Genomic DNA, 55,279 nt, shown 5'->3' on the forward strand with positions numbered 1-55,279 from the left:
TGGCCTCGACGCAGGAGGGCCTGTCCTGTCCGGGATCGTCGATCGCATGGAACGCCATGGCTGCCTCGCGGGTGGAGCGTGTCAGAAGCGGTCGAGCGGGATCTTGAGGTAGCGGTGTCCGTCGTCCTCGGGCTCGGGCAGGCGCCCGCCCCGCAGGTTCACCTGCAGCGCATGCAGCATCCGGTCCGGCAGCGGCAAGGTGGCATCCCGCGCTTCGCGCAGGCGCACGAACTCCTCCTCGGAGACGTCGCCCCCGATATGCTTGTTGCGTTCGCGCTGCTCCTTCACGGTGCTCTCCCAGGCGGGCTCGTCGCGGGAATCGGTGCCGTAATCATGGCCCACGAACAAGCGGGTGTCGTCCGGCAACTCCAGAAGCGCCTGCAACGAGCGGAAGAGCGTACGGGCGTCCCCGCCGGGGAAGTCCGCCCGCGTCGTGCCCGCATCGGGCTGCATGAAGGTGTCGTGCACGAAGGCCGCATCGCCCACGACATAGGTGATCGAGCCCAGCGTGTGCCCCGGCGAGAACATCACGCGGATCTCCAGATCGCCGAGCGGCAGCGTGTCGCCCTCCGACAGCAGCCGGTCGAAGTCGCGATCCACGTCGAAGGCATCGGGCAGGTTGTAGAACCGGCTCCACAGTTCGGCGATCTCCCGCACCTTGGCGCCGATGGCGGTCGGTGCGCCCGTCTGCTCCTTCAGCCAGGCTTGGGCCATCAGGTGGTCGGCATGGGGATGGGTGTCCAGGATCCAGACCAGCTCGGCTCCTTCCTCCTTCAGCCGCGCCAGCGCCCATTCCGCGCTGCGGGTGGAGGTTCGGGCATTGCGGTGATCGAAGTCCAGGACGGTGTCGATCAGCGCGGCCTTCTTGGTGGCCTCGTCGATGACGATGTACTGGATCGACCCCGTATCGGGCTCGTAGGCTCCGATCACCTTGGGGCTGCCGGGGCCGCGCGACGGGCTGGTCCGGTTCTTCATGACGGTTCTCCTCTGGTCATGGGAATGGGGGAATCGGCCTCCTGATCGGCACGCGCGCCGCTCAGGCTGCGGATGGCGTCGTAGTGGGACAGGAACACGCGCCCCGACAGGTGATCGAGCAGGCTGGACCGCCGCAGCCGGTCCATGACGGGCCCCTTCACCTCCGACAGGTGCAGCGTGATGCCGGCCAGTCCCAGACGGCGGTTGATCTCCTCCAGCGTCTCCAGGCCGCTGAAGTCGATCTCGTTGACGGCCGAGCACAGCAGCACGACATGCCGGATCGAAGAGCCCGCCACCCGCTCGAGCAGCCAGTCCTCCAGGAAGCGGGCATTGGCGAAGTAGAGGCTCTCGTCCACCCGGACCGACAGCACCTCGGGGTCGGTCTCGACCTCGTGCCGGCGGATGTTGCGGAAGTGCTGCGTCCCCGGCACCAGCCCGACCTCGGCGATGTGCGGCCGCGAGGTCTTGTAGAGATACAGGATCAGCGACAGGACGACTCCCGCCGTCACCCCGGTTTCCACACCCAGGCCGAGCGTGAGCACGATGGTGGAGGCGACGGCCGCGAAATCCGCGCGCGAGTAGCGCCAGGCCCGGCGCAGGATGCCGAAATCCACGAGGCTGAGGACGGCCACGATGATCGTGGCGGCCAGCGTCGCCTGCGGCAGATAGTGGATGAGCGGCGTCAGGGTCAGCGCGACCGCGAGCAGGCCCAGCGCCGTGAAGGCGCCGGCCGCCGGTGTCGCCGCCCCGGCATCGTGATTGACGACCGAGCGGGCGAACCCGCCCGTCACCGGCATGCCTCCGGTCATGGCCGCGCCGATATTGGCCGCGCCGAGGCCGACGAGTTCCTGATCGGGATCGATCCGCTCGCGCCGCCGGGCAGCCAGGGTCTGCGCGACCGAGACCGATTCGACAAAGCCGATCACGGCGATCAGGAAGGCCGGCAGCAGCAGCGCCCGCAGCAGGTCCGGCGTGAGCGGCGGCCAGGTCAGCGGCGGCAGCCCCCGCGGCACCTCGCCCACCACAGCGACGCCCTTCGCTTCGAGCCCGAGCCCCCAGGCCAGCAGCGTCGTCGCCACGACCGCCAGGACCGGCGCCGTCCGGGCGGCGATCTGCGCGGCGCGGGCAGGCACGCCCAGACGCTGGAGCAGCGGACTGACGCCCGAGCGGGTCCAGACGAGAAAGGCCAGCGCGCCGACCCCGACGGCGAGCGTCCAGAGGTTGGTCTCGCCCAGATGCCGCAGCAGCGAGCCCAGCAGCTCCGGGAGGGTCTCGCCGCCGCCCGGCACGCCGAGGATGTGGCGCACCTGACCGAGCGCGATCAGGAGGCCCGACGCGGTGATGAAGCCCGCAATGACCGGATGGGACAGGAAGTTGGCCAGAAAGCCCAGCCGCAGGATGCCCATGATCACGAGCATGAGCCCCGAAAGCAGCGCCAGGGTCAGCGCGACGGCGGTCGGGGGAAGTCCCGTCTGCGCGGCGACCGGCCCGACCGCGGCGGCCGTCATCAGCGCGATGACGGCGACCGGACCGACGGCCAGACTCCGGCTGGTGCCGAAGATGGCATAGAGGACGATCGGCAGCACCGAGGCATAGAGCCCCGTCTCCGGCGGCAGCCCCGCGAGCATGGCATAGGCCAGCGATTGCGGCACGAGCATGATCGTGACGATCACCGCCGCGAGCAGGTCGCTGCCCAGCGCCTGCCGGTCGTATTGCGCGCCCCACTGCAGGATCGGCAGGAAACGCGACAGGCGCCCGATGCGCGTCATGATGGCGTGCGCTCCGTTCCGTCGGGGCGTTGCGCCGCCATCGCGGCGAGCTTGCGCGCCCGCCCGCCGCTCCGGCAGAAGGCGAAGACGGGCCCCGGCATCTCCCGCAGCGCGGCGGCAAAGGCGCGGGCATCGTCCTCCGTCTCCGCGCCCGGCCGGACGGGGATGTGGCATGTGGCGATTCTGTGCCGGGCGGCCTCGGCCGCGATGGCCGCAAAGGGCGGCTGGCCCGGCTCCTCGCCGTCGGGCCGGTTGCAGATGATCGCGCGCACGCCCCGCGCGGCGAGGGCCGCCACCTCCTCCGGGGCGATCTGGCCGCCGAAGGTCAGGGTCTCAGGTCCGGTCCGTCCGGTCATGGACATGGTCTCCGCTCCGCATCTCCGAGGGGTCAGGGTCGGCCGTCAGGCCGTGCCCAGCCGCAGGCTGCTCAGCGCCAGCCGCCGCGCGACGATCATGCCGGCCAGCATCGCGCCCACAAAGGCGACCGCCGCCGTGCTGCCCGTGCCGAGGGCGACAAAGGCCGGACCCGGGCACAAGCCGACGAGGCCCCAGCCCAGTCCGAAGATCGCAGGGCCCACGATCACCGGCCATTCCACCCGGGTCTTGTGCGGCAGATGGAACTCCGTCGCCAGGACGGGCCGCGGGCGCCGCAGGACCAGGCGGTAGCCGATCGCCGTCACGATCACGGCCGCGCCGAGCACGAAGGCGAGGCTGGCATCCCACATGCCGGTGGCGATCCCGGCAAGATCGAGGAAGTTGAGCACCTTGGCCGGGTCCGACATGCCGGCCACGATCAGGCCGAGGCCGAACAGAAGGCCGATTCCGAACTGCAGGACGATCCGCATCCCTTTCTCCTCAGATCAGGTGGCGCGACACGAAGACGGTCAGCACCGCCACGGCCATGAAGGTGCCCACGGCGACAAAGGACCGGACGGAGAGGCGCGACAGACCGCAGACCCCGTGGCCCGAGGTGCAGCCCGCGCCCCAGACGGAGCCGAACCCGACAAGAAGCCCGCCGATGACCACCGTCAGCGGCGCGGCCTCCACCCGCACGGGCGGCCAGGACCCCGTCGTCGCCAGCACCAGCGCCGGCGAGACGATCAGGCCCAGGACGAAGGCCACCCGCCCCAGGCTCTCGTCGTCCAGATAGGGCGGGAACATCCGCACCGCGATTCCGCTGATGCCGGCGATCCGGCCGAACAGTGCCATCAGCAGCACCGAGGCCAGGCCGATCATGGCTCCGCCGATCAGGGCATTCAAAGGGGTGAACTCGGTCGGTATCAACGGCATGCTCCTTCTTTCCGGGCGTTCCCAGCGCGACGTGATGTATCTATATAGGAATGTTTGAATGTGTCAAGGGCGGATCTGCCCCGCCGCCGCAGCGCTCATCCGTCGTGCCGTGCCAGCCATTCCGCGATGATCGCCCGGTGACGCGCGCCGTCATAGCTGGGGAAATGGCCCCCATGGACGACCCGGACCGGCAGCGTGAGCAGCCGCTCCATCGACCGCCGGTAATCCCGCGCATCCGCGTGATAGGTGTCCTCGATCAGGGGGCCGTCATAGACGATGTCGCCCGAGAACAGGATGCCGGTCTCCGCCTCCCACAGCGCGATGCCTCCCGGCGAATGGCCCGGCGTATGGATCACCTCCAGCCGCCGGTCGCCCAGATCGAGCACATCCCCGTCCGCCAGAAGGCGCGTGGCCGGCGCGCCGCGGACGGCATAGGTCTCCGACCGGTAGGGCTCGGGCGGAAGCCGCTCGAAGATCTCGTCCGTCACATAGGGATCGGCGAGCGTCGCCGCCCGCGTGGGCGCGGCCAGGATGGCAGCTTCGGCGGGGTGCACGGCCCGGTCCTCGAACTCGTGATGCGCGCCGATATGGTCGAAATGAGTGTGCGAGGCCACCGCCGTCAGCGGCCTCTCGGTCACGAGCGACACCCACCGCCGCAGCGGCACCACCCCCATGCCGCTGTCGATCAGCAGGTCGCGGTCGCGCCCGCGCACATGCCACATGTTGCAGCGGAAGAAGGGCCTGATCCACGGCTCCTCGATCAGGGTCACCCCGTCGCCCCGGCTCTCCAGCCGGTACCATTCCTCGGGCCGCGCCCGCATCAGGCCGCCTCCGCCGCGGCGGGGAACACGGTGACCTCCGCCGGATCGACCGACAGGCGCAACCGCTCGCCCGGCGCCGCATGGGGCGGAAGCTGCGCCACCAGCCGCAGGTCCGGTGCGCGCTCGGGCACCAGATGGACCCGCCAGTGCGTGCCCAGGAAGGCGGCGCCGTCGAGCCGCGCCTCGCCCAGATCGCAGGGGCCGCCGCGCCCCAGCGCCTCGGGCCGCAGGCACAGGACCGCCTCGCCCTCGCCCGGGGGCGCCACCGGAAGGGTGCCCAGCGGCGTCTGCACGGCCCCGCCCGCAGCCCGCGCGGGAACGCGGTTCATCTCGCCCATGAAGCCTGCCGCGAACAGGGTCCGGGGGCGGCGATAGATGCGATCCGGCGTGCCCTCGTCCTCGATCCGGCCGGCCCGCATCACCACGATGCGGTCGGCGATCGCCATGGCCTCCTCCTGATCGTGGGTCACATGGACGAAGGTGGTCCCCACCCGCCGCTGGATCGCCTTCAGCTCGTCCTGCATGGCCCGCCGGAGCTTGAGGTCCAGCGCGCCCAGGGGCTCGTCGAGCAGCAGCACGTCCGGCTCCACCGCCAGCGCGCGGGCCAGCGCCACCCGCTGGCGCTGGCCGCCCGAGACTTCGTGCGGCCGCTTGGCGCCCGCATGTTCCAGCCCCACCAGGGCGAGCTGCCGGTCCGCCCGTGCGTGCCGCTCCGCCCGGCCCATGCCGGCCATGCGCAGGCCGAAGGCGACGTTGTCGCGCAGGGTCATGTGCGGAAAGAGGGCATAATCCTGAAAGACGGTCGTGGTCGGCCGCCGCGCCGGGGGCAGACGCGTCACGTCGCGCCCGCCGATCAGCACCCGGCCTTCCGCGGGACTCGCAAACCCGCCCAGGATCGACAGGAGCGTGGTCTTGCCGCAGCCCGACGGGCCCAGAAGGACCACATACTCCCCTGCCCCGATCTCGAGCGAGACGCCGTGCAGGACGGTCTGCGGGCCGTAGCGATGGACCACCCTCTCGATCGTCACCGATGCCGTCACCGTCGCCTCCGCGCAAGGACTAGGATCTCCAGAAGCACCACCACCGCCACCGAGACCAGGAAGACGAGGCTCCCGGCCGCGTTCAGCCGTGGCGAGAGGCCCGAACGCAGCAGGCTCCAGATCTCCACCGGCAGCGTGACCTCGAACCGGGTGAGCAGAAAGGCGATGATGAACTCGTCCCAGGAGAGGGTGGCCGACAGGAAGAAGGCCGCCGCCAAGGGCGCAGCCAGCATGGGCAGCGTGACGAGGCCGATCACCTGCGCCTCCGAGGCACCCAGATCGCGCGCCGCACGCTCGGCGCTGCGCTGCTGGTCGCCCATCGCCGCGTAGAGGATGGCAAAGCAGAGCGGCAGGTTGATGACCACATGCCCGATCCCGGCCGTCCAGAGCGACAGCGGCAGGCCCAGGCGGTTGACCAGCAGCAGAAGCCCCAGCCCCACGATCAGGGTGGAGACCGCGATCGGCGCGATGAGCACCGCACGGATCAGCGCGGACCCCGGAAGGGCATGGCGGGCGAGGCCGTAGGCGGCGAGAAAGCCCAGCGCGCAGGCCACCAGGGACGAGCCCGCCGCAACGGCCACCGAATGGCCCAGCGCCGCCATCAGCCGCCGGTCTCCCAGGACATCGGCATACCAGCGCAGCGAGAAGCCCTGAAAGGGCGGCACCGGCAGCCGGCCGTCCTGGAACGAGAACAGCACGAGCGCGCCAACGGGCAGCAGGATGAAGGCGTAGAGCAGCGCCAGATAGAGCCAGGACAGCGCGCGCATCACACCCGGTCGATCCTCAGCCAGCGCGACGAGAGAAGATAGGCCAGCGCGACGAGCCCCATCAGCACCAGCGCGAGCGCCGAGGCGAGCGGGAAGTCCGCCCGCCGGCCAAGCTGGACCATGATGACCTGCGGCAGGGTCAGTTCGTTGTTGCCGCCCAGGATCTGCGGCGTGACGTAATCCCCGATGCAGAGGACAAAGGTGAGAAACGCCCCCGTCACGATGCCGGGCAGCGTCAGCGGCAGGATGACATGGACAAAGGTCCGCAGCCGCGACGCCCCCAGATCGGCCGCCGCCCGCGCATAGTTCGGAGGCAGTTGCCGCAGGCTGGCATAGATCGTCAGCGTCAGCAGCATCGTGAAGAAGTGGACGAACCCCGTCACCGTCGCCAGGCGTGTGTTGGCGAGCGTCACGGGCTCCTGCACGATCCCGAGCCCCAGCAGCGCCTGATTGACGATGCCCTGCCGCGACAGGACCAGAAGCCACGAATAGGATCGCACCACATAGGAGGTCCAGAACGGCAGCAGCGCCAGAAGGAGCGCGAGGCGTTGCCAGCGTTCGGGCACGCGGAACGCGATGATCGCGGCCAGCGGATAGGCCAGCAGGACCGAGATCACCGTGACCGTCAGCGTGATCTCGAGCGAGACGACCACCGCGCGCGCGATGTGCGGCTGGGCGAGCTGCGCGTAGTTGTCCCAGTGAACGCCCCAGATCAGTTCTCGCCCGTCCAGCCGCGCCAGACTCATCGCCGCCATGACGGCGAAGGGCACGACGAAGAAGGCCGTCGTCCAGAGCAGGGCCGGGGCGACCAAGCCCCAGCCCCTCGCGCGGTCGCTCATCGCTGGAGCATCTCGAGCCAGAGGTCCTGCATGGCCGCATCCAGCGCGGCATCCGGCGCCGGGTAGAGCTGCGCGCGCGCCAGATAGCCGTCCTGCTCGTCCCAGCGCAGCGCCGCGCGCTGCTCCTCGGTCAGATGCTCGCCCGCCATGCGGTTGGCGGGCATCCCCCAGTAGCAGGACGACGTGGCCAGCCGCGCCTGCCCCTCGGGACTGACCACGTACCGGACGAATTCCAGCGCCGCCTCGGGATTGCGGCTGTCGGCCAGCACGCCAATGCTCTGGGTCCAGAGCACGGCCCCCTCGTCGGGAATCGTCCAGGTCAGTTCCGGCTGCTCGGCCGACAGCGCGGCCGTCAGCCATTCGCCCCCGCCCACCACCACGTCCACCTCGCCCGTGGCCAGCGCCGTCTGCGAGGCGACCACCTCGCCCACGCTGGCCGACTGTTCGCGCAGCGCGAACAGCACCTCGCGGATCGCGGGCAGGTCGTCCGCGGTCAGCGTCTGGGTGTCGAGCCCCAGATGCACCGCCGCCAGCCCGATCACGGGCAGGTAATAGTCGTAGATCGCGATGCGCCCCCGGTATTCCTCGTCCAGCAGCGCGCCCAGACCCGCCTGCATGTCGGCCGGATCGACGCGGGCCGCGTTGAACGACAGGGTGTTGTAGCCCCATTTCTCCGTCACGGCATAGGTGACGCCGTCGCGCGTCGTGCTGGCCTCCATCACCACTTCGGGGAAGAAGTCGCCGACGGGCAGATCCCCTTCCGGCAGGGGCGCCATGAGCCCGGCCTCCACCACGCGCGGCACGTCGATCCCGTCGATCACCAGCACGTCCCAGTCGCCCGGCCGCGACTGCTCGAGCAGCGCCAGAGCCGCCCCCGTGCCCTCGTATTCGCGCAGGTTGACGCGGATGCCCGTCGCCTCCTCGAACGGGGCGAGGAACTCGGGATCGGTATGGTCGCACCAGACCAGCGCATTGATCGTCTGGGCCGAGGCCGGAGCCGCCGCCAGGGCGAGGATGGCGGCCGAGGCGCGAAGCATCGTCATTGCGGAAAACCCCCTGTCGTCTGTGGCAAGGCGCCGTTTGACTCCAGAAGCTGAATAGGTTCAGATTTGAAGTCAACGCCAAAAAACCCGGAGGACATGCCCTGACCGGCCTGCGCGAGCGCCAGAAGGCGGACCGCCACCGCCGCATCCTGTCGGCCGCGGTCGCCCGCTTCCGGCGCGACGGGTTCCACGCCGCCCGGATGGAGGATCTCGCCGGCGACGCCGAGGTGTCGGTCGGCACGCTCTACAACTACTACGGCACCAAGGGCGATCTGCTCATGGCCACCGTCGCCATGGAGGTGGAGGAGGTCCTTGCCCGCGGCGAGGCGGTGATCGCCGATCCGCCCGATTCGGCCGAGGAGGCGCTGCTGCGCCTGACATGGACCTATTACGACCATTCGCTCGAATGGCTGTCCAAGGAGATGTGGCGCGCCGCCATCGCGCTGTCGGTGCAGGAACCGCATACCCCGAACGGCCGCCGCTACGCGGAACTGGACGCGCGGCTGGCCGGACAGGTGGGCCGCCTGCTCGCCCGCTTGCAGGAGCGCGGCCGCCTTCACCCTGCCCTGCCCCCCGCGGTCGTGGGGCAGGTGCTGTTCAACAACCTCAACGCCATGTTCATCGACTTCGTGCGCGACGACGCGATGGACCTCGACACGCTGAAGGCCCGCGTGGCCCGGCAGACCCGGCCCCTCGCCCGGATGATGGAGACCGTCCGATGACCTGCTTCAACCAGCCGCTCGGCGGCAACGACATGCCCCGCTTCGGCGGCCCCGCCACCTTCATGCGCCTGCCCGCCCAGGCGACGGCGGAGGGTCTCGATGCCTGCTTCGTGGGCATTCCCATGGACATCGGCACCTCCAACCGCCCCGGCACCCGTCTGGGGCCCCGCGCCATCCGGGACGAATCGCGCATGATCCGGCCCTTCAACATGGCCACCGGCGCCGCGCCCTTCGAACATCTCCAGGTGGCCGACATCGGCGACGTCGCCATCAACACCTTCGACCTCAAGAAAAGCTGCGAGATCATCACCGCCGCCTTCGCGGAGATCCTGTCGCACCGGGCGATCCCGCTGACCATGGGGGGCGACCACACGCTCACCTGGCCGGTGCTCCGCGCCATCCGCGACCGGCACGGCCCCGTCGCCCTTGTCCATGTGGACGCCCATGCCGACATCAACGACACGATGTTCGGCGAGCGCGAGGCCCACGGCACCCCCTTCCGCCGCGCCTGGGAGGACGGCTGCCTGCTGAACGACCGCGTGGTGCAGATCGGCCTGCGCGGGTCTGGCTACGCGCCCGGCGACTTCGCCTGGGGGCGCGAGCGGGGCTGGAGCGTCGTGACGGCCGAGGAGATCGCGGGCCGCGACCTCCGCCGCCTCATGGAACAGGTGCGCGCGCTGATCGGCGACGCGCCCTGCTACCTCTCCTTCGACATCGACAGCCTTTCCCCCGGCCTCGCCCCCGGCACCGGCACGCAGGAGATCGGCGGACTCGCGGACTGGCAGGCGCTCCAGATCGTGCGCGGGCTCGCGGGCGTGAACCTCGTGGGATGCGACCTCGTGGAGGTGTCGCCCCCCTTCGACACGACGGGGACGACCGCGCTGACGGCTGCCAACCTCCTCTACGAGATGCTCTGCATCCTGCCCGGCGTGCCGCAGAACCCCCCTGCCCCGCTTCACGACTTCGATCTGGGCTGAGGGGTCGTTTACCGCATCTTAAGGATTGTGTGGCATGAAGGGACCAGCGGCGCCGAATCGGGCCGCCCGGCGGGATGGGCTCCGCCGGCTCAATAGCAGATGGATGTGGTCGCCACGGGGACCAGGGACCACACGGCCGCCACCAGGGCCACCACGGCCAGCGTGACGCTGACGAAGCGCATCGTCGGCTCGGGCGACGCCCAGCGCTCGGCCCTCAGCATGGCCAGCATCGCGACCTGCACCGCGATGACCAGCAGCCAGGCCCCGACCAGCGCCATGCGCGCCACGGTCAGGCCCTCCACCTCCGCCTCGAACCAGTGGCGCGAGCAGATGAAGCCCTGAAGCCCGTAGACCGCGCTGAACGCCGCGAGCCAGAACGTCATGGGGACGGAGATGCGCAGGATCTCGGTCATGCGAACGCTCCCGGCAACCAGGCCGCACCCAGCCCGATGGCGGCCACGACCAGCAGATAATCGGCCCAGATCTGGCCGACCCGGACGGGCCCCCGCCGGCGCGGCCCCAGAAAGCCCAGCCAGCCGCGGGCTGCCAGAAACAGCGCCATCAGGACCGCCAGCGCGGCATGGAGCAGGACATAGCCCGCGATGACCCACAGGGTGGCATCATAGGCATGCGCCGTGAAGTCGGGCCGCGCCACCATGACCGAGATGGCCGCCGCACCCACCGCGCCCGCCCCCAGCGCCGCCAGGATCAGCCAGCCGATGGCCGACCCTCCCTGTTCCAGGGCCCGGGCCGCCAGCCGGAACGCGGCCACGGCCACGAGCCCCCCGACCGCGGCCAGCACGGCGGCGACGGGATCGGGCGCCAGATAGGAGGGCGGCGGCCAGTTGGGCGCGACGGTCCACAGGAAGGCATAGCCGAACAGGAGCGAGCCGAACAGCGTCGCATCGGCCAGGAGCAGGAACACCGATCCCCACCAGCCCGGCGGGTCCTCCGCTTCCTCCGCCGGAATGAGCGAGACCCCCCGCCCCACATCCATCGGCCCGCGATCCCGGTCCGCGCCCGTGGTCCAGACCCACCGCACCCCGAGCGCCACGATACCCAGGATCGAGAGCGGGATCAGCCAGTAGGCTTTGAGCAGCATCCCGAGGAAGATGCCCCCGGTCACCGCCGACAGCGCAAAGGGCAGCGCCGAGTTGTCCGGAAAGGTCACCAGATAGGCGGGCCGCCCCGACGCCGTCTCGACGCACAGCGTCTCCCGTCTTCCTCGCGACGGATCGCCCAGGAAGCCCTCGCCCTTGGCGAGTCCGACGCCGAGCCTCGGCTCCTTCAGAAGCGGGTCACGCTCCGAGACGGAGGGCAGGCTGGCAAAGGTATAGGCCGGCGGCGGCGTGGGCATCGCCCATTCGAGCGTCCCGGCTCCCCAGGGATTGCGGACCCCGCGCGTGGCCACCACCGCGTTCACGATGATGTCCACCAGGACCAGGCCGAAGCCGATCGTCGCCACGAACCCGCCGATGGAGGAGATGAGGTTGACGAGCTCCCAGCCCTGCCCCGAGTCGAAGGTATAGATCCGCCGCCGCATTCCCAGCAGGCCGACCCAGTGCAGGGCGAGGAACGTGACGTGGAAGCCCAGGAAGATCAGCCAGAACGCCGCCTCGCCCAGCTTGAAGAAGCGCTTGCGACCCGTCACGTGCGGCAGCCAGTAGTAGAGCGCGGCCATCATCGGGAACACGAAGCCCCCGACCAGCACGTAGTGCAGATGCGCCACGATGAAGTAGGTGTCATGGACCTGCGCATCGAACGGCACGATCGCGACCATCACCCCGGTCAGCCCGCCGATGACGAAGGTGACGAAGAAGCCCAGGATCCACAGCATCGGCAGCCGCAACTGGGGCTGGCCCTTCCACAGGGTTCCGATCCAGGCGAAGACCTGCACCGCCGTGGGCACCGCCACCAGCGTGGAGGCCGCCGAGAAGAAGGCCACGCCCATGTGCGGGATGCCGGTGACGTACATGTGGTGCACCCAGAGCCCGAAGCTCAGCACCCCCAGCGCGATCGCCGCCGCGACAACCCAGCCGTAGCCGAGCAGCGTCGTGCGTGCCATGACCGGCAGGATGGTGGAGATGACGCCCGCAGCCGGAAGGAAGATGATGTAGACCTCGGGATGCCCGAACAGCCAGAACAGGTGCTGCCAGAGCAGCGAATCGCCACCGTGCTCCACTTGGAAGAACGGCATCCCGAACGCCCGCTCGAGTTCCAAGAGGATCGAGCCGAGGATGAGCGGCGGAAACCCGGTCAGGATCATCACCACGGTGACGAGCAGATACCAGGCCAGGACCGGCATCCGGGTCAGCGACATGCCGGGCGCCCGGTAGCGCAGCACGGTGACGGTGATCTCCACGGCGGCCGCGATCGCCGAGATCTCGACGAAGGTGATCCCGAGCAGCCAGAAGTCCGAGTTGATGCCGGGCTGGCCCAGCGTGGAGGAGAGCGGCGGATAGAGGAACCATCCGCTGTCCGGCGCGATCCCCACCAGCAGCGAGAAGAGCAGCATCGAGCCGCCGAAGACATAGCACCAGTAGCCGAAGGCGGTGAGCCGGGGATAGGCCAGGTCGCGCGTCCCCAGGAGCTTGGGCAGCAGGTAGATCGCCACGCCCTCGATCAGCGGGATGGCGAACAGGAACATCATGATCGTGCCATGCATGGTGAAGATCTGGTTGTAGATCTCCGGCCCCACGAAGGCCGAGCGCGGCGTGGCGAGCTGCGCCCGGATCAGCATGGCGAGGATGCCGCCCACCAGGAAGAAGAACACCGACGTCACGATGAACATCCGGCCGACATCGTTGTGGTTCACGGTCGTGAACCAGCCCCGGAAGCCGGGGTCGGACGCCCAGATGCGGGACAGCGCCCGGTGGCGGCGCAGCGCGTTCATTCGTCCATCCCCTCGCCGTTCAGGAATGCCGTCCAGTCAGCGGCCGGATGGGCGACGACCAGGAAGCGGCGATTGCGATAGCCGGGCCCGCTGAACTCCGAACTCACGCCGTGATACTCGCCCGGCTCGTCGGCCTCGATCCGCAGCACGTTGACGTGCCCCGGAATGGCGTCCAGCTTGCCGGCAAGCCTCGGCACCCAGAAGGCGTGAATCACGTCCGTGGTGGTGATCTCGACATCCACGGGGCGGCCTGCCGGGATATGGAGGACGTTCCACGTCTCGCGGCCGGGGGCGTCGGCATAGGTGAACCGCCAGGTCCACTGGCTCGCCTCGGCGCCGACGGTCACCAGATCGGGATGGGGCTTGGGCGCAAGCCTCTCGCCCACGACAAGACCATAGGCCAGAAGGGCCGCAAGGACCGTCAGCGGAAAGGCAAGACCAAGCCCCATGATCCAGAGGCGCTCCCGTCCCGAATCATGGGCAGGGCCTATCGGAGCACTCCGCTGCCGGAAGGCGGCCGCCAGAAGGATCATGACGAACAGGAAGATCAGCGTGGAGCCGACCAGGAGGACCCACCACATGACGGCCACCACCGCCGCGGCCGGACCGGCGGGATGCACGGTGCTCAGCGTGTCCACGCAACCGGCCAGGACGACCGGCGTTATCCCCAGCAGGACAAGGAGGCGAACCCGATGCCGCAGCAGATGGTGCAGGAGCAGGACGAGACCCTGATCGACCCGATCAGCGAAGACCCCGCCCGCGAGGACACGGAGTCCAAGGTGGCGATCTGGGGGCACCCGATCCATGCCATGAGCGTGGCCTTTCCCGTGGCACTGACCTTCTGCGTCTTCGGTGCCGATGCGCTCTACTGGTGGACCGGCGATCCGTTCTGGGCGCGCGCTGGCGTATGGGCGGCGGGCACGGCCTTCCTGTTCGGTCTGGCCGCAGGCGTGTCCGGCACGGTCGAGCTGCTCTGGGTGCCCGGCATCCGTGCCCATGCCGCCTCCTGGACGCACTTCGCCATTGCGGTCGTTCTGCTGGCCGTGCTCGGTCTCAACTGGGGCTGGCGGCTGGGCGGCTACGAGACCGCGGTCCTGCCCTGGGGCATCCTGATCTCGGCCTTCAGCGTGATCATGGTCATCGCGACGGGATGGCATGGCGGCAAGCTCGTCTTCGACTATCGCCTGGGGACATCGAAGGGCAGTGCCTGACCCCTCGGCTCCGACAGCCAGGCCGGCATCGGCACGTCCTCGATCACCGGCTTGGCCAGGACAAAGAACAGGATGCCGATGATCGGCACCATGAGGATGAAGGACGGCAGCACCGGAGATGGCGGCTCGTGCCGCCCCTTCACCTCGGCCACGTGAACGAGGATGTAGCCCACCCAGGTGTGGAACGCGACCAGCCCCGCCACGAAGATCAGCTTGCCGAACATCCAGAGCGTGTAGAGTTCCCGCAGGAAGATCAGGGCGATGCCGGAGACCACCGCCACCGCCGCCGCCGGCGTGATGGCGAGCGTGTAGCCGTAATGGGTGGCGCGCCGGATCCGCGAATAGTCGGCCTGTCCGATGGCCGGGTCGTGCCGCGCCAGCATGAAGGGCAGCGCGAACAGTCCGCCGACCCAGACCGCCAGGGAGGCGATGTGGATGGCCTTGAAATGCGGAATGAGGGCGACGAGCCATTCCCCCAGCGTTGTCAGCATGCCGAACGCGCCTCCAGCTCCTGCCAGCGGTGACGGACGGCCAAGCCCCCGAAGACGGCGAGGGGAATGCCGGCGGGCATCCACATGAGCAGGCCGCCGAGCTGCTGATCGGCGAGCGGCGAGAGGCCCCACATCAGGGGTGCGCTGACGTGGACCTCGTACAGGGCCTGCGGAGCGAAGGTCAGCACGGCGCCGAGCATCCCCATCTGAACAAAGGTTCCCGGGATCAGCAGCAGCGAGGAGCCTGAACCGGAGGCCAGCAGCGCCCGCCACATCAGCACCGAGGGGACGAGCAGCGTGAGCTGCATCGCCCAGTAGGCCGCCACGTTGGACAGGGCGAGGTCGTAGGCGGCGGGCCAGTGCCACAGCCAGAGCGCGGTTGCCGACACCACGAACCATGGCGAGGCGGACGCAGGACCCCTTGCCGGTCTGGCTAGCGCGATCAACGGCGCCGCGACCGCGATCAGGAGCACGTGATGAACCACACGGGCCGAGAACAGGGCCGAGGACAGCGCGCAGAGCGGCGAGACAAAGGCCACGAGGAGCACGGCGATGGCCGCCACACCCGACCGGGACCGGCCGATCCACCAGGCCAAGAGAGCCAGCCCGACGAGAAGCACGGGATCAAGGTTCCATCGCAGCCAGATCCCCGCCGGATCAGGTGCGGGGCCGCAATAGATGCGATCGAGGAAATCGCCCACCGGTCCACCTCCGTCCCGCCGCTCTCCCGCGGCTTCTCGGGTCGAAGTCTAGTGCTTCTTCTCCAGACCGCCACCTCCTGCGCGGCTCCTCCGTCCTTTCTGCTGCCAGGCGTGGCACGAAACCGCGATCGCGCCGCGCGTTGCGGGGGCTCAGCGGCCGTCCTGCCGCGGGATGATGGCGCCGGGATGCATGACGATCCGGCGTGCCAGATCGTGGCCGGCCGTTGCGGCCTCGGGCACCGTGCGGCCGAGAAGGCGGGCAGCGAGATAGCCCGCGTTGAAGCCGTCCCCCGCGGCAGTCGTGTCCACCACCCGCTCGGCGGCCGGCCACTCCCCCGGCGGCAGCGCGCACCCGTCCCAGAGGATCGGGCCCCGCCCGCCGTCCTTGAGCGCCACCTCGCTTACGCCGCACCGCGACAGGCGCGCGAAGAGGTCCGGCGGTTCCTCCCCCGGATGCAGCCGGGCCTCGTCGTCGCGCGACGGCAGGGCGATGCCGGCGACGGCCCAAGCGGCGGCGAAGGCGGCACGGGCGGCCTCGCGGCTGTCCCACAGATGGGGGCGGTAGTTGCTGTCGAAGGCGACCCGCCCGCCGGCCGCCCGGATCTCCGCGCACCAGCGCAGGAGCCGCGTCCGGGCCGGGGCGGGCAGGATCGCCAGCGTGATCCCGGAGAAATAGACGAGATCGAACCGCCCCGCCCGATCCAGATCGAGGCCACCCGGCTCCAGCATGGCCCGCGCCGCCGATTCGCTGCGCCAGTAGTGGAAGCTGCGTTCCCCGCGCTCGTCGAGGCTGATCGCGTAGATGCCCGGCAGCCGCCTGTCCAGCCGGGCGAGCAGGGATGCGTCCAGCCCCTCCTCCTCCATGACATGCTCCATGTGGCGGGAGAAAGGATCCCGACCCACGGCCGAGAGAAACGCCACCTCCGCCCGGTCGCCCAGAAGGCGCTTGAGATACACGGCCGTGTTGAACACGTCCCCCGCCACGCCGAGCCTGATCGTTCCGGCGAGGGGGTCATGCCCCGAGAGTTCGATCATCGCTTCGCCGATGCAGGCCACGCGCAACGCGGTCGGTGTCATGGCGGCTCCCTCCGTGTGCAGCCTTCCGCCACCTGCAGCCAGACAGACGGGCGGCGCAACCCCTCGGCCGCGGTCGGACCTGCCGGCGCATACCGCGGGCCGCGCGGGAACCGCCTCGGGCCGGAGCCGTTTGGCCGGGCCTTCATGGAGAGGTCACGGTGAACGAGGATGTCCCCGCCGCCTTCGAGGCGGTCCGGCTCTGGCGGTCGATCCGCAACGCGGCCGCCGTCCTGCACCTTGCGGCCAGCGAGAGCCGGGCGCATGCGATCGCGCGCATCCTGCGGACCTTCGAGCCTGGATGGGAGGTGCTCGAACTGCCGCCGTGGGACTGCCTTCCGTTTGACTGGGTGTCGCCGTCGGTCGCCACGATGGGTCGCCGCATGGCCGTCCTGGCACGGCTCGCCGAGCCTGCCGAGGGCCCGAGACTTGTGGTCACCAGTCCGCTCGGCCTTCTCCAGCGTCTGCCGCCCGTCGGCGCAGCCCGCCACCTGACTCTGTGCACGGGCGAGCCGCTCGACCCGGAGCGGCTGCGCGAAACCGCCGCCTCCCTGGGATACCGGATCGATGACCGGGTGGACGAGCCGGGCGAGATCGCCCTGCGCGGCGGCGCCATCGACGTCTTTCCGTCGGCCAGCGACGAGCCGATGCGGATCGAGATCGAGCATGGCGCCATTGCCGCCATCCGGCGCTACGACGCGGCCACCCAGCTGTCGATCGGCGAGGACGAGGGAATTCTTGTGCTCTCTCCGGCCACGGAACTGCCCGAGCCGCCGGATGCCGGCCAGCGCGGCGCGGAGCATCGGATGGCCGAAGCATGGCCCGCCCTCGCGACCCTCGTGGATCACCTGGGGCCCTGCCGGGTGACGGTGGGAATCGGCGGGGAGGACGCGGTTCAGGCTGCTCTGGACGCCATCGACGACGCGTTGGCCGAGCGGCGGCGCGAACGCGAGGGACAGCCGCCCGCCCCTTCTGCCCCGCTCTATCTCGACCGCGCCTGGTGGGATGCCCTGCAGCGGGAGCCTCTCGAGGCCGAGGGGTATTCCCCCCTTCCGCCCCTGGCCGAGGCGCGCCGTCCCCGCGCCGCGCTCTCCGCCTTTCTGCGGGAGCAGAGCGGCATGGGACGCCGGATCGTCCTGACCGCGCCAACCGCGCGACTGGCCGAGCAGATGGCCAGACGGGCAATCGACGCTCCAGCGGACGGCGTCGCCGCGCCCCTGGCCTGGAGCGAGGCCGCCACAGCCCCGGGGGGACGCCCGGTTCTCACCCTGGCGTCGCTCGACCGCGGCTTCGTGGATGAACGCGACGGGCTGACGGTTCTGACGGCGCAGGACCTCCTTGGCAGCCGCGCCGCCACGGACGACGCACGGCGCAGCGACCTGCCCTGGGCATGGGAAGCGGCCGAACTTCACCTGGGCGATATCGTGGTGCACGAGGAGCACGGCGTGGCCTGCCTGGAGGGGCTAGAGCGGGTTCCCGATCTCGCGGGTGGCGAGGCCATCCGGCTGCGCTTTGCGGGGGGTGCGGCGCTGCTGGTGCCCGCGGGCGAGGCAGGCGCCATCTGGCGCTATGGGGGCCCCGATTCCGGCGTCCCGCTCGACAGCCTGGGGAGCCGCAACTGGAGCCGGCGTCGCAAGAAGATGGATGCCGCGCTGGCCGCGGCAGCCCGGACCATCCTTGCTGCCGCAGCCGAGCGGGCCGCACGCTCGGCGCGCAAGTTCCACCCGGACCGTGCGCGTTACGAGCGGCTGTGTCGTCGCTTTCCCTTCAGCCTCACGCCCGATCAGTCGGCCGCGATCCGGGACGTCCTGCGCGATCTGTCCTCCGGTCGGCCCATGGATCGCGTGGTCATCGGCGATGTGGGCTATGGCAAGACCGAGGTGGCCATCCGCGCCGCCGGAGCCGTGGCGCTCGCCAGCGGACAGGTGGCTCTGATCGCGCCCACGACCGTCCTGGCGCGGCAGCATTTCGAGACCGTGCGGCGCCGGTTCGCCGGGCTGGGCGTCGAGGTGGCGCACCTGTCCCGTCTTGTCCCGCTCCGGGAGGCGAAGAAGGTCCGTCAGGGGCTTGCCGACGGTTCCATCCGGATCGTGGTCGGCACCCATGCGGTGCTGGGCCGCGCCGTGCGGTTCGACGACCTCGCTCTCGTCATCGTGGACGAGGAGCAGCGTCTCGGCGCCGCCCAGAAGCGCCGGCTTCGCGACACCGTCCGGGGGGTGCATGTCCTCGCCATGTCGGCCACGCCGATCCCCAAGACGCTCCAGAGCGCCCTGACCGGGCTGCAGGACCTGTCCGTGATCGCAACCGCACCTGCACGGCGGCGACCCATCCGCACGGTGCTAGGGGTGGATCGCGACGACACCGTGCGCTCGGCCCTGCGACGGGAGGCGCGTCGGGGCGGGCAGAGTTTCGTCGTCATCCCCCGGGTGGAGGACGCCGCCGCGACCGCGGAGAGGTTGCAGCGCCTGGTCCCCGAACTGACCGTGGTGGTCGCACACGGCGGCATGGCGCCGCGGGACATCGACACGGCCATGGTAGCCTTTGCCGAGGGCCGCGGCGACGTGCTGCTTGCCACCTCCATCATCGAAAGCGGGCTGGACGTGCCGCGGGCGAACACGATGGTGGTGCTGCGGCCGGAGCTGTTCGGCCTGGCGCAGTTGCACCAGTTGCGCGGCCGGGTCGGCCGGGGGGCTGCGCAGGCGTTCTGCTACCTCCTGCCCGCAGAGACCGACTCCCTCGACGAGGGCGCGCTCAGGCGGCTGGAGACGCTCCAGACCCTCGACCGTCTGGGGGCTGGGATGGCGATCAGCGCGCGCGACCTGGACCTGCGGGGTGCGGGCGAGATCGGAGGTCTGCGGCAGTCGGGCCACGCCGCCCTCCTGGGCCTGCCGCTGATGCAGGAATTGCTGGCCGCGGCGTTGCGCGCGGCGCGAGGCGAGCCGTCCGGCCTGCAGGAGGTGGACTATCTCGGCGCCGAGGGGGGCACGCTGCCCGACGAGTACATCCCCGAGGCGGCCCAGCGCCTCAACGTCTATGTCCGTCTCGCCCGCGCGCGGGACCCTGCGGATGCCAGACGGCTGGCCGAGGAGGTGATCGACCGGTTCGGGACGCCCTCGCCCGAGGCGGAGAGACTTCTGCGCATCGCGCTGGCCAAGGCGACGGCCCGGCAGCTCGGGATCACGCGGATCTCGGCAGGTCCCGAGGCCATCGCCTTCGACTTTGCCGATGCCGAGGCCCAGAAGGAGCGGATCGAGGATGCGCTCTCCGCCCTGCCCGACCTCGCCTGGACCGGCCAGCGCCTTGTCTGGCATCGGGCCGAGGCGGACGGCGCAGCGCGCGAGCGTCTCGTCCTCGATCTGCTCGACGAACTGGCCTGAGCCCCGGCGGTCAGCTGGCCTGCACGGCGGCGGCCGCCGGCCGGAACAGCTCCGACCGGAAATGGGCAATCGTCTGCGACAGACCGGCCGCCAAGGGAACTTTCGGCTCCCAGCCAAGGGCTTGCATCGCACGGCTGATGTCAGGCCGCCGCTGGCGTGGATCGTCCTGCGGGAGGGCCCGATGGACCACGCGCGAGGTGGAGCCGGTCATGTCGAGAACCAGCCGGGCCAGATCGCGGACCGTGAACTCGACCGGGTTGCCGAGGTTGACGGGGTCTCGCACCTCCGAGCGCATCAGGCGGAGAAGCCCGTCCACAAGGTCGTCGACATAGCAGAAGGACCGCGTCTGCGAGCCGTCGCCGTAGATCGTGATGTCCTCTCCCGTCAGCGCCTGCACGACGAAATTCGAGACCACCCGGCCGTCCTCGGGGCTCATCCGCGGGCCGTAGGTGTTGAAGATGCGGGCCACCCGCACGTCGGCCCCGAGCCGCCCGTATTCGTAGCACAGCGTCTCGGCGGCACGCTTGCCTTCATCGTAGCAGGCCCGCGGACCCCAGACGTTGACAGCACCCCGATAGCTCTCGGCCTGCGGGGATTGCTCGGGATCGCCATAGACTTCGGACGTGGAGGCGAACAGGAAGCGAGCCTCCCGGGACCGGGCAAGATCGAGAAGATGACGCGTTCCGTCGATACAGGTCCGGAAGGTGTGGATCGGGTCGCGCTGGTATTGCGGGGGCGAGGCGGCGCAGGCGAGGTTCCACACTTCATCCAGCGGCCCGTCGAGCACGACCGGCTCGATGATGTCGTGCCGCAGGACGCTGAAGTGCGGATCGCGCATCAGATGCGCCACATTGCCCAGCCGGCCTGTCTGGAGATTGTCGAGGCAGACGACGAGATGCCCGGCTGCAAGCAGGCGTTCGCACAGATGCGAACCTACGAACCCCGCCCCACCGGCCACGAGAATGCGTCGAGCCGTCCCGGAGGGTGCGGACGGAACGAGGTCGGCAAAGGGTCGTGCGGTCCGGGACATTCGATCACCTTGACTGGTCAGAGTGGCGGGTGCGTCCCGCTCGCCAAGCGGAGGGACTTGTTCGAGAACCGGGCAGCACACCAGGGAACATGAAGGGACACCTAGATCACCTCACCTCGTGTCAACCTTCTGGTTGAAGAACCAGACGGCCTCGGGCGGCTTCGGCAGAGGCCTGACGCGGAAACGTCCTCTTGCCGGTCAACGGTGCTGCCTGCCTGCTCATCGGCACGACCGGCACCGGTACACCCGCCGGTTCTCAGGCGCATCGGACCCAAGCCTTGACAAACCCCTCGGGCCGGTCGCGCGCGGTGTCGAGCGCGCGGTTCAGCTCCTCGAGCGGGAACGCGTGCGTGAGCAGCGGCCGGGGGTCGAGCGTGCCGGCTTCGACCGCTTCCACCGCTGCACGGAGCCCTGCGAGGTGGCGCGCCGGGTCGCGTTCGTGCGCGTTGATGACGTCGATTCCCCGCCAGTTCCAGTTCTGCATGTTGACCTGCCGGGGGCCGTCCTGGTGGTAGCCAGCGATCACCAGCCGGCCGCCCTCGGCCACGATCTCGCCCGCGAGATCGAGGGGCCATTGCTGACCGACCGCCTCGATCACGACGTCGCAGAAGCGGCCCTCGGTGAGGCGGCGCACCTGTTCGATGATGGCCCAGTGATCGATCATCGGGATCGTCTCGGTTGCGCCGAAGCTGCGGGCCAGATCCAGCGAACTCTGCCGACGCGAGATGGCGACGACCCGGGCCCCCGCATCGGCCGCCAGACGGACAAGCGCGGCACCGATGAACCCCGCGCCGATCACCGCCACCGTCAGCCCCGGCCCGATGCCGGACCGCCGGAAGACGTTCATCGCGCAGCCGAACGCCTCTCCCGGAAAGGGCCTGCCCTCGAGCGCCCGGGGGAGCGGCACCACGCGCGCTGCGGGCACGATCTCATGGGTCGCATAGGATCTCTGACCCAGCGTGGCCACACGGGTGCCGACGGACAGACCGACCACACCCGTCCCGATCGCCTCGATCGTCCCCCAGCCCTCGTGACCCAGCCCGCCGGGCTCGGTCGGGTAGCGCATCCATTCGGGACCGGCCCAGGGTTCGAGATTGGACGCGCACACTCCGCATCCGTCCAGCTTCACGAGCACCTCGCCGGCGCCCGGTTCGGGGCGCGGCAGCGTCACGATCTGCATGGATCCGGGCCCGGTGATCTGTGCCGCCCGCATCTCCTCTCGCGAGGATGCTCGCGGGCTGGACACGGGACCGGGCGCCTGATGCATCATGAACTCCGCCAAGGGGTGCCGCCAAACGCCTCACGGGGCTGCCGGTTCCCGGCAGTGCGAACGCTGCGGATGATCTTCTTCGACCACAGGGAACAGGATGCCGGCGGCGGCGTTGGAGGCGCAGTCGGCGCGCGACCGCCGAGACGGGGGACGGATGACGAAAATCCTTGTGACCGGCGGGTGCGGCTTCATCGGCCGTCATGTCGCCGACGAACTTCTGGCCAGCGGCTACGAGGTTGTTCTCTACGATTCGCTCATCGATCAGGTTCACACGGACGGCCCGAAGAACCTGCCCGAGGGCGCAGAGGTCCGGCGCGGCGACGTGCGCGACGCCGAGGCGCTGCGCAGCGCTTTGGCGGGTTGCGAAGGGGTCATCCACCTTGCCGCCGAGGTGGGCGTCGGACAATCCATGTACGAGATCGCGCGCTATGTGGGGGCCAATGACCTCGGCACCGCCGTGCTGCTCGAGGCCGTACTGCAACAGCCTGTCCGCCGTCTGGTCGTGGCCTCCTCGATGAGCATCTACGGCGAGGGCTATTACCGCCGGGCGGACGGTTCGCTGGACGAGACGGTGCGCCGGCGGGCTGACGATCTGCGCGCCGGCCGCTGGAATCCCGTCGATGCCGAGGGGCAGCCACTGGCGCCCTGCCCGACCGACGAGCGCAAGCGCCCGGACCTCGCGTCGATCTATGCCCTGACCAAGTACGCGCAGGAGCGCGAGGTCATGATCTTCGGCGAAGCCTACGAGACGGAGACGGTCGCGCTGCGGCTGTTCAACGTGTTCGGCGCGGGACAGGCGCTATCGAACCCCTATACCGGGGTGCTGGCCAACTTCGCCTCGCGTCTCGCCTCCGGGTCCCCGCCCACCATCTTCGAGGATGGCGAGCAGAAGCGCGACTTCGTCCATGTGCGCGATGTCGCACGCGCGTTCCGTCTCGCCTACGAACAGGCGGACGCCGCGGGTGGCGTGTTCAACATCGGCTCGGGGCGGTCGTACAGCATCGCGGAAGTGGCGCGGCTGCTGGCCCAGGCCATGGGCCTCGAGCATCTCGAGCCCGAGATCCTCGGGAAGTACCGGGCCGGAGACATCCGCAACTGCTTTGCCGACATCGGCCTGGCCCGTGAGATCCTGGGCTTCGAGCCGCAGCACCGGCTGGAGGACTCGCTGGGCGAGTTCGTCGCCTGGGTCCGCGGTCAGACGGTCGTCGATCGGGGCGCGCAGATGCGGCAGGAACTGGAGGCCCGGAGGCTCGTGTCGTGACGATGCCGCACGAGCCCGTTCTCGTGACCGGGGGCGCCGGGTTCGTCGGCAGCAACCTGGCGGATGCGCTGCTGTCGGATGGCCGTGCCGTCATCGTGTTCGACAACCTGTCGCGGCCAGGGGTCTCGACCAACCTCGACTGGCTGCGCAGCCGCCACCCCGAGCGGCTGACGGCGGTGATCGGCGACCTGCGTGACGCCGACGCGGTGGCACAGGCCGTCGGCATGGCGGGCGCCGTGATCCACCTGGCGGCCCAGACGGCGGTGACGACCAGCCTCATCGATCCCGTGGCCGATTTCGAGGTCAACGCACGCGGCACGCTCAACCTCCTCGAGGCGGTACGGCAATCGGGCCGGCCGATGCCGTTCCTCTTCGCCTCCACCAACAAGGTCTATGGCGCACTGTCGGATCTGGACATGGACGCCGCGAACGGCCGCCACCTTCCGCGGGACCCGGAAGTGAGGCTGCGCGGCATCGACGAGACCCGTCCTCTCGACTTCTGCACGCCCTACGGCTGCTCCAAGGGGGTCGCTGACCAGTATGTTCTGGACTACGCCAGATCCTTCGGCGTCCCGGCCGCCGTTCTGCGCATGAGCTGCATCTACGGGCCGCGCCAGTTCGGCACCGAGGATCAGGGCTGGGTCGCGCACTTCCTGATCCGCATCCTGTCGGGCGAGGACATCACCATCTTCGGTGACGGGCGGCAGGTGCGGGACATCCTCCACGTGGCCGACGCCGTCGCCGCCTACCGCATGGTGCTCGACCGGATCGAGGACCTTTCCGGCCGCGCGTTCAACCTCGGCGGGGGGGTCGGCAATGCGGTCAGTCTCATGGACGTGATCGACACGATCCGCGAGATCTCCAACCAGCAGCCTGCCATCCGCTTCGCCGACTGGCGGCCGGGAGACCAGCCGTGGTTTGTCGCCGATACCTCGGCCATCGAGAAGGCGACCGATTGGAAGCCGCGCATCGGCTGGCAGGACGGCTTGCGCGACCTGGCGGCCTGGCTGCGGGAGAACCGGGTGTTCCCCGCGGGCCGGGCCGAGCCGCAGCGTCGTCCCGCATGATCCGCATCCTGATGACGCTCGACGCCGTGGGCGGCGTGTGGCGCTACGCGATCGATCTGGCGGCGGCGCTTCGGCACGAGGGGGTGGAGACGGCATTTCTCGGCTTCGGTCCGCCGCCCAGCCCTTCCCAGAGGCGCGAAGCCGATGCGGTCGGACCCCTGACCTGGGCCCGATCGGGGGACCTCGACTGGCTGGCCCCGGATCCCGCCGCCCTGCGACCCGTAGCAGACGTCGTGGCGCAGGAGGCGCAACGCTGCGGCGCCGATCTTCTGCACCTCAACCTGCCGTCGCAGGCCGCCGATCTGGACGGCGGGTGGCCGGTGGTGGTCGTCTCGCATTCCTGCGTGGCGACGTGGTTCCGGGCGGTGCGAGGAACAGGACTGCCAGCCGCGTGGCAATGGCAGATGGATCTGACGCGGCGCGGCCTGATGCGGGCCGATCTGATCGTGGCACCCTCCCGCGCCCATGCAGGAGCCCTGGAGCGGTGTTACGACGGCCTGCGCAGACTGGTCGCCATCCACAATGCCGTGGGAGCCCTCGATCTTGGAGCACGGCAGGAGCCCATCGTCGTCGCAGCCGGCCGCTGGTGGGATGACGGCAAGGGCGGGGCCTGGCTGGATGCCGCAGCGGCCCGCACCGAGTGGCCGATCCATCTTGTCGGTCCCCTCGACGGACCCAACGGCGCTGCGTTCAGACCACGGCATGCGGTGGCGGCAGGTCCGTGCTCTCACGCCGACACACTCCGCCGGATGGGGTCGTCCCGCCTGTTTGTCTCGCCGTCCCTGTACGAACCCTTCGGGCTCGCTGTCGCCGAGGCCGCCATGTTGGGGCTGCCGCTGATCCTGTCGGACCTGCCGGTGTTCCGCGAACTCTGGGACGATGCAGCGTGGTTCGTCCCGGTGAACGACCCGGAGGCTCTTGCGCAGGCGATCAACCGGCTTGCTGCCGACCCGTCAATGCAGGAGCGGCTCGGCCGATCCGCCCGCAAGCGCGCTCTCGGGCTGAGTGTCCGACGAACCGCCCAAGCCATGGCGGCCGAGTACCGGGCGGTACTCGGAAGCCGGCGACACCCGGTTGCAAGGGAGGCATGACGTGCGGTTCCTGTTCTACACGCATTCCCTGGTTTCCGACTGGAACCACGGCAATGCGCATTTCCTGCGCGGAGTCCTCCGCGATCTCCTCGCCCGGGGGCACCAGGTCCGCGTTCTCGAGCCCGCCGGATCCTGGAGCCGCGCCAACCTCATCGCCGAAGGAGGCCCCGCAGCGGAGGCGGCGTTTGCGCAAGCGTTTCCGATGCTGCGCTCCGAACGCTACGACGAGACATTCGACCACGAGGGGGCCGCTGCAGAGGCGGACATCGTCCTTGTGCACGAATGGACCGACCCGCAGATCATCGGGAGGCTTGGACGCGCCCGCGCACAGGGAGGCCGGTTCGTCCTGCTCTTTCACGACACCCACCACCGCGCGGTCTCGGCAGAGCGCGAGATCGGGGGAATGGATCTGTCGGGGTACGATGCCGTCCTTGCTTTCGGGGAGTCGCTGCGCGAGCGCTATCTGCGGGCAGGCTGGGGTCGTCGCTGCTACACTTGGCACGAGGCCGCCGACGACGCCCTGTTCAGGCCTCTGACCGGAGAGCCGCAGAAGGCCGATCTGATCTGGATCGGCAACTGGGGCGACGGGGAACGCTCGCGCGAGCTGGTCGAGTTCCTTGTCGAACCCGTCCGGCAGCTCGGACTGAAGGCCGCCGTTCACGGCGTGCGCTACCCCGACGAGGCGCAGGCTCTGCTGGCGGAGGCGGGGATCGCCTATCGCGGCTGGCTGCCCAACGCGGAGGCGCCGCGCGCCTTCGCGGCCCACCGGGTGACCGTCCATGTGCCACGCCGTCCCTATGTGGAAGCCCTCCCCGGCATTCCCACGATCCGCCCGTTCGAGGCGCTGGCCTGCGGCATTCCCTTGGTCTCCGCACCATGGACGGATGCAGAGGGTCTGTTCCGGCCGGGCGATTTTCTCTGGGCCCGGACCGGCGAGGAGATGGCTCGCCATCTGCGCAACCTCGTTCACGATGCCGATCTGCGGGCGGACCTCTCGCGCCGCGGCCTGGAGACGATCCGCGCCCGCCACACCTGCCGCCACCGTGTTGACGAGCTGTTCGCCATCCTGCGCGACATGGATGTGGCCGCTGTCATGGAGAATGCATGAAGATCGCCTTCTACGGCTCGAGCCTCCTCAGCGCCTACTGGAACGGTGCGGCAACCTATTACCGGGGGATGATCCGTGCCCTGGCCGCGCGGGGCTACGCCACCACGTTCTACGAACCCGACGTGTACGATCGGCAAAGCCATCGGGACATGGACCCGCCGCATTGGGCGGAGGTCGTGGTCTATTCCGGAACGGTGGAGGATCTGCGGCGCGTTGCCGCCCTTGCGGCCGATGCCGACATCGTGGTCAAGGCCTCCGGTGTCGGGTACGAGGATGACTGCCTGCTCGAGGCGACCATGGCCAGCGCCAGGGCCGATGCCCTCAAGGTCTTCTGGGATGTCGATGCGCCGGCCACGCTCGCGGAACTGCGCTCCACCCCGGATCATCCCCTTCGGCAGATCCTGCCGACGCTCGATCTGGTGCTGACCTATGGCGGCGGCGATCCGGTCGTCCGGGCCTACCGGGACCTGGGAGCACGGGACTGCGTGCCGATCTACAACGCGCTCGATCCCCAGACACATCATCCGGTGCCGCCAGATCCGCGTTTTGCAGCCGACCTCGCATTCCTCGGCAATCGGCTGCCCGACCGCGACGCGCGCGTGGCCGAGTTCTTTCTGGGCCCGGCCGCCTCCCTGCCCCATCGGCGCTTCCTTCTCGGAGGGTCGGGCTGGGGCGATGTGACCATGAGCCCGAACGTCCGGTGCCTGGGCCATGTGCCCACGGCAGACCACAACGCCCTGAACTGCACGCCGCGCCTCGTTCTGAACGTGGCCCGCGACAGCATGGCCCGGACCGGCTACTCGCCGGCGACGCGGGTCTTCGAGGCGACCGGCGCCGGCGCCTGCCTGATTACCGACCACTGGGAGGGGATCGAACTGTTCTTCGAGCCCGGAGAGGAGATCCTCGTCGCCCGCGACGGCACGGACGTGGCCGCCCTGACCGAGGAGATCACGCCCGCCGCCGCACGCCGGATCGGCCAGGCCGCCCTGCGGCGCGCCCTCTCCGAGCACACCTACGAGCAGCGGGCCGCTCAGGCCGACGCGATCTTCCGCGAACGTCTCGGCGCGAAGGCGGAGAAGGGATGATGGCGCCGCTGGACATCGCCGTGTTCGGATTGTCGGTCACCTCGTCGTGGGGCAACGGCCACGCAACCACGTTCCGCGCTCTTCTGGGAGGCCTCAGGGCGAACGGTCATCGCGTCCTCTTCCTGGAACGCGACATGCCCTGGTATGCCGGCAACCGCGACCTTCCCGATCCCGGCTTCTGCGAACTCGTCCTCTATGACGACCCGGTCTTAGCAATCGAGCGCCATGCGGAGCGGCTCCGCCGCGCCGATGCGGTCATCGTGGGGTCGTTTGTCCCGGACGGCGTGGGTGTGATCGACCGGCTGGCTTCTCTCGGCCTGCGGGCGCTTCTGTTCTACGACATCGACACGCCAGTCACGCTCGCCGGTCTCGAGCAAGGTCGCGAGGACTACCTCGCCCGCCGGCAGATCCCGCTGTTCGACGCCTACCTGTCCTTTGCCGGAGGACCGGTCCTCCAGCGGCTGGAGACGAACTACGGGGCTCGCCGGGCCTTGCCGTTGTACTGTTCTGTCGATCCGCAGAGCTATTCCTTCGATCCTGGCATCACCAAGCGCTGGGATCTCGGCTATCTCGGGACCTACAGCGACGACCGGCAGCCAACCCTCGAGCGCCTTCTGCTGGAGCCCGCACGGAGGCTGCCACAGATGCGGTTCGTCGTGGCGGGACCCCAGTATCCGTCCGGCATCGACTGGCCGGAGAATGTCGAGCGGATGGAGCATCTTCCGCCCGATCGGCATGGCGGCTTCTACAACGCGCAACGCTTCACGCTGAACGTGACCCGCAGCGCTATGCGTGCCATGGGCTGGTCGCCTTCCGTGCGGCTGTTCGAGGCAGCGGCCTGCGGCACTCCGGTCATCTCCGATCGGTGGGACGGCCTGTCGGATCTTCTTCCGGATGGCGAGGCCATCGTCATCGCGGACGATACCGAGGCCGTGGTGGCAACACTCACCGCCATGGCGGAGGAGCAGCGCGCCGCCATGGGCGCGGCAGCGCGCCGCCTCGTTCTCGACGGGCATACCGGCGAAGCTAGGGCGCGGGAATTTGTGGCCGCCATCTCCGAACTCCAGCGAGGGCGGAATTGATGGCGGGTCCGGTTCACCAGCGCTGGTGAACGTGGGGAGCGATCCGGCGGCGATAGATCTCTGCGACCGCCGACATCGTCTCCGGCGACAGCGGCGGCAGGGCTCCGGCCCGCGTGTTGGCGCGCGCTTGGTCGGCATTCCGGGCACCGGGGATGACCACCGTCACGGCATCGTTCATCAGACACCAGCGGAGCGCGACCTGCGCCATCGGCCAATCCGCGGGCAGGACCGAGCGCACCTCCTCCACGGCGGCGAGGGCGACCTCGAAGGGCACGCCTGCAAAGGTCTCGCCCACATCGAAGGCCTCGCCATGGCGGTTGAACCGGCGGTGATCGTCGTCGGCAAAGCGCGTCTGCGCCGTGATGCGTCCGGCCAGCAATCCGCTGGCCAGGGGAACACGCGCGATCATGGCAACGCCCTTCTCCCTCGCGCGCGGCAGGAAGAGGTCCGCCGGGCGCTGGCGGAACATGTTCCAGATGATCTGGACCGACGCGACCGACGGGAACTCGATGGCCTTCAGCCCCTCCTCGACCTTCTCGACCGAGACCCCGTAGTGGCGGATCACTCCCCGTTCCGCCATGGATTCGAGTGCTTCAAAGACCTCGGGCATGTAATAGACCGCCGTGGGCGGGCAATGGAGCTGGACGAGATCCAGACGATCCATTCCGAGGTTGGCCCGGCTCCGATCGACGAAGGACGCCATGGCTTCGGCCGTGTAGCCTTCGGCGCGGTGGGGATCGAGCCTGCGGCCAAGCTTCGTTGCCACCACGGGTCTGCCTTCGCCCGGCTCCGCGTCCAGGACACCTCGCTCCGCCAAGACCCGGCGGATCAGCCGTTCGGAGCGGCCGTCGCCATAGACATCGGCGGTATCGATAAAATCCGCACCCTCGTCGAGGGCGGCATGCAGCGCGGCCCGGGCATCCGCTTCGGAAACCTCGCCCCAGGAGCCGCCGATGGCCCACGCTCCGAAACCGATCCCGCCGACCGTCCAGCCCGTCCGTCCGAACCGTCGCTGCATCATCCGGCCCCCTCCCGCCCCCTCGGCACTGTGGCGGGACGTGCCGAAAAGGCAAGCCCGATCAATCCTCTTGCGATCCGGGATCGGCCCGTCCAACGATGCGGGACAGAGCCGCGGAACCGACCATGTCCTATGTGACCATCGGCCTGACGATCTATGTCGTTGCGGTCGCTGCCTACATCGTGTCCGAGAATCGCCGTCCCCAGTCGGCTTTCGCCTGGCTGTTTCTGTTCATCACCCTGCCGCTTGGCGGTCTCATCATCTACATCCTGTTCGGCAGGATGCGGGGCGGGGTCGGTCGCACGCGCCGGCTGATCCGCCAGAACCTACCCGGCCATCTGAACGCGACGCTGGCCCGCGCCTGGGACGAACACGCTGCCGCCATCGCCGCCATGGACGAGGCCCCGACCCTCTGGAGACGGCTGACGAACCTGGTCCACGCGGCATCGCAGGCCACAGTGACGACGTCCAACGGGGTCGAAGTCCTGATCGACGCCGAGGCGATGTATCCGCGGCTTCTCGACGACATCAAGTCCGCCCGACGGTCGATCCATCTGCAATACTACATCTGGCGACCTGACGCCCTGGGGGAGCGGCTGCGGGCCCTGCTCACCGCCAAGGCGGCACAGGGCGTGGAGGTGCGGGTTCTCTACGACCCGGTCGGCTCGTTCGGACTGCGCATGGCCCTCTATGTCCGTCGCATGCGCCGCGGAGGAGTGGACATGCGGCCGTCCTCGCCGCTCTGGCGCGTCCACACCATCTCCTACCGCAACCACCGGAAGATCGCGGTGATCGATGGCCGGGTCGGCTATACGGGCGGGCTCAACATCGGACAGGAGCACCTCCGACCCGGTCGCGGGCTGGCCCGCTGGCGGGATACCCATCTCCGGTTGACCGGCCTGGGGGTGCGAGTGCTGCAATCGGTGTTCGCCGTGGATTGGTCCAACGCGACGCACGGTCCCCTTCTGCCGGCCGAGCACTTTCCCCCGCTGTCGCCGGAGGAGGATGAGGCGTTCACCCCGCTTCAGCTCGTCGTGTCCGGGCCCGACTCCGAATGGCGCGCCATCCGCCAGCAGTATTTCGGCATGATCATCGGCGCACGCAAACGGGTGCGCATCCAGACGCCCTATTTCATTCTCGAGGAATCGCTGGCCGAAGCCCTCAAGGCCGCGGCCTTGGCCGGCTTGGACGTGTCCGTGATGGTGACGGCCGACGGGCCCGACCAGAGGATCGTGTACTGGGCCGCGCAGACCTACCTCGCCGAAGTCGCCGCGGCGGGCGTGGAGGTGCTGCTCTACGAAGGAGGCTTTCTTCATGCCAAGACGGTGGTCACGGACGGGGAGGTGGCGTCCATCGGCTCGGGCAACTGGGACATCCGGTCGTTTTCCATCAACTACGAACTCAACGCGCTGATCTACGATCCCGTTGTGGCCGGTCAGCTCGAATCGGCCTACGATGCTGACCGCGCGTGGTGCCGCCGCTTCGATCCGGACGCCTATCGGTCGGGGCCGCGCCTGCTGCAGTTCCGGGATTCGATGGCCCGGCTCGTCTCGCCGCTCCTCTGAGGCGTGCCATGGCAAGGGGGCGGGTCCGGATCGCGAGTTACAACATCCGCAAGGCGGTCGGCCTCGACTGGAAGAGGCGACCGGACCGGATCCTGGCAGTGCTCGACGAGATCGGCGCCTCCGTGGTCGCCCTTCAGGAGGCCGACAAGCGTCTGGGCAACCGTCCTGCCGCCTTGCCGCACGTCCTGCTGGAGACGCATGGCCGCTGGCGACCGCTCGATCCGGGTCCGGGTCCGTCTCTGGGCTGGCACGGCAACGCGATCCTGCTCTCCGACGGCGTGGAGGGCGAGGTCGCCCAGTGTCTGTCCCTGCCCGGCCTCGAGCCGCGGGGGGCGTTCCTGGCACGCGTGACCCTGCCATCGGGCTGGCGCTTTCTGCTGGTCGCGACCCATCTGGGACTCGATCAGGCGTCCCGCCGGCGGCAGATGGCGGCGATCCTCGATGCAGCACGGGCCGAGCGGCTGCCTTTCGTCCTCGCCGGAGACCTGAACACGCCCCGGCCCGAGCGTCTCTTCGGCACGCCCGATCCGAAGCTGCGAGTCGTCACTCCGGGGCCGAGCTTCCATGCCTCCCGGCCCGTGGTGGCGCTCGATCACCTGATCGTCGGTCGATATGTCCGCGTCGAGACGAGCGGCGTTCACCTCTCCCCGCTGTCGCGGGTCGCCTCCGACCATCTGCCGGTCTGGGCCGAACTGATCGTGCCGCGCCGGTGAACCGATTGGCCAGGAGACCCGTTATCAGGCCATGACAGCGCCGATCAGAGATCCCGGCCTCCGTCTGGCCAACCGGTTCCGGGAGGCCATGTCTTTTGTGGACCGGGACGATCCGGTGGCCCTGCTCGGCCATTTCGATGCGGACGGGCTGTCCGCCATGGCGATCCTCCACCGCATGCTGGCGCGGGCCGGGTGGGGGGTCTGGCCGCGGATCGTCGGACGCGGCGAACGGGTCTGGTCCGATCCGCTGCGCACCGAGGTCATGGGTCGTGCGCCCGGCGGAGTGATCGTCCTCGATCTGGGCGTCGAGGCGGGCGTCGTCTTTCCCGGCATCCCCACCATCATCATCGACCATCACGTGCCGCGCGGTTCGCCCGAAGGTGCGCTGATCCTGTCGGGCTACGGGCTGGAGCCGCAACCGACCACATCCCTTCTGACCTGGTGGGCCGCGACCGCCCTCGGCCCGGCCGAGGATCTGCTCTGGCTTGCCGCGATCGGGCTGATCGGCGACATGGCCGACCGGGCGGGCTTTCCCGAAATGGATCGGGCGAATGCCCGGTGGGGCAAGACTGCACTGCGCGACGCCGCGGCCCTTCTCAACGCTCCCAGGCGCTCGGCCAGCGGGGACGCGACCCCTGCCCTCCGGCTCCTCATGCGCTGCGACGGTCCCAGGGACATCCTGTCGGGCGACCACCCGGAAACGGCCCGGTTGCTGGCCGCCCGGGACGAAGTCCGCGCCGCCACGGAAGCGGCCCGCAGGGTGCCCCCAGTGATCCGGGGGGACATCGCCCTCATCGAGCTGGACACCCCCTGTCAGATCCATCCCCTGGTTGCGCAATCCTGGAAGGGGCGTCTGCGCGACCGGATCGTGATCGTCGCCAATCGCGGCTACCGGGATGGCTGGGTCCACTTCGCCGCGCGAACGGCGCGGCCGGTGGACCTCACCCGGTTCCTGGCCGCCCACCGGCCGAGTGGCGCGGGAGACGAATACGGGGGCGGCCATGCGGCGGCGTCAGGGGGCGCGCTGCGGCCCGAGGCCTGGACCGAGTTCCTCGAGCGCATCGGGTTCGGCGAGGCTGTCGCCCCATGAGCGGCACCAGACCGCTCCGGCTCGGATTTCCGGTGAAGATCATGGGCCGCCCGGGACTCAAGAGCAACGACACCCGGCGTTGGCAGCAGAACCCGCACCTGCGGGTCTCGCTGGAGCATCTCCATCGCGTCCTGGACTACCTGGGCGAGGTCGGAATTTCGATGTATCGGATGAGCTCCGATCTGGCGCCCTATGCCACGCATCCGGACATGCCGCAGTTCCACCGCATGGTGGAGGAGGCCGATGCCGATCTCGCCGCCTTTGGACTCCGCGCCCGGAGCATGGATCTGCGACTGTCCTTTCACCCCTCCCAGTTCGTCCTGTTGAACAGTCCCGACCATGCCCTCACCGACAAGAGCATCTGGGATCTCGCATCGCAGGCGGAGATGCTGGACCGGATGGGACTGGGCCCCGAAGCGGTCGTCGTCACGCATGTGGGCGGAACCTACGGCGACCATGCAGCCAGCCGCGCCCGGTGGATCAGGGGCTACGAACGCTGCCCCTCCCATGTGCGAGAAAGGCTCGTGCTCGAGAACGACGACCTGCGTTTCTCGGCGAGCGACGTCCTCTGGATCCATGAGCGGTGCGGGGTGCGCCTCGTGTTCGACTACCAGCACTTCTGGTGCCTCAACCCGGAGCGTGCAGACCTGAGGGCGACGGTCGAAGCCTTCGTCGGGTCGTGGCCCGACGGGGTGCGGCCGAAGATCCACTTCTCGTCTCCGCGCACCGAACTGCGCGAGATCAAGCGCAAGGTCACCGATCGGGAGCGCGAAGCCGCCAAGGCAGGAGCGGCACCGTCCGGTGCTCCCACGCTGGAGCCGGTGACAGCGACCTCGCGGGTCAAGACCGTGCTGCTCCCGCCGGTGTGGACGGGGCACGCCGACTACACCAACCCGTTCGAGTTCGCGACCTTCATGCGGGCCATGAAAGGGGTCGAGTTCGACGTGATGCTCGAGGCCAAGGCCAAGGACCTGAGCCTGCTGCGCCTCCGCTCCGATCTGGTGCGCTATGCCCCAGACGTGGCCGAACGGTTCGGCCTGTCCGCGACCGACCTGATCGAGGACAGCGACCCGTCTGCCGAGGAGCCGCTCGCCTCTGCCGGATAGACCATCGGCGCGAGCAGGGAGCCTAGCGCCCGGAGCGTCCGCAGCCTGCCCGGAGGGATGCGGCGCCGTTCGAGCACGACCAGGACATGCAACGTGTCGAGCGTCGGGTCGGGGACCGCATGATCGCTGACCCAGCAGCCCAGGGCGCAGTAGGTGCGGAGCAGGGGCGGCAGGGCCTGCAGCGCGTCCGGCGGAGGCGGCGGCCCCGGGACCGCGAGCGGCACGGCGTCTCGCACCCTGGGGCGGGGTGCCCAGAGCGCAGGCGGCCGATGACGCTCCGCCAGATAGGCGAGAGCGTGGCGATGGCGTGCCGGCTCCGACCCTTCGAACGACGCGCAGCCGAACAGGGCCTCCGCCGCTGCATGGTCTGCGGCGAGGGCGATCCCGGCCAGAACTGCCCTCAGGACCTCGGGTCCGGCCCCGACCCGGACACAGAGCCGTCCCACCTCGAGAAGGCGGCCCGGGTGCCGCGCGAGCCGGTCGAGATCGTAGAATCCGGCGGCGTAGCTGTCGCCGATCTGACGCCCGGACGGAAAGGCGCGCAGCCGCGCGGTGCCGACGAGGTCGCCCTGCTCCGTCAGGACCAGGAGATGGCAGCAATGCTCGTCGTGCCCGTCGGCATCGAGCCCGGCGGGACGGTGAGGCAACCCGCGCTGCTCGATAAAGCGACCATGCCGCAGCCGTTGCGCCGCGGCGACCCACTCGCCCGACGTGACAAAGCCGAGGCGCAGCCGCCCTCCAGCGGCGTCAGCCACCGATGCGGCCTTGGCGCTCGGGCCGACGCCTCCTACATGTCGGCGGGCTGGTGACAACGGGATGGATCATGGACAAGATCGTCAAGAGCGACGAGGAATGGCGGCGCGAACTGTCGCCCGAGGCGTATCGCATCACCCGGCAGCACGGGACTGAGCGGCCATTCTCCAACGATCGCTTTCCGAAGGCGCCGGGAACCTTCCGATGCGTCGCGTGCGGTCTGCCGCTGTTTGACGCGGCGACCAAGTACGACAGCGGCTCCGGCTGGCCCTCGTTCTGGAAGCCCCTGAGCGAGCAGGTCGTGGAGGAGACGGAGGACCGGTCGCTCGGGATGGTCCGGACGGAGGTGCATTGCGCCCGCTGCGAATCCCATCTGGGGCACGTGTTCCCTGATGGACCGGAGCCGACGGGCCTGCGCTACTGCATCAACGGCGCCGCTCTTCGGTTCGAACCCGCGTCGGAGAGCCGGACCTGACGGATCTGGCGTCATTCCCCATCGCCGAACAGGGTACCGGCATCGAGTCGGCCGACATTGCCCAGAAGCTGCCGCAGGAAGGTCTGGTCCGCGAACACGCCGGGCGTCACCCGTCGCGACAGCGGAATGACCCGGCCGCGCTCGAGGCCGAAGCGCTCCACCGCCCCGAGAGTGCCGTTGGGTGCGAAGCTGAGCGCCAGCACCTCCCGGCGGACTTCCTCCGGCGGCAGCGGGCCGAAATATCGCACCCGGCGACCGACATAATAGAAGGTCCGTTGATCCAGAAGCGGCTCGATCGTCGGACGGCCCAGCTTGGCAACGACCGTCTCGCGCGTATCCTGCCCGATGGCGAGCGTGGCAAGGTCGGTTTCGGACGGGGCAAAGCCGTGGTTGCGGTACAGGGGCTGACAACCCGACAAGGCGAGTGCCGCTCCAAGGGCGACCGCCAGCCATACGACCTTCATGCCCTGTTCCCTCGTCCTGCGCGGTGCCGCTGTCTCCGGGGCTTACGCCATGCCGCCCCCCCCTTCAAGAAAGGAAGCGCGATGAGCGATTCTCCTCCCGCGAGCGAACCCGTCGTACGCCTGCGCGATCGACGCCGGAGGGAGCCATTGCCGTTCCGGCTCGAGCCTGACGCGGATCAGAGATCCGTCCTGGCCGAACGGCTGGGCCTGCGCGGGCTGCGCAAGCTGCGCTTTGCGGGCACGCTGACACCGGAAGGGGCAGCCGACTGGCGCCTCGATGCGGAGCTGGGCGCCACGGTGGTTCAGGATTGCGGGGTCACTCTCGACCCGGTTGTCACACGGATCGAAGAGGATGTGGTCCGCCGCTACCTCAGCGACCTTCCTCCCCCTCCCCCGGGCGAGACCGAGATGCCGGAGGACGAGACGGCCGAGCCCCTGCCCTCGGCGCTCGATCTGCGGGAGGTGATGGCAGAAGCGCTGAGCCTTGCGCTCCCCCCCTTTCCGCGATCGGCTGGCCTGGCGGAGGAGGTGGTCGTCGTGGACGCCATCGACCCCGAGCCGGCTGCGACCCACCCCTTTGCCGCGCTCCGGAACAGGATCGGGCGGTCGGATTGACGGAATGTCCTTGCGTTCGGCCGCAAAGTCGCTAGGGTCCGCGGCTTCCGCAACGGCTCGACAAAGCAGGATTGAGGGCTTAAGGCCCCGACGCTCGCGAGTCGTCGCACGCTTGAATCGCCCGGGCCATGTGCCCCGGCCCATGAAGTCGAGGTTGTCACATGGCCGTTCCGCAGAACAAGGTCTCCAAGTCGCGCCGCGACATGCGCCGCGCCCATGATTTCCTGGTCGCAGCCAATCCCAACGAGTGCTCGAACTGTGGTGAGCTGAAGCGCCCCCACCATGTCTGCCCGTCCTGCGGCCATTACGACGGCCGCGAGGTTGTCGCGCAGCAATCCGACGCGCTGATCGACGACGACGCAGCCTGAACACGGCGAACGAAGCGGCATGACACGCGCCCGGCCGGATCATGAGGCCGCGCGGCAGGCGACGGGAGATGTCGTGCTGTCTCTCGACGCCATGGGCAGCGACAACGGTCCGGCCGCCGTCGTGGCCGGTCTGTACCAGTTCCTGAAGGAGCAGCCGGACGCCAAGGTGCTGCTCCATGGACCGCAGGAAACCCTGCATCCGCTGGCGCAGCCGCTGGGAGAGCGGGTGCGGCTGGTCCATGCCGACGGTGTCGTCGCCATGACCGACAAGCCCAGTCAGGTCATGCGTCGGGGACGGGACACCTCCATGTGGTCGGCGATCGACGCCCTACGCGAAGGTGAGGCGCAGGCGGCTGTCTCGTGCGGCAATACCGGTGCCCTGATGGCCGTCGCCATGCTCCGGCTGCGGCGCGCCGAAGGGGTCAACCGCCCCGCCATCGCCTGCCTGTGGCCGTCCCGCAACCCTTCGGGCTTCAACGTGATGCTGGATGTCGGAGCCGACATCCGGGCCGATGCCGAGGACCTGCTGGCCTATGCGTTCATGGGGGCCGCCTATGCGCGGCAGGGGCTGGGAACACCGCGTCCACGGGTCGGCCTGCTCAATGTGGGAACAGAGGAGCACAAGGGCCGTCCGGAACTCCGCGAGGCTCACGAACTGCTGAGCGAGGCGGCAGGCAAGGGCGATTTCACCTATGTCGGCTTTGTGGAAGGTGGCGATATCCCCTCCGAGATGGTCGATGTGGTGGTGACCGACGGGTTCACCGGCAACGTGGCGCTCAAGACTGGTGAGGGAACGGCGCGCCTGATCTCCGGGCTGCTGCGCGAGGCGCTGACTGCAGGTCCCCTGGGCATGGCGGCGGCCCTGCTGGCTCGCGCGCAGCTTGGGCGCCTCCAGCGGCGCATCGATCCGCGGCGGGTCAATGGCGGCGTCTTTCTCGGTCTGAACGGCACCGTCATCAAGAGCCACGGCTCCGCAGACGCCACAGGGGTGGCGGCCGCCCTCCGGCTCGCCTATCGGCTGGCAGCCGCAGGCTTTGCCCAAGGAATCGCGGCGCAGGTTGCATCGGCCGCTGCCCTCGCCCAAGATGCCGCAAAGCTGCGGGACGGCATCGCGCCGGATGCCCCCGCGGACGTGGCAGAGGCAGGCAGGGCATGACGACACGGGCGGTCGTCCGGGGGGTAGGACATTACCTGCCGGCCAAGGTGGTCCCGAACGCGGCCTTCGAGGACACTCTCGACACGAGCGACGAGTGGATCCGGACGCGGACGGGGATCGAGCGGCGGCGCTTCGCAGCCGAAGGCGAGACCACGTCCACCATGGCAGCCGAAGCCGCGAGGCGCGCCCTGGATGCCGCAGGGCTGACGGCCGACGAGGTGGATGCCGTCATCGTTGCGACATCGACCCCGGACCTGACGTTTCCGTCCGCCGCCACAATGGTGCAGAGCGCGCTCGGCATGCGGCGCGGCTTCGCCTTCGACCTTCAGGCCGTCTGCGCGGGCTTCGTCTATGCGCTGGCCACTGCCAATGCGCTGCTCGTCGCCGGACAGGCGCGGCGCATCCTCGTGATCGGCGCCGAGACGTTCTCGAAGATCCTGGACTGGACGGATCGCAGCACCTGCGTGCTCTTCGGCGACGGCGCAGGTGCGCTCGTGCTCGAGGCGCAGACCGGCGCGGGCACTGCAGGGGATCGGGGCATCCTCGCCTGCGATCTGCACTCCGACGGCGCCTTCCGGGATCTTCTGTATGTGGATGGCGGAGTGTCCACGGGACGGACCGGAGTCCTCCGCATGGAGGGCCGGGAAGTCTTCCGCCATGCGGTGGAGAAGCTCGCCGACACGGCCGAGGCCGCGCTGGGACAGATCGGGCTCTCGGGTGCGGACGTGGACTGGATCGTGCCGCATCAGGCCAATCTGCGGATCATCAAGGCCACGGCGCAGCGCATGGGCGTCCCGCTCGAACGCGTGGTCGTCACCGTCCAGGATCACGGAAACACCTCTGCCGCCTCCATCCCGCTGGCGCTCTCCACGGGGGTCGAGCGTGGTCAGATCCGGCAGGGCGACCTGCTGGTGACCGAAGCGATCGGCGGCGGATTGGCTTGGGGCGCTGTGATTCTTCGCTGGTAGAGCAGCGTTCCCTCACGGCAGCGCGATTGACCGTGAGGGTCCGCTCGCCTAATGTCGACGCATGGCAGGGGGATCCGAATGTCCGACAAGACATTGACTCGTATGGAACTTGCCGATGCCGTCCACCGCGAGGTGGGATTGTCCCGCAACGACAGCGCCGCGCTGGTCGAGTCGATCTTGGCTCACATCTCGGATGCCCTCGTCCGCGGCGAAACGGTCAAGATCAGTTCGTTCGGCACCTTCATGGTGCGCGACAAGGCCGCGCGCGTCGGCCGAAATCCCAAGACCGGCGAAGAGGTGCCGATCCACCCGCGGCGGGTTCTGACGTTCCGATCGTCCCAGCAGATGCGTGAGCGGGTGGCCCAAGGCAACCGGAGCTGATCCATGAGCAAGTCGCCGGATGCCTTTCGCACGATCAGCGAGGTGGCGGCCACGCTCGAGACGCCGCCGCATGTCCTCCGCTTCTGGGAATCCCGCTTCAAGGAGGTCCGCCCCGTCAAGCGGGCAGGCGGGCGACGCTACTATCGCCCCGAGGACGTTGCCCTCTTGGCCGGGATCAAGGCGCTGCTCCACGAGCATCACATGAGCATCGCCGGCGTTCAGAAACTCCTGAAGGAGAAGGGTGCCCGCCACGTGGCGCTTCTGTCTTCGCTGCCGTGGGACGCAGCCGCCATCCCGGAAGACTCGCCCGGGGACGATCAGGCGGCAGCCGTGATCGTCGGACCCTGGCCCCGGGCAAGGCCCGGCGACGCTCCCTCGCCGGACGATCCGGGCCAGCCGGAGCCCTGCGCCGACCGGGCAGACACGGAGGGGAAGGATCGCGCCGGCACCTATGACGTGGCGCGGCTGCACCGCGCCCTCAAGGCCGCCGATGCGGATCGCCTGCGCTGCCACGCGCCGCGGATCGCCGTCCTGGCTGCCCGCCTGCGCGAGGCCATCAGCCGCAGCACCGGCGCCGTCCACTGACGTTCCTTCCCCCCTTGCACCTCCCGGCTGAATCGCTATGACGGCGCGGTGTCGGGCTATAGCGCAGTCTGGTAGCGCGTCCGTCTGGGGGGCGGGAGGTCGCAGGTTCAAGTCCTGCTAGCCCGACCATAGAACCCTCCCCCATCCTCACCCCGGCACCAGGCGTCCCTGCAACGCTGGCGGTCGCGCGGCCGACATCTGCATGTCTCCCCATCTTGACTCCGGTCCGCACTGTCCGGTCTCTCGCGTGAGAAGCACAGGAGGATGCGCGTGCCCGTTCTGCCGAGCCAGCAGCTCCGCATCTTGATCGCGCAGGGCGTGATCGACGCAGACCCGGCCATCGCGGAGGATCAGGTCCAGCCTGCATCGCTCGACCTCCGGCTCGGGTCCTTCGCTGTCCGTGTTCGCGCATCCTTTCTGCCGGGCCAGGGCCGGGAGGTTCAGGACCGCATCAGGGACCTGGAGATGCATCGTTTCGACCTGACGGCGGGAGCGGTCCTCGAGCGCGGTTGCGTGTATCTGATTCCGCTGGCCGAACGGCTTGCTTTGCCCGGCCACGTCGATGCGGTCGCAAACGCCAAGTCGTCCACCGGGCGGCTCGATCTTCTCACGAGGACCGTCTGCGACGGAGGCACGGAGTTCGACCGGATACCCAGGGGCTATACGGGGCGGCTCTGGGCAGAGGTCTGTCCCCGGTCATTTGCCGTGCTCGTCCGGGCCGGCATGCGTCTGAACCAGTTGCGTCTCCGGTCCGGCGAGGTCCGGCTCGACGACGACGCTCTGGAACGGCTGCACGTCGCCAGCCCCATCGTGCGCGGCGCGGAAGCGCGGATTGCGGATGGCCTGGCCTTCTCGGTCGATCTCTCGGGTGGCGGTCGCGTCGGCTGGCGCGCCCGGCCCCATGCCGGTGTCATCGATCTCGACCGGATCGGCCACTACGACCCGGCAGCCTTCTGGGAAGATGTGCGTGCCGAGGACGGACGGATCATCCTCGACCCCGGCGCCTTCTACATCCTGATGAGCCGCGAGGCTGTGAGCATTCCTCCCCGGTTCGCCGCCGAGATGGCGCCGTTCCTCGCCATGGTCGGAGAGTTCCGGGTCCACTATGCCGGGTTCTTCGATCCCGGCTTTGGCTGGACCACACCATCGCGCGCCGTTCTGGAAGTGCGCTGCCACGAGGCTCCCTTTGCGCTGGAACATGGTCAGATCGTTGGCAAGCTCCTGTTCGAGAGAATGGAGGAGGAGCCGGATCGCCTTTATGGCAGCAGCATCGCCAGTCATTATCAGGGGCAGGCGCTGAAGCTGTCCAAGCACTTCCTGGCGCCCGACCCCTGAGGTCAGGTCCCGGCCTGCGCACCCTTGCGATCGCCGAGTGCTTCGCGCAGCATCCGTGCGAGATCGCTGACGCCGAACGGCTTGCGCAGGATGAGGGCATCCGCTCCGGCCGCCCCCTCGATGGCTTCGGAATCGGCATAGCCGGTCGCAAAGACCACCGGCAGGTCCGCCCACCGCGCGCGGGCTGCCGCAACGAGTTCGGCACCTGTCAGACCGGGCATGGCAAAATCGACAAGAAGCAAGTCCGGTCGTTCGAGGGCGATGTCGGCCAGCGCTGCTTCCCCGTCGGACGCCTCGCGGACTGTGCACCCCAGCAGGCCCAGCGACTCGGCCAGCAACGCGCGCACCTCGGGATCGTCATCCACAACCATGACCGTCGCCTTCGGGACGGCGGTCTCCTGCCCGTCCTCGACGCCGGTCTCGTCGGTGCTCGCGGGCAGTGTCGAGCGCTGGAGCAGGACGCGCACGGTCGTCCCAAGGCCCGGTCCGGTCTCGATGCGGACCGTTCCGCGGCTTTGCCGCGCGATTCCGAAAACCTGGCTCAGCCCCAGCCCCGTTCCCTTTCCAGGCCCCTTGGTCGTGAAGAACGGCTCGAGCGCCCGCGCAGCAACCTCGCGCTCCATGCCGATCCCGCTGTCGGAGACGGACAGTTCGACATAGCTGCCCTCGGCAAGCTCCGGATCGCGGGCGATCTCCTTGATGCGCGTTGCGATCACGATCGTGCCCCCGTCCGGCATGGCATCCCTCGCGTTGATCGCGAGGTTGAGAACCGCCATTTCGAGCTGGGTGGGATCGGACAGGACCGTGGCTCCGGCCGCCTGAAGGTCCATCTCCACCTGGATCATGGGACCAATCGACCGATCCACGAGGTCGCGCATGCCCTCGATCATCGCATCGAGGCCGACGGGACGCTCCTCAATCCGCTGGGCCCGGCTGAACGCCAGAAGCTGCGCCGTGAGCCGTGCGCCGCGGGCAGCGGCCTCGAGCCCGGCATCGGCGAGCGCCCGCACCTTTTCAGGCTCGTCGGCGCGCCGGCGAACGAGTTCGAGACTGCCCGAAACGGCCTGCAGGAGGTTGTTGAAGTCGTGGGCGATTCCACCGGTGAGCTGACCCAGGGCTTCGACCCGTTGCGCCTGCCGCAGATGCTCTTCCAAGGCGCGCTGCTCGGTCATGTCGCGGGCCGTCCCGTAGATCAGGGACCCTTCCGAAACGGCCGTCCAGGCGAGCCATCGCCACGACCCGTCGCGATGCCGCATCCGGTGCACATGGTTCAGAACGGGCTGAGCCTGCGTCAGTTGCGCGTGATGGCGCTCGCTCTCGGCCAGATCGTCGGGGTGGACCAGTTCCCGAAAACTGCGACCGATGAACTCCTCGGGCCGGTAGCCGAGGATCGACTCGACCGACGGATTGACATCGCGGAACACCCCGTCGAATCCGGCCACTGCCAGCATGTCGCGGCTCAGCCGCCAGAGCCGATCGCGCTCGCGGGTCCTCGCGTCGACCTGCGCGGACAAAAGAGCGTTCAGCCGTTCAACCTCCCGGGTGGCGGCCTCGGCGGCACGCCGCAGCCGCGCGCCTTCGATCGCGCCCACGATCGCTTCCGCCAGAAGGTCGCGGAAATGGCCGGCCGTGTCTTTCCAGACGTAATCCGCCGCCCCTCCCTTCAGGGCCGCAACGGCCACATGGCTGTCCTCCGAGCCGGTCACATAGACCACGGGCGGCGGCTCGGGCAGCTCCTGGATCAGGGGCAGCACGTCGAGGCCGCTCCAGCCCGGCATGTGGTGGTCCAGCGCCACGGCAGCAAAGGTGCCGGTCCTCAGCCGTTCGAGGCCTTCATCCGGACTCTCGACATGCTCGACAGCGAAGCCCTTCTTCTCCAAGGTGCGGCATACCAGCCGGCCGAGACCTGGATCGTCATCGATGTAGAGGACGCGCGGCGGGCCGCCGGTCATCAACAGGTCTCCGGCACCGTGATGACGGAGAAGAACAGGCCGAGCTGACGGATCGCGTTGGCGAAGCCCTCGTAGTCGACCGGCTTGGTGATGTAGACGTTGCAGCCCAGATCGTAGCAGCGCTGGACCTCGCGGCTGTCGTCGGTCGTCGTCAGCACGACGACCGGTGCCCTGCGCGTATGCGGGTTGCCCTTGATCCGCTCGAGAACCTCGATCCCCGTCATGTCCGGCAGGTTCAGGTCGAGAAGGATCAGCATGTGCCGCTTCGCGCTCGCCTCGCCGCTGCCATCCGCTCCCAGCAGGTAGGCCAGCGCGTCCGTGCCGTTCTGGAAGGCCACGATGTCGTTGCGCACGCCCGCGCGGCGGATGTTGCGCTCGATGAGCCGCGCGTGACCAGCATCGTCCTCGATCATCACGATGCAGACAGGATGCATCCCATGTTCTCCTACTCGGCCGCCGGGCGCGCGGCGAGTGCTACAGCGGGCAGCGTGACGATGAAAGTGGTTCCCTTGCCCGGCGCGGAGTCAAGCTCGATCCGGCCGCCCATGGCCCGCACCAGCGTGCGCACGTGAGCCAGCCCGATTCCTTCGCCCGGACGATCCTGCGTGCCGGCGCGTCGGAAGAGCTCGAACACCCGACCGTGATCCTTGGGGTCGATCCCGCGCCCATTGTCGCTGACACGGTAGACGATCTTTCCCCCCGATTTTGCGCCGTCGATCCGGATGTGGCCGGGTCTCGCCGGGTCCAGATACTTCACCGCATTGTCGAGAAGGTTGCCGAAGATCTGCGACAGGGCGAGGCGGTCCGCCACCAGGTCGGGCAGAGGCTCCACGATCTCCAGCGTCGCCTCCGCCTCCTCCACCTGATGCTGCATCGCGGCCGCCAGGTCTCCGATCAGCGCGGACATGTCCACCCGCTCTGCCTCCAGCCGCCGGCGGCCCTCCCGGGACAGCTTCAGGATCGCCGCGATCAGACCCTCCATCTTCGTCGTCGCGGCCTGGATGAAGCGCAGGGCCTCGTCGAACTCCTCGATGGTCCGTTGACGCTCGGGATCACCGGCGGGGCGGGCTCCGGCCTCCAGCAGTTCGTCACGCAGCGATCGCAGTTCGCTCGTGAAGCCCATCACATTCACCAGCGGCGAGCGCAGGTCGTGGCTGACGATGTAGGCGTAGCGCTGCAACTCGTCGTTGGACTCGGCCAGTTCGGCCGCCTGTTCGGACAGGATGGTGTTGAGGCGCTGCAACTCCGCCTCGGACCTGTGCCGGGCCGTGTCGTCGCGCAGCGTCAGTACCGAACCCAGACGGGCGCCATCGGGTCCGAACACGGGCCGGGCACCGCCCACCACGACCAGTTCCGTTCCGTCGGGCCTGCGAATCCGCCACCGCGCATCGTTGACGGTCTCCGCATGGCGCACGGCCCGGTAGAGAGGCAGATCCTCGACAGGATGGGGCTCGCCCTCCATCGTCAGAAGCGAGTAGCTCCGCGTGTAGTCCTCCGGCGCGATGTCCAGCTTGGCCACGCCGTGCAGGCGCGCGGCTGCCTCGTTCACGAACACGATGCGACCGTCCGGATCGGTCACGATGACGCCCTCGGCCAGCTGCCCCAAGATCGCCGCCGTCTCCGCCGCGCGGGCCTGGGCGTCGCGGCTGGCCTGTTCCAGCGCGGCTTCGGCCGCCCGGCGGTTCTCGATCTCCTGCTGGGCCGCCTGGAACAGATGCGCGCGTCCCAAGGCAATGGCTGCCTGCCCGGCGAACCCTCCGATCAGTCGCTCCTCCCGCAGCCCGAAGCGGCCGGGCACCGGATGGCCGAACAGGAGCGCTCCGAGAATCTGTCCCTTGCCGGAGACGACTGGAATGGCGAGGTAACTGCGCACCGGCAGGTGGCCTTCGGGCAGTCCGCCGTGGCTGCCGTAGCGGGGATCGTGCAGCACGTCGTCGGACCGGATGACCCCGTGCCCCTGGAAGGTCGGGGTGAACAGCGTCGTGGCCCGGGGCATGCCGAACCGCGTGAAGGCCTCCTTGGGCGCGCCCGTCAGGGCAAACAGGCGCCACGCCTCCTCGCCGCGATCGTCCACGACGCGCTCGAAGAAGGCGCCGTAGGCGGCTCCGACCAGTCGGGACGCCTCCTCGATGACGACCTGCGCCACGCGGTCCGGCTCGATCTCCTGGGCCAGCGTCGTCCCGGCACGGTTGAGGATGTCCAGCGTACGGTTCTTCTCGCGGAGGTCGGCGGTCGCATCGGCCAGCGCCCGGCTCACATCGTCCACTTCCCGCAGACCCGTCGCCAGCGGCGGACCGACGTCGCGGCGCCCGAGGGCCTCGGCCTGCCGCTGGAGAGCGCGCACCGGTGCCGCGATGCGACGCTCGGCGATCAGCCCGAGAGACGCCGAAAGCAGGAGCAGACCGGCCCCCAGCCCCGCCAGAATGCCGACCGACCGCCGCACGGGGCTCGCGAGGTCCGCTCTGCGCACGCCCACCGCGACGCGCCAGCCGGCGCTGGGGATCCGGGCATAGGCACCGAAGACCCGCTGCCCGTCCGCGGTGAAGCCCAGCCAGGTGCCGCCCTCTCCGGTCGTGGCGTCGATCAGGTCCTGCGTCGCACGCGTGCCGACAAATCGCTCGGGGTCGCGGTTGCGGGCCATGATCGTTCCGGCCCGGTCCACGATCGCCCCCGTCCACGCCACGGGGAGCTGCGCCGCATCCACGATGCCCTGAAGCCGGCGCTCCGAGTAGTTGACGGACAGCAGCCACCGGGGCTCGCTGTCCTCGAAGATCGGCGTGACGGCGGCAAAGATCGAGTCGCCCGACACCGAGCCCGTGAACAGGTTCGTCACCACGGCCGCGCCGGTCCGCAAGGCTTCGGCATCCTCCTCGAGGATCGTGACGGGAAGCGGATCGCCGAAGGGCCGGCGCGGGTTGACCACCTGCTGACCGTCCGGCGTCCTCAGAACGGTGACGATCCCCCTGCGTTCGAGCAAGTCGCGCGCCTCGGCATGGAAGGACACGAGATCGCCGCTGCGCAGATAGGGCGAGGCGGCCAGGACATCCACCGTGGCCAGCAGGGCGCCGACCTCCCGCTCGGCGGCATAGGCGATCCGCTGGGCGGCATCACGGGCCGAGTTCTCGAGGTTGCGCCGCTCGGCCTCGCCATAGCTCCAGAGCGCCAGACCGAGAAGAAGCAGGATGGGGAGCGAGAACAGCAGCGTATAGACGAACAGGTTACGCCTGACCGTCCAGCCGCGCTGCGGTGCGGCCGCTCCCTCGATCGCAGTGGTCAAGGCTTCAGCTTCCCGTTCCTTCCGGGTTCCGGCAGCTTGCGCTACACGAAAGTTCCCTCCGGCGCAACGTCACCCCGTTTCGATGCTGTAACCTGCGGCCCGCAGCAATCGGGTGAGTTCCTGCCACCCGATCCGGGCCATCTGGGCGGGTGGAGCCTGCCTCGGGTCCTGTTCCGCCTCGACGACGAACCAGCCCTGGTATCCGTTCCGGGCCAGCCGTCCGAGGATGGCGGCAAAGTCGAGATCGCCGTCTCCGGGAACGGTGAACGCGCCCTTGACCACAGCGTCGAGGAAGCTTTCGCGCTCCCGGTCGATGCCATGCACGACGCCAAGCCGGACATCCTTGGCGTGGACGTGGTTGATCCGTTCCGCATGGCGGTCGATGAGGGCCAGGACATCGCCGCCGGCAAACGCGAGATGTCCCGCGTCGTAAAGCAGACCCAGCGCCTCTCCGGTCGCCATCATCAGCGCGTCGATCTCCTCCTCGGTCTCGACGACGGCCGCCATGTGGTGATGATAGCTGAGCGGAACCCCCTGCTCGGCGCACCATTCGGCAAAGGCCGTCAGCTTGCGGCCGTAGGCGCGCATCTCGGTCTTGTCGATCCGCGGCTTGCGCGCGAGCGGAACCGTGCGGTCGCCCTGGATCGAGCGCGCCGTCTCGCCATAGATGAGGCACGGTGCCCCCGTCGCGCGGAACAGGTCGAGCTGGGCGCGCACCCGGTCCTTCTCCTCCTCCAGCGAACCGTCGAGGAGGCGGCCGGAGAACCATCCGCCGCATACCTGCATGCCGTGCTGATCGAGAACCGGCTTCAGGACGGCAGGGTCCATCGGGAAGCGCCGGCCCGTCTCCATGCCGCAATAGCCGGCCTCCGCCGCCTGCCGGAGGCATTCCTCGAGGCTGACGTCGTCCGACAGGTCGGGCAGGTCGTCGTTCCACCACGCGATCGGCGCAATCCCCAGTCTGGCCTGCACGGTCTCCTCCGCCTCGCGGGACACCCGGCCTTCCTGCCCGTCCCCCTTTCGCCACGCAAGTCGGCCGCCGCAGCGCCTGACGCGTTTTCATCAGGTTCCCCGCGCGTCCTGCCTCATCGCTGAGGAAGGCACGACGATCGCGGCTGGACTTGCCCCGGCCTGCCCTTCACCAAGACCTCGGCACCAGACGGAGGAGGTCATGGGCAAACCGCTGCTCCGCGTCGGTCTGATCGGCTCCGGCTTCATGGGGCGGGCCCATGCCTTCGCCTATGCCACGGCCGAGAAGGTCTTCGACCTGCCGTTCCGCATCCGCCTCGCCGTCCTGGCCGACGCCACCCCCGAGGCGGCACGGGCCGGGGCCGAAGCCCTCGGGTTCGATGCCTCCACCGCCGACTGGCGGGCGGTGGCGGAAGGAGAGGATGTGGACGTGGTCCATGTCACCACGCCCAATGCCCTTCATGCCGAGATGGCGATTGCCGCCCTGGAAGCCGGCAAGCCGGTGCATTGCGAAAAGCCTCTCGCCCCGACGCTGGCCGAAGCCGTCCGCATGGCGGAGGCGGCAGAGCGAGCGGCCCTGCCCACGCAAGTCGGCTTCAACTACCTGTGCAACCCCATGGTGCGGCTTGCCGCCCGGATGATCGAGGATGGGGCGATCGGCGCCGTCCGGACGGCCCGGTTCGTCCATGCCGAGGACTACATGGCCGATGCCTCCGTGCCGTGGGGCTTCCGCCACGACCCGGTTGGCGGAGGGGTTCTCGCCGATCTGGGGTCGCATGCGCTGGCCACGGCCGAGTTCCTGCTCGGCCGTGTTGGGCGGGTTCTCGGCGACTGCGTCACGGTGATCGCCGAGAGACCCGCCGAAGGTGGCCCCCGACCGGTGGTCGTGGACGATGTGGCCCGGGCATTCCTCCGGTTCGTCAGCGGGGCGAGCGCATCGCTCGAGGCGTCCTGGATTGCGACCGGGCGGACCATGCAGCACGACTTCGAGATCCATGGCGAAAGGGGCGCGATCCGGTTCACGCAGGAACGCCTGAACGAACTTCACCTCTATCTCACCCGCGACCCCGACGGCCTGCGCGGCTTCCGGCGGATCGAGGCGGGCCCCGCCCATCCGCCTTACGGCCGTTTCTGCGTCGCCCCCGGCCATCAGCTCGGCTTCAACGACCTCAAGGCGATCGAGATCGCGGGATTTCTCGATGCCGTGGCCGGACAGGCACCGGCCGCCTTTCCGTTCTCCCGTGGAGCGCGCATCCAAGCGCTGGTCGAGGCCGTGGCCCGGTCCTCTGCCATGGGCGTCTGGACAGAACCGGGCTGACGCTCACCTTTACACCGGAACCGGCTCCCGCCAAAGGTCGGGCGCAGCAATCCGGAGGACCCCCGTTCCATGCAGAGCTTCGCGCCCGCGGGCGAACCGCTCGCCTTTCGCCAGGCGCTCGGCGCCTTTGCCACGGGCGTGACGGTGGTGACCGCGCGGAGCGCGGCCGGTGACCCAGCCGGCATCACGGCGAACAGCTTCACCTCGGTCTCGCTCGATCCGCCGCTGGTCCTTTGGTGCCCGGCCAGGGCGTCCCGGCGGTTCGCGCTGTTCTCCCAGGCCGAAGCCTTCGCGATCCACGTCCTCGCAGCCGAACAGCAGGCAGTCTGCGACGCTTTCGTACGCTCGGCCGACGGGCAGGGGCAGGTCGCCTTCGACGACGGGCCCGACGGCCTGCCGCTGATCGGGGGCTGCCTGGCCCGGCTGCTCTGCCGGCGCCATGCCCTCCTCGATGGCGGGGACCACGCCATCGTGATCGGCCGGGTCTGGCAGGCGCAGCGGCGCGACGGCGCGCCGCTGGTGTTCCAGGCAGGCCGCTACGGTCACTTCGCTCCGGCCGCCGAACCCCATCCCAGCCCGGACAGTTCCGCCTGAGACGTCCTGCCGCCCGCCGTCGCGCCGGAGGCACAACGGCCTGCGTGCCGTGGCGGGCCCCTTCCGTCCTCCGTCGCCCTTGTGGCACGTTGGGCCCGATCCCCGGTGCGACCGGTCCGGACGGAGGGGTGGCAGGCATGATGCGCGCGGCAGGTCTCGTTCTTGGGCTGGCGGCCTCCTGGGCCTGCTCCGGCGCGGCCGAGGCCCAGCTCCGCCCGCAGATCCGACCCGCAGCCCTCGTGCAGCCAGCCCCAGAAGTCTCCTCCGACGCCCCTGTTGCGGGCAGCCCGCCCGCCGTGACGTCCGAGGAACCGCGCGTCGGGCCGGAGACGGGTCTGCCCCTGCCCCGGTTCGTGTCCCTCAAGACGCGCGAGGGAAATGCCCGGCGCGGCCCCGGCATGGACCACCGGATCGACTGGGTGTTCGTCCGCGAGGACATGCCGCTCCTCATCACCGCCGAATACGGGCACTGGAGGCGGGTCGAGGATCGCGACGGGCATGGGGGTTGGGTCCATTACGCCCTTCTGTCCGGCGTCCGTACGGTGATCGTGGATGCCCCGCTGGCGTCGCTGCGCTCTCGCCCCGAGGAGCGCGCCCCCGAAACGGCGCTCGTGGAGGCGGGCGTGGTTGCTCGGCTGGAAATCTGCCAGCGGGACTGGTGTCGCATCAATGCGCGCGGGCACCGGGGCTGGACACCCAAGGCTGCGATCTGGGGCGTCGGTGCCGACGAGATCCTCGACTGACCTGCCCCGGCGATCCGGAGAGCGTGGCATGATCAAGCTGCCGACATCGTCGAACCCCCGGGGCCGCATGGCGGTGGCCGCAGGGGTGGCCTCGGTCTCCGTTGCGCTGGTCCTGACGCTTCTCAAGCTGTGGGCCCTGGGGGAGACAGGGTCGCTTGCCATCGCGGCCACGCTGGTCGATTCGGCGATGGACCTGCTGATGTCCACCGGGGGGCTGGTCGCGATCGTCTATTCGCAGCGGCCGGCGGACGATGATCACGCCTTCGGTCATTCCTCTGCCGAGGATCTCGCCGCGCTCGCGCAGTCGATCCTCGTGGCGGTGTCGGCCGGCGTGATTGCCGTGGCCGCCCTGCGGCGGCTGCTGTCGGCCGAGCAGCCCGAACTGCAATCCGAAGGGCTCGGGGCGATGGTGCTCGCCATCTCCATTGCCCTTACTGCCGGGCTCGTCGTCTGGCAGCGCATCGTGGTGCGCGCGACGGGCAACCGCGTCGTGGCGGCCGACTCGCTTCACTACCTCGGCGACCTGCTGCCCGCCCTGGGCGGACTGCTCGCGCTCTGGGCATCGGCCGCCTACGGGCTGACGCAGGTCGACTCGGTCGTCGGTCTCGGAGCCGCCGCGCTGATGCTGGTCGGGGCGGCCGGGATCGGGCGCAAGGCCTTCGACGCGCTGATGGACCGTCGCGCCGATCCCAAGATCATCGCCGGAATCGAGGCCATCGCCAGCGGCTTTCCCGGCGTCCGGGGGTTCCACGACCTCAAGACCCGCACCGCCGGGAGCCGCATCTTCGTCAACATCCACATCGAGCTCGACGGCGAGCAGTCGCTGTCGGAGGCCCATGCCATCGGCGCCGCCCTGCGCCGCGCCATCCTGCATGCCTACCCCGAAGCCGACGTGATCGTGCACAAGGACCCTGTAGGGGTCGAACGCCACCCGGACGACCCGCGCGGCTGATCCGCCTGCTCAGCCCCCCGCTGCCGGGATGGTCTGCCCGCCCACCCGCTCGAGCAGACGGTCCAGCGCCGCCCGTTCCGCCCGCCCCCATCCGGCTGTCCGAGACCGGAACAGCGTCGCCTCGCTGCGGTGGATCACGCCGTCGTCCAGCACACGCAGGCCGTTGGCGCGCAGCGTCTCGCCGGTCGAGGTGATGTCGGCCACCGCCTCGGCCGCCTCGGCCTTGACCGTACCCTCGGTTGCGCCCTGACTGTCCACCAGGAGGTAGTCGGCCACGCCGTGGGCCCGCAGGAAGTCCCGCACCAGCCGGTGATACTTGGTGGCGATCCGCAGCCTGCGCCCATGCGCCTGTCGAAAGGCCGCGCAGGCCGCGTCCAGATCGTCGAGCGTGCGCACGTCCACCCAGAAGTCGGGCACCGCGATCACCACATCCGCGGCCCCGAAGCCCATCGGGGCCAGGGCCTCCAACCGGCGCTCCCAGCCCGCCACCCTCTCGCGCACGAGATCCGACCCCGTCACCCCCAGATGCAGCCGCCCCGAGGCGAGGTCGCGCGGAATCTCGCCCGCCGAGAGCAGCACGGGCTCGAGACCCTCCCAGCCGGCGCGGGCGGCATAGGTGCGCTCTCCGCCGTCGCGGCTGAGAGGGATGCCGCGGGCGGCGAACCAGGCAAAGGCGTCCTCCATCAGGCGCCCCTTGGACGGCAGGCCGAGGCGCAGGGTCATCGCCCGCCCCCGAACCGCAGCCGCGCGGCCAGGCCCGCGCGGACCGCACCCCCCACCGCCGGAACCGCACGCCCCTGCCCCAGCACGCGCGTCAGCGCGTCGTAGCGGCCGCCCGAGGCGACCGGGGGCAGGTCGGGACGCCTCTCGGCGAACAGGCCGAACACGAAGCCGTCGTAGTATTCCAGCGTCGTGCGCCCGAAGCTGCCCTCGAAGCGCAGCGCCTCGGGCGCGATCCCGCGGCGCTCCAGCGCGGCGAGGCGGCGCGCCAGCCGCTCGGCCGCCGGGGCAAGGCTGGGCGCGCCCGCGGCCAGCGCCCGCACCGTCTCCAAAGCTGCGGGCGCGGGGGCCGCGATGGCGAGCAGCGCGTCGATCAGCGCCACCTCGGCGGCGGTCAGGGGCGGCTCGGCGGCCTCGGCGCGAAGGGCGTCGAGGCGGGCCTCGACCTCGGCGCGCGAGCGCAGGCCGATCTCGGGTCCCGCCCCCTCGAACGGATCGGCCAGCGCGAGCAGGCGTTCGCGCGCGGGCGGGGGCGCGGTGCGGCCGGCATAGCGGTCGAGCAGCGCGCGGAAGCGGCGGGGCCGCCACAGGTGCCGCCGCAGCGCGGCCTTGCGCGCGGGACTGGCGGAGAGCCCTTCGACCGCCGCGAGCAGAAGCCCGATGTCTCCGGTCGCGGCCCGCAGCGGCAGGTCGGCCAGCGCGGCGGAGAGGGTGGCGAAAACCTCGGCCTCGGCCTCCTCGGGATCGGAGCCGCCGAAGATCTCGAAGCCCGCCTGGAGATACTCGGCCGGGCGGTCCGGGTCGTCCTCGTCCTGCTGGCGGAACACGGCCCCGGCATAGGCGTAGCGGGCGGGGTCGCGCCCTGCCTCCATGTGCATCCGCACCACCGGCACGGTGAAGTCGGGCCGCAGCATCGCGTCCCCGCGCGAAGGGTCGTGGACCACGAAGGCGCGGGCGCGGATGTCCTCTCCGTAGAGGTCGAGAAGCAGGTCGGCGGGCTGGAGCACGGCCGCTTCCACCTCCTCTGCGCCGGCGGCAAGAAAGGCGTCGAGCAGGCGGCGCGCCTCGCGGCGGGCGGGGGTGCTCATGGCCGGGCCATCAAGGCGAGCAGGTGGCGCACGACCCCGTCGCGGGGCACCTCCTGCTGGGCGGGGCGGTCCTTCCACTGCTCGAGCGTGGCGCCCTGCGCGAGCGCGGCGCCGAGGGCGAGGTCCTTGACCTGCACCACGCCCCGTGCGTGCTCGTCCGAGCCCTCGATCAGCGCGAAGGGCGCGCCGCGGCGGTCGGCATACTTCATCTGGGCACCGAAATTGCGGGGATTGCCCAGATAGACCTCGGCCCGGAGACCTGCGGCGCGCAACTCGGCAGCGAGGGCGAAGTAGTCGGCCATGCGGTCGCGATCCATCACGGTCACGACGATCGGCCCCCGGGCGGCCGCGCCGGGGGCGGTCCCGCGCGCGGCCAGAGCGGCCAGCAGCCGGTCCACCCCGACCGAGACGCCCGTGGCGGGCACGGCCTCTCCGGTGAAGCGCCTGACGAGGTCGTCGTAGCGCCCGCCCCCGGCGACCGAGCCGAACTGGCGCGGTCGCCCCTCCTCGTCGGTGATCTCGAAGGTCAGCTCGGCCTCGAAGACGGGGCCGGTATAGTAGCCGAGGCCCCGCACCGTGGCCGGATCGAGCACGAAGCGGTCGAAGCCGCCGGCGAGCAGAAGCTCGGCGATCTGGCGCAGGTCCGCGAGGCCGCCCGCCCCCTCGGCCGTCCGTCCGCAGAGCGCCCCGAGATTGGCGAGAGTGGCCGCCCCGTCGGCGCCGCGGGCCCGCACGAAGCCCAGGATCACCGCCGCCTGGTCGGGCGAGAGACGCGCGCCGGGGGTGAAGTCCCCGGACTCGTCGCGCCGCCCCTCGCCCAGGAGGGCCTGCACCCCCTCCTCTCCCAGCCGGTCGAGCTTGTCGATGGCGCGCAGCGCGATTCCGCGGGCAGCGGCGTGGCGGCCGGGATCGGCCGGATCGAGAAGGCCCGCCGCCTCGAGCACGCCGTTCAGCACGCGGCGCGTGTTGATCCGCACAAGGTAGTCGGTCCGCGCGATCCCCGCCGCCTCGAGCGCCTCGCCGAGGGTGGCAACGATCTCGGCGTCGGCGGCAACGCTGGCGGCGCCCACCGTGTCGGCGTCGCATTGCGTGAACTGGCGGAAGCGGCCGGGGCCCGGCTTCTCGTTGCGCCAGACGGGTCCCATCGCATAGCGGCGGTAGGGCACGGGCAGCGCGGCGCGGTGCTGGGCATAGACGCGGGCGAGCGGCGCGGTCAGGTCGTAGCGCAGCGCGAGCCAGTCGCCAGCCCCACCCGTCGCGTCGCCGTCGTCCTCGCGCCAGGCGAACACGCCCTCGTTGGGTCGGTCCACGTCGGGAAGGAACTTGCCGAGGGCGTCCAGCGTCTCGACCGCCGGCGTCTCGAGCGCCTCGAAGCCGTGGCGGCGATAGACCTCCGCGATGCGGTCCAGCATGGCCGCCCTCTCGGTCACCTCGGCGCCGAAATAGTCGCGGAAGCCCTTGGGCGTCTGGGCCACGGGGCGGCGGGGCTTCTGGTCCTTGGGCATGGCGGGTCCGCTGGGGATGGATCGGGCGCGGCTTAGCGCACGGGGTGGAAGGGGGCAACTCGCGGCTCTTGCGGCAAGGGTCCGGCGCGGCCAAGCTGCGACCGGGAGAGAGACCGGAACGGGGACCGGGACGGGGCGATGCGGCAGGTCTGGCCGATGGCGCTGCTGTGCGGCATGCTGGGAGGCTGCACGCCCTTCCACCCTCCGCGTCCCGGCGACCCGGTCCCCGACGACCCTGCCGCCGCGCTGGCGGGCTGCTGCGAGGGAGAGGACGCGCGTCTGGGCGCCTATCTGGGCCTCTTCGACCAGACGACCGGCGGGGGGGCGGGGGCGCTGCCGCCCGCGCTCGTCCGCGCGGGGCGGGACGCGGCGCTGCGGCGGGGCTGGATCGAAGGGCGCCAGGGGCCGCAGGAGTGGGTCGTGGCGCAGGCCGAGCCGTTCGACGTCATCGTGGTGAGCGGCAAGCAGTACCTCTGGGCGCGGGTGACGCCGGGCTACTTCACGCATGCGGCGATCTATCTCGGGACCGAGGCGGAGTTGCGCGCGGCGGGATTGTGGGCGCATCCCGCGCTCGATCCGTGGCGC

The 55,279-nt window shown here is 69.8% G+C and carries 56 protein-coding genes and 1 tRNA gene (2 of these 57 cut by a window edge); 28 read left to right on the forward strand and 29 right to left on the reverse strand.

Features of this window, described 5'->3' with window-relative positions; genetic code table 11:
- From GT358_RS09235 to GT358_RS09285, 11 genes are all read right to left on the reverse strand, one after another.
- Positions 1-58, reverse strand: partial view of a metalloregulator ArsR/SmtB family transcription factor gene (locus GT358_RS09235; RefSeq protein WP_166582321.1) — the 5' end (the start) only. It extends 320 nt beyond the left edge of the window; the window shows 58 of its 378 coding nt (coding positions 1-58); its start codon is at positions 56-58; its stop codon lies beyond the left edge, outside the window.
- A gap of 23 nt (positions 59-81) precedes the next feature.
- Positions 82-975, reverse strand: a complete 894-nt coding sequence (locus tag GT358_RS09240) for an MBL fold metallo-hydrolase (protein ID WP_166582322.1) — start codon at positions 973-975, stop codon at positions 82-84.
- Entirely contained in the window at positions 972-2,744 is a 1,773-nt protein-coding gene (locus GT358_RS09245) for a SulP family inorganic anion transporter (protein ID WP_166582323.1), read from the reverse strand. Before GT358_RS09245 ends, GT358_RS09240 begins: the two co-directional genes overlap by 4 nt.
- On the reverse strand, positions 2,741-3,100 hold the full coding sequence (locus GT358_RS09250) for a TIGR01244 family sulfur transferase (protein WP_166582324.1): 360 nt from the start codon (positions 3,098-3,100) through the stop codon (positions 2,741-2,743). The genes GT358_RS09245 and GT358_RS09250 overlap by 4 nt, the downstream gene beginning before the upstream one ends.
- A 45-nt stretch (positions 3,101-3,145) precedes the next feature.
- Positions 3,146-3,589 carry a DUF6691 family protein gene (locus GT358_RS09255; RefSeq protein ID WP_166582325.1) on the reverse strand — a complete coding sequence of 148 codons (444 nt, stop codon included), beginning with the start codon at positions 3,587-3,589 and terminating at the stop codon, positions 3,146-3,148.
- Between the two features lie 10 nt (positions 3,590-3,599).
- A complete protein-coding gene (locus GT358_RS09260; protein ID WP_243730801.1) occupies positions 3,600-4,028 on the reverse strand; it encodes a YeeE/YedE family protein in 429 nt (142 codons plus the stop codon).
- A gap of 101 nt (positions 4,029-4,129) precedes the next feature.
- A complete protein-coding gene (locus tag GT358_RS09265) occupies positions 4,130-4,855 on the reverse strand; it encodes an MBL fold metallo-hydrolase (RefSeq protein ID WP_166582327.1) in 726 nt (241 codons plus the stop codon).
- On the reverse strand, positions 4,855-5,895 hold the full coding sequence (locus GT358_RS09270; RefSeq protein WP_166582328.1) for an ABC transporter ATP-binding protein: 1,041 nt from the start codon (positions 5,893-5,895) through the stop codon (positions 4,855-4,857). The genes GT358_RS09265 and GT358_RS09270 overlap by 1 nt, the downstream gene beginning before the upstream one ends.
- Positions 5,892-6,662: an ABC transporter permease gene (locus GT358_RS09275; protein ID WP_166582329.1), complete on the reverse strand. Its 771-nt coding sequence runs from the start codon at positions 6,660-6,662 to the stop codon at positions 5,892-5,894. The genes GT358_RS09270 and GT358_RS09275 overlap by 4 nt, the downstream gene beginning before the upstream one ends.
- On the reverse strand, positions 6,662-7,501 hold the full coding sequence (locus tag GT358_RS09280; RefSeq protein WP_166582330.1) for an ABC transporter permease: 840 nt from the start codon (positions 7,499-7,501) through the stop codon (positions 6,662-6,664). Before GT358_RS09280 ends, GT358_RS09275 begins: the two co-directional genes overlap by 1 nt.
- Positions 7,498-8,544 (reverse strand): extracellular solute-binding protein, encoded by a 1,047-nt coding sequence (locus tag GT358_RS09285; RefSeq protein ID WP_243730802.1) that lies wholly within the window; start codon positions 8,542-8,544, stop codon positions 7,498-7,500. The genes GT358_RS09280 and GT358_RS09285 overlap by 4 nt, the downstream gene beginning before the upstream one ends.
- A 149-nt stretch (positions 8,545-8,693) precedes the next feature.
- Between GT358_RS09285 and GT358_RS09290 the strand changes: the two genes are divergently transcribed.
- Both GT358_RS09290 and speB read left to right on the forward strand, forming a co-directional pair.
- Complete coding sequence (locus GT358_RS09290) at positions 8,694-9,266, forward strand: TetR/AcrR family transcriptional regulator (RefSeq protein WP_256371818.1); 573 nt, start codon at positions 8,694-8,696, stop codon at positions 9,264-9,266.
- Complete coding sequence (speB, locus tag GT358_RS09295; protein ID WP_166582331.1) at positions 9,263-10,243, forward strand: agmatinase; 981 nt, start codon at positions 9,263-9,265, stop codon at positions 10,241-10,243. The genes GT358_RS09290 and speB overlap by 4 nt, the downstream gene beginning before the upstream one ends.
- Positions 10,244-10,332: 89 nt before the next feature.
- Here speB and GT358_RS09300 read toward each other — a convergent pair whose 3' ends face one another.
- The 3 genes from GT358_RS09300 to GT358_RS09310 are packed head-to-tail and all read right to left on the reverse strand — an operon-like array spanning position 10,333 to position 13,717.
- Complete coding sequence (locus GT358_RS09300; RefSeq protein WP_166582332.1) at positions 10,333-10,656, reverse strand: hypothetical protein; 324 nt, start codon at positions 10,654-10,656, stop codon at positions 10,333-10,335.
- Entirely contained in the window at positions 10,653-13,136 is a 2,484-nt protein-coding gene (ctaD, locus tag GT358_RS09305; RefSeq protein WP_166582333.1) for a cytochrome c oxidase subunit I, read from the reverse strand. The genes GT358_RS09300 and ctaD overlap by 4 nt, the downstream gene beginning before the upstream one ends.
- Positions 13,133-13,717 carry a cytochrome c oxidase subunit II gene (locus GT358_RS09310; RefSeq protein ID WP_243730817.1) on the reverse strand — a complete coding sequence of 195 codons (585 nt, stop codon included), beginning with the start codon at positions 13,715-13,717 and terminating at the stop codon, positions 13,133-13,135. The genes ctaD and GT358_RS09310 overlap by 4 nt, the downstream gene beginning before the upstream one ends.
- 111 nt (positions 13,718-13,828) lie before the next feature.
- On the opposite strand from GT358_RS09310, the gene GT358_RS09315 reads away from it, so the two are divergent.
- Positions 13,829-14,347: a DUF2231 domain-containing protein gene (locus GT358_RS09315; RefSeq protein WP_166582335.1), complete on the forward strand. Its 519-nt coding sequence runs from the start codon at positions 13,829-13,831 to the stop codon at positions 14,345-14,347.
- On the opposite strand, the gene GT358_RS09320 is transcribed toward GT358_RS09315, so the two are convergent.
- The 3 genes from GT358_RS09320 to GT358_RS09330 form a co-directional block, all read right to left on the reverse strand.
- On the reverse strand, positions 14,314-14,838 hold the full coding sequence (locus GT358_RS09320; protein WP_166582336.1) for a CopD family protein: 525 nt from the start codon (positions 14,836-14,838) through the stop codon (positions 14,314-14,316). The genes GT358_RS09315 and GT358_RS09320 overlap by 34 nt on opposite strands.
- Complete coding sequence (locus GT358_RS09325) at positions 14,832-15,539, reverse strand: cytochrome c oxidase assembly protein (RefSeq protein ID WP_166582337.1); 708 nt, start codon at positions 15,537-15,539, stop codon at positions 14,832-14,834. Before GT358_RS09325 ends, GT358_RS09320 begins: the two co-directional genes overlap by 7 nt.
- Before the next feature lie 150 nt (positions 15,540-15,689).
- On the reverse strand, positions 15,690-16,616 hold the full coding sequence (locus tag GT358_RS09330; RefSeq protein ID WP_166582338.1) for a sugar kinase: 927 nt from the start codon (positions 16,614-16,616) through the stop codon (positions 15,690-15,692).
- A gap of 158 nt (positions 16,617-16,774) precedes the next feature.
- Here GT358_RS09330 and GT358_RS09335 point away from each other — a divergent pair, with 158 nt between their 5' ends.
- Positions 16,775-19,990, forward strand: coding sequence for a DEAD/DEAH box helicase (locus GT358_RS09335; RefSeq protein ID WP_371416254.1), 3,216 nt, complete (start codon positions 16,775-16,777; stop codon positions 19,988-19,990).
- A 10-nt stretch (positions 19,991-20,000) separates the two neighbouring features.
- Here GT358_RS09335 and GT358_RS09340 read toward each other — a convergent pair whose 3' ends face one another.
- Complete coding sequence (locus GT358_RS09340) at positions 20,001-21,020, reverse strand: UDP-glucuronic acid decarboxylase family protein (protein ID WP_166582339.1); 1,020 nt, start codon at positions 21,018-21,020, stop codon at positions 20,001-20,003.
- Positions 21,021-21,276: 256 nt separating this feature from the next.
- Positions 21,277-22,200 carry a zinc-binding dehydrogenase gene (locus GT358_RS09345; RefSeq protein WP_243730804.1) on the reverse strand — a complete coding sequence of 308 codons (924 nt, stop codon included), beginning with the start codon at positions 22,198-22,200 and terminating at the stop codon, positions 21,277-21,279.
- Positions 22,201-22,444: 244 nt separating this feature from the next.
- On the opposite strand from GT358_RS09345, the gene GT358_RS09350 reads away from it, so the two are divergent.
- Genes GT358_RS09350 through GT358_RS09375 form a run of 6 tightly spaced genes read left to right on the forward strand, consistent with a single transcriptional unit; the run spans position 22,445 to position 28,984 of the window.
- Positions 22,445-23,551 carry an NAD(P)-dependent oxidoreductase gene (locus tag GT358_RS09350; RefSeq protein ID WP_166582340.1) on the forward strand — a complete coding sequence of 369 codons (1,107 nt, stop codon included), beginning with the start codon at positions 22,445-22,447 and terminating at the stop codon, positions 23,549-23,551.
- Between the two features lie 2 nt (positions 23,552-23,553).
- Entirely contained in the window at positions 23,554-24,618 is a 1,065-nt protein-coding gene (locus GT358_RS09355; RefSeq protein ID WP_166582508.1) for an NAD-dependent epimerase/dehydratase family protein, read from the forward strand.
- Positions 24,615-25,709: a glycosyltransferase family 4 protein gene (locus GT358_RS09360; protein ID WP_166582341.1), complete on the forward strand. Its 1,095-nt coding sequence runs from the start codon at positions 24,615-24,617 to the stop codon at positions 25,707-25,709. The genes GT358_RS09355 and GT358_RS09360 overlap by 4 nt, the downstream gene beginning before the upstream one ends.
- Position 25,710: 1 nt before the next feature.
- Entirely contained in the window at positions 25,711-26,817 is a 1,107-nt protein-coding gene (locus tag GT358_RS09365; RefSeq protein ID WP_166582342.1) for a glycosyltransferase, read from the forward strand.
- A complete protein-coding gene (locus GT358_RS09370) occupies positions 26,814-27,902 on the forward strand; it encodes a glycosyltransferase (protein WP_166582343.1) in 1,089 nt (362 codons plus the stop codon). Before GT358_RS09365 ends, GT358_RS09370 begins: the two co-directional genes overlap by 4 nt.
- Complete coding sequence (locus tag GT358_RS09375; RefSeq protein WP_166582344.1) at positions 27,899-28,984, forward strand: glycosyltransferase; 1,086 nt, start codon at positions 27,899-27,901, stop codon at positions 28,982-28,984. The genes GT358_RS09370 and GT358_RS09375 overlap by 4 nt, the downstream gene beginning before the upstream one ends.
- Positions 28,985-28,997: 13 nt before the next feature.
- On the opposite strand, the gene GT358_RS09380 is transcribed toward GT358_RS09375, so the two are convergent.
- Positions 28,998-30,005 carry an aldo/keto reductase gene (locus GT358_RS09380; protein WP_166582345.1) on the reverse strand — a complete coding sequence of 336 codons (1,008 nt, stop codon included), beginning with the start codon at positions 30,003-30,005 and terminating at the stop codon, positions 28,998-29,000.
- Positions 30,006-30,127: 122 nt separating this feature from the next.
- On the opposite strand from GT358_RS09380, the gene cls reads away from it, so the two are divergent.
- The 4 genes from cls (at position 30,128) to uvsE (ending at position 34,476) form a co-directional block, all read left to right on the forward strand.
- Positions 30,128-31,567, forward strand: coding sequence for a cardiolipin synthase (gene cls / locus GT358_RS09385; protein ID WP_166582346.1), 1,440 nt, complete (start codon positions 30,128-30,130; stop codon positions 31,565-31,567).
- An 8-nt stretch (positions 31,568-31,575) separates the two neighbouring features.
- Positions 31,576-32,280, forward strand: coding sequence for an endonuclease/exonuclease/phosphatase family protein (locus tag GT358_RS09390; protein WP_166582347.1), 705 nt, complete (start codon positions 31,576-31,578; stop codon positions 32,278-32,280).
- A gap of 88 nt (positions 32,281-32,368) precedes the next feature.
- Positions 32,369-33,370: a DHH family phosphoesterase gene (locus tag GT358_RS09395; protein WP_166582348.1), complete on the forward strand. Its 1,002-nt coding sequence runs from the start codon at positions 32,369-32,371 to the stop codon at positions 33,368-33,370.
- Positions 33,367-34,476, forward strand: a complete 1,110-nt coding sequence (uvsE, locus tag GT358_RS09400; protein WP_166582349.1) for a UV DNA damage repair endonuclease UvsE — start codon at positions 33,367-33,369, stop codon at positions 34,474-34,476. Before GT358_RS09395 ends, uvsE begins: the two co-directional genes overlap by 4 nt.
- Here the strand turns inward: uvsE and GT358_RS09405 are convergent.
- Entirely contained in the window at positions 34,377-35,231 is an 855-nt protein-coding gene (locus GT358_RS09405; RefSeq protein WP_166582350.1) for a GNAT family N-acetyltransferase, read from the reverse strand. The genes uvsE and GT358_RS09405 overlap by 100 nt on opposite strands.
- A 68-nt stretch (positions 35,232-35,299) precedes the next feature.
- Between GT358_RS09405 and msrB the strand changes: the two genes are divergently transcribed.
- Positions 35,300-35,704 carry a peptide-methionine (R)-S-oxide reductase MsrB gene (msrB, locus tag GT358_RS09410; protein WP_166582351.1) on the forward strand — a complete coding sequence of 135 codons (405 nt, stop codon included), beginning with the start codon at positions 35,300-35,302 and terminating at the stop codon, positions 35,702-35,704.
- 11 nt (positions 35,705-35,715) lie between these two features.
- Here the strand turns inward: msrB and GT358_RS09415 are convergent, their stop codons facing one another.
- The gene (locus GT358_RS09415; protein ID WP_166582352.1) at positions 35,716-36,168 is read right to left on the reverse strand and encodes an outer membrane protein assembly factor BamE; all 453 of its coding nucleotides are present in this window, start codon (positions 36,166-36,168) and stop codon (positions 35,716-35,718) included.
- A gap of 81 nt (positions 36,169-36,249) precedes the next feature.
- Between GT358_RS09415 and GT358_RS09420 the strand changes: the two genes are divergently transcribed.
- From GT358_RS09420 to GT358_RS09455, 8 genes are all read left to right on the forward strand, one after another.
- Complete coding sequence (locus GT358_RS09420) at positions 36,250-36,783, forward strand: DUF177 domain-containing protein (protein WP_166582353.1); 534 nt, start codon at positions 36,250-36,252, stop codon at positions 36,781-36,783.
- A 161-nt stretch (positions 36,784-36,944) separates the two neighbouring features.
- A complete protein-coding gene (gene rpmF / locus GT358_RS09425) occupies positions 36,945-37,151 on the forward strand; it encodes a 50S ribosomal protein L32 (RefSeq protein WP_166582354.1) in 207 nt (68 codons plus the stop codon).
- Between the two features lie 19 nt (positions 37,152-37,170).
- Positions 37,171-38,307, forward strand: coding sequence for a phosphate acyltransferase PlsX (plsX, locus tag GT358_RS09430; protein WP_166582355.1), 1,137 nt, complete (start codon positions 37,171-37,173; stop codon positions 38,305-38,307).
- Positions 38,304-39,275 carry a beta-ketoacyl-ACP synthase III gene (locus tag GT358_RS09435; RefSeq protein WP_166582356.1) on the forward strand — a complete coding sequence of 324 codons (972 nt, stop codon included), beginning with the start codon at positions 38,304-38,306 and terminating at the stop codon, positions 39,273-39,275. Before plsX ends, GT358_RS09435 begins: the two co-directional genes overlap by 4 nt.
- A 78-nt stretch (positions 39,276-39,353) precedes the next feature.
- A complete protein-coding gene (ihfA, locus tag GT358_RS09440; protein WP_166582357.1) occupies positions 39,354-39,656 on the forward strand; it encodes an integration host factor subunit alpha in 303 nt (100 codons plus the stop codon).
- Between the two features lie 3 nt (positions 39,657-39,659).
- Positions 39,660-40,241, forward strand: coding sequence for a MerR family transcriptional regulator (locus GT358_RS09445; protein ID WP_166582358.1), 582 nt, complete (start codon positions 39,660-39,662; stop codon positions 40,239-40,241).
- 52 nt (positions 40,242-40,293) lie between these two features.
- A tRNA-Pro gene (locus tag GT358_RS09450) sits at positions 40,294-40,370 on the forward strand.
- Between the two features lie 135 nt (positions 40,371-40,505).
- Positions 40,506-41,576, forward strand: coding sequence for a 2'-deoxycytidine 5'-triphosphate deaminase (locus GT358_RS09455; RefSeq protein ID WP_166582359.1), 1,071 nt, complete (start codon positions 40,506-40,508; stop codon positions 41,574-41,576).
- A 2-nt stretch (positions 41,577-41,578) separates the two neighbouring features.
- Here GT358_RS09455 and GT358_RS09460 read toward each other — a convergent pair whose 3' ends face one another.
- The 4 genes from GT358_RS09460 to iolE all read right to left on the reverse strand — a co-directional run bounded on the left by GT358_RS09460 (position 41,579) and on the right by iolE (position 47,801).
- Positions 41,579-43,528 (reverse strand): hybrid sensor histidine kinase/response regulator, encoded by a 1,950-nt coding sequence (locus GT358_RS09460; protein WP_166582360.1) that lies wholly within the window; start codon positions 43,526-43,528, stop codon positions 41,579-41,581.
- A complete protein-coding gene (locus tag GT358_RS09465) occupies positions 43,528-43,962 on the reverse strand; it encodes a response regulator (RefSeq protein ID WP_166582361.1) in 435 nt (144 codons plus the stop codon). The genes GT358_RS09460 and GT358_RS09465 overlap by 1 nt, the downstream gene beginning before the upstream one ends.
- 11 nt (positions 43,963-43,973) lie before the next feature.
- A complete protein-coding gene (locus GT358_RS09470; RefSeq protein WP_166582362.1) occupies positions 43,974-46,805 on the reverse strand; it encodes an ATP-binding protein in 2,832 nt (943 codons plus the stop codon).
- Positions 46,806-46,874: 69 nt separating this feature from the next.
- On the reverse strand, positions 46,875-47,801 hold the full coding sequence (gene iolE, locus GT358_RS09475) for a myo-inosose-2 dehydratase (RefSeq protein ID WP_371416255.1): 927 nt from the start codon (positions 47,799-47,801) through the stop codon (positions 46,875-46,877).
- A 175-nt stretch (positions 47,802-47,976) separates the two neighbouring features.
- Between iolE and GT358_RS09480 the strand changes: the two genes are divergently transcribed.
- The 4 genes from GT358_RS09480 to GT358_RS09495 all read left to right on the forward strand — a co-directional run bounded on the left by GT358_RS09480 (position 47,977) and on the right by GT358_RS09495 (position 51,381).
- Positions 47,977-49,092 (forward strand): Gfo/Idh/MocA family protein, encoded by a 1,116-nt coding sequence (locus GT358_RS09480; protein WP_166582363.1) that lies wholly within the window; start codon positions 47,977-47,979, stop codon positions 49,090-49,092.
- A gap of 69 nt (positions 49,093-49,161) precedes the next feature.
- Complete coding sequence (locus tag GT358_RS09485; RefSeq protein WP_166582364.1) at positions 49,162-49,686, forward strand: flavin reductase family protein; 525 nt, start codon at positions 49,162-49,164, stop codon at positions 49,684-49,686.
- Between the two features lie 137 nt (positions 49,687-49,823).
- On the forward strand, positions 49,824-50,429 hold the full coding sequence (locus tag GT358_RS09490) for an SH3 domain-containing protein (RefSeq protein WP_371416256.1): 606 nt from the start codon (positions 49,824-49,826) through the stop codon (positions 50,427-50,429).
- A gap of 28 nt (positions 50,430-50,457) precedes the next feature.
- Positions 50,458-51,381 (forward strand): cation diffusion facilitator family transporter, encoded by a 924-nt coding sequence (locus tag GT358_RS09495; RefSeq protein WP_166582365.1) that lies wholly within the window; start codon positions 50,458-50,460, stop codon positions 51,379-51,381.
- Positions 51,382-51,390: 9 nt separating this feature from the next.
- On the opposite strand, the gene hisG is transcribed toward GT358_RS09495, so the two are convergent.
- The 3 genes from hisG to hisS are packed head-to-tail and all read right to left on the reverse strand — an operon-like array spanning position 51,391 to position 54,694.
- A complete protein-coding gene (gene hisG / locus GT358_RS09500) occupies positions 51,391-52,104 on the reverse strand; it encodes an ATP phosphoribosyltransferase (RefSeq protein WP_166582366.1) in 714 nt (237 codons plus the stop codon).
- Positions 52,101-53,189 carry an ATP phosphoribosyltransferase regulatory subunit gene (locus GT358_RS09505; RefSeq protein ID WP_166582367.1) on the reverse strand — a complete coding sequence of 363 codons (1,089 nt, stop codon included), beginning with the start codon at positions 53,187-53,189 and terminating at the stop codon, positions 52,101-52,103. The genes hisG and GT358_RS09505 overlap by 4 nt, the downstream gene beginning before the upstream one ends.
- Positions 53,186-54,694 carry a histidine--tRNA ligase gene (gene hisS, locus GT358_RS09510; RefSeq protein ID WP_166582368.1) on the reverse strand — a complete coding sequence of 503 codons (1,509 nt, stop codon included), beginning with the start codon at positions 54,692-54,694 and terminating at the stop codon, positions 53,186-53,188. Before hisS ends, GT358_RS09505 begins: the two co-directional genes overlap by 4 nt.
- A 138-nt stretch (positions 54,695-54,832) precedes the next feature.
- Between hisS and GT358_RS09515 the strand changes: the two genes are divergently transcribed.
- Positions 54,833-55,279, forward strand: partial view of a YiiX/YebB-like N1pC/P60 family cysteine hydrolase gene (locus tag GT358_RS09515; protein ID WP_166582369.1) — the 5' portion only. Its footprint extends 480 nt past the window's final position; only the first 447 of its 927 coding nucleotides appear in the window; its start codon is at positions 54,833-54,835; its stop codon lies beyond the right edge, outside the window.

Source organism: Rubellimicrobium sp. CFH 75288, assembly GCF_009904055.1.
Taxonomy (GTDB): Bacteria; Pseudomonadota; Alphaproteobacteria; order Rhodobacterales; family Rhodobacteraceae; genus Rubellimicrobium.

Bases quoted from the DNA above. Each gene is read 5' to 3' on its own strand.
- msrB (WP_166582351.1), top strand. From the start codon at position 35,300: ATGGACAAGATCGTCAAGAGCGACGAGGAATGGCGGCGCGAACTGTCG.
- GT358_RS09455 (WP_166582359.1), top strand. From the start codon at position 40,506: ATGCGCGTGCCCGTTCTGCCGAGCCAGCAGCTCCGCATCTTGATCGCG.
- GT358_RS09240 (WP_166582322.1), bottom strand. From the start codon at position 975: ATGAAGAACCGGACCAGCCCGTCGCGCGGCCCCGGCAGCCCCAAGGTG.
- GT358_RS09250 (WP_166582324.1), bottom strand. From the start codon at position 3,100: ATGACCGGACGGACCGGACCTGAGACCCTGACCTTCGGCGGCCAGATC.
- GT358_RS09350 (WP_166582340.1), top strand. From the start codon at position 22,445: ATGACGAAAATCCTTGTGACCGGCGGGTGCGGCTTCATCGGCCGTCAT.
- ctaD (WP_166582333.1), bottom strand. From the start codon at position 13,136: ATGAACGCGCTGCGCCGCCACCGGGCGCTGTCCCGCATCTGGGCGTCC.
- GT358_RS09380 (WP_166582345.1), bottom strand. From the start codon at position 30,005: ATGATGCAGCGACGGTTCGGACGGACGGGCTGGACGGTCGGCGGGATC.
- GT358_RS09415 (WP_166582352.1), bottom strand. From the start codon at position 36,168: ATGAAGGTCGTATGGCTGGCGGTCGCCCTTGGAGCGGCACTCGCCTTG.
- GT358_RS09490 (WP_371416256.1), top strand. From the start codon at position 49,824: ATGATGCGCGCGGCAGGTCTCGTTCTTGGGCTGGCGGCCTCCTGGGCC.
- hisS (WP_166582368.1), bottom strand. From the start codon at position 54,694: ATGCCCAAGGACCAGAAGCCCCGCCGCCCCGTGGCCCAGACGCCCAAG.
- GT358_RS09255 (WP_166582325.1), bottom strand. From the start codon at position 3,589: ATGCGGATCGTCCTGCAGTTCGGAATCGGCCTTCTGTTCGGCCTCGGC.
- GT358_RS09370 (WP_166582343.1), top strand. From the start codon at position 26,814: ATGAAGATCGCCTTCTACGGCTCGAGCCTCCTCAGCGCCTACTGGAAC.
- GT358_RS09395 (WP_166582348.1), top strand. From the start codon at position 32,369: ATGTCTTTTGTGGACCGGGACGATCCGGTGGCCCTGCTCGGCCATTTC.
- GT358_RS09435 (WP_166582356.1), top strand. From the start codon at position 38,304: ATGACGACACGGGCGGTCGTCCGGGGGGTAGGACATTACCTGCCGGCC.
- GT358_RS09480 (WP_166582363.1), top strand. From the start codon at position 47,977: ATGGGCAAACCGCTGCTCCGCGTCGGTCTGATCGGCTCCGGCTTCATG.
- GT358_RS09460 (WP_166582360.1), bottom strand. From the start codon at position 43,528: ATGACCGGCGGCCCGCCGCGCGTCCTCTACATCGATGACGATCCAGGT.
- GT358_RS09320 (WP_166582336.1), bottom strand. From the start codon at position 14,838: ATGCTGACAACGCTGGGGGAATGGCTCGTCGCCCTCATTCCGCATTTC.
- GT358_RS09485 (WP_166582364.1), top strand. From the start codon at position 49,162: ATGCAGAGCTTCGCGCCCGCGGGCGAACCGCTCGCCTTTCGCCAGGCG.
- GT358_RS09445 (WP_166582358.1), top strand. From the start codon at position 39,660: ATGAGCAAGTCGCCGGATGCCTTTCGCACGATCAGCGAGGTGGCGGCC.
- hisG (WP_166582366.1), bottom strand. From the start codon at position 52,104: ATGACCCTGCGCCTCGGCCTGCCGTCCAAGGGGCGCCTGATGGAGGAC.
- GT358_RS09300 (WP_166582332.1), bottom strand. From the start codon at position 10,656: ATGACCGAGATCCTGCGCATCTCCGTCCCCATGACGTTCTGGCTCGCG.
- GT358_RS09315 (WP_166582335.1), top strand. From the start codon at position 13,829: ATGCCGCAGCAGATGGTGCAGGAGCAGGACGAGACCCTGATCGACCCG.
- GT358_RS09390 (WP_166582347.1), top strand. From the start codon at position 31,576: ATGGCAAGGGGGCGGGTCCGGATCGCGAGTTACAACATCCGCAAGGCG.
- GT358_RS09355 (WP_166582508.1), top strand. From the start codon at position 23,554: ATGCCGCACGAGCCCGTTCTCGTGACCGGGGGCGCCGGGTTCGTCGGC.
- GT358_RS09345 (WP_243730804.1), bottom strand. From the start codon at position 22,200: ATGCAGATCGTGACGCTGCCGCGCCCCGAACCGGGCGCCGGCGAGGTG.
- ihfA (WP_166582357.1), top strand. From the start codon at position 39,354: ATGTCCGACAAGACATTGACTCGTATGGAACTTGCCGATGCCGTCCAC.
- cls (WP_166582346.1), top strand. From the start codon at position 30,128: ATGTCCTATGTGACCATCGGCCTGACGATCTATGTCGTTGCGGTCGCT.
- GT358_RS09330 (WP_166582338.1), bottom strand. From the start codon at position 16,616: ATGACACCGACCGCGTTGCGCGTGGCCTGCATCGGCGAAGCGATGATC.
- GT358_RS09360 (WP_166582341.1), top strand. From the start codon at position 24,615: ATGATCCGCATCCTGATGACGCTCGACGCCGTGGGCGGCGTGTGGCGC.
- GT358_RS09245 (WP_166582323.1), bottom strand. From the start codon at position 2,744: ATGACGCGCATCGGGCGCCTGTCGCGTTTCCTGCCGATCCTGCAGTGG.
- GT358_RS09285 (WP_243730802.1), bottom strand. From the start codon at position 8,544: ATGACGATGCTTCGCGCCTCGGCCGCCATCCTCGCCCTGGCGGCGGCT.
- rpmF (WP_166582354.1), top strand. From the start codon at position 36,945: ATGGCCGTTCCGCAGAACAAGGTCTCCAAGTCGCGCCGCGACATGCGC.
- uvsE (WP_166582349.1), top strand. From the start codon at position 33,367: ATGAGCGGCACCAGACCGCTCCGGCTCGGATTTCCGGTGAAGATCATG.
- GT358_RS09280 (WP_166582330.1), bottom strand. From the start codon at position 7,501: ATGAGCGACCGCGCGAGGGGCTGGGGCTTGGTCGCCCCGGCCCTGCTC.
- GT358_RS09310 (WP_243730817.1), bottom strand. From the start codon at position 13,717: ATGTGGTGGGTCCTCCTGGTCGGCTCCACGCTGATCTTCCTGTTCGTC.
- GT358_RS09340 (WP_166582339.1), bottom strand. From the start codon at position 21,020: ATGTCCCGGACCGCACGACCCTTTGCCGACCTCGTTCCGTCCGCACCC.
- GT358_RS09420 (WP_166582353.1), top strand. From the start codon at position 36,250: ATGAGCGATTCTCCTCCCGCGAGCGAACCCGTCGTACGCCTGCGCGAT.
- GT358_RS09265 (WP_166582327.1), bottom strand. From the start codon at position 4,855: ATGCGGGCGCGGCCCGAGGAATGGTACCGGCTGGAGAGCCGGGGCGAC.
- plsX (WP_166582355.1), top strand. From the start codon at position 37,171: ATGACACGCGCCCGGCCGGATCATGAGGCCGCGCGGCAGGCGACGGGA.
- speB (WP_166582331.1), top strand. From the start codon at position 9,263: ATGACCTGCTTCAACCAGCCGCTCGGCGGCAACGACATGCCCCGCTTC.
- GT358_RS09375 (WP_166582344.1), top strand. From the start codon at position 27,899: ATGATGGCGCCGCTGGACATCGCCGTGTTCGGATTGTCGGTCACCTCG.
- GT358_RS09495 (WP_166582365.1), top strand. From the start codon at position 50,458: ATGATCAAGCTGCCGACATCGTCGAACCCCCGGGGCCGCATGGCGGTG.
- GT358_RS09465 (WP_166582361.1), bottom strand. From the start codon at position 43,962: ATGCATCCTGTCTGCATCGTGATGATCGAGGACGATGCTGGTCACGCG.
- GT358_RS09275 (WP_166582329.1), bottom strand. From the start codon at position 6,662: ATGCGCGCGCTGTCCTGGCTCTATCTGGCGCTGCTCTACGCCTTCATC.
- GT358_RS09505 (WP_166582367.1), bottom strand. From the start codon at position 53,189: ATGAGCACCCCCGCCCGCCGCGAGGCGCGCCGCCTGCTCGACGCCTTT.